The sequence below is a fragment of the Paracoccus sp. (in: a-proteobacteria) genome (assembly GCF_030538755.1).
Taxonomy (GTDB): Bacteria; Pseudomonadota; Alphaproteobacteria; order Rhodobacterales; family Rhodobacteraceae; genus Paracoccus.
Window position 1 is genome coordinate 1 of record NZ_JAUNTJ010000014.1, and the last position, 55,984, is coordinate 55,984.

Below are 55,984 nucleotides of genomic sequence, written 5' to 3' on the forward strand. Positions count from 1 at the left end.
ATTTGCTGACCCGGCTTTTGTCTGAACGCGACTGGCTGCTGGCCGATGGCGCGACGGGGACCAACCTGTTCAACATGGGCCTGTCCGCAGGCGACCCGCCGGAACTGTGGAACACCGACCAGCCCGACAACATCCGCAAGCTGTATCGGGGCGCCGTGGATGCCGGGTCTGATCTGTTCCTGACCAACAGCTTTGGCGGCAACGCCAGCCGATTAAAGCTGCACAATGCCCAGAACCGTGTGCGCGAACTGAACCGCGTTGCTGCCGAACTGGCGCGCGAAGTGGCCGATGCCGCCGGTCGCCCCGTGGTCGTGGCAGGCAGCGTCGGGCCGACTGGCGAAATCATGATGCCAATGGGCAGCCTGACCCACGAAGCCGCCGTCGAGATGTTCCACGAACAGGCCGAGGGTCTGAAAGAGGGCGGGGCCGATGTGCTGTGGGTCGAAACCATCAGCGCCCCCGAAGAATACCGCGCCGCCGCCGAAGCCGCCAAACTGGCCGGAATGCCGTGGTGCGGCACCATGAGCTTTGACACCGCCGGGCGCACGATGATGGGCGTCACCTCGGCGCAACTGGCGGCGCTGGTCGAAAAGCTGCCGCTGCCGCCGGTGGCCTTTGGTGCGAATTGCGGCGTCGGCGCGTCGGATCTGCTGCGCACGGTGAACGGCTTTGTCGCCACCGGCACCGAACGCCCGATCATCGCCAAGGGCAACGCCGGGATTCCGCGCTATGAACACGGGCATATCCACTATGACGGCACGCCGGAACTGATGGCCGATTATGCCGTGCTGGCCCGCGATCTGGGGGTGCGGATCATCGGCGGCTGCTGCGGCACCATGCCGGAACATCTGCGCTCCATGCGCGAGGCGCTGGAAACCCGCCCGCGCGGCGACAAGCCGACGCTGGACGAAATCGCCGCCAAGCTGGGTGGCTTCAGCAGCGCCAGCGACGGCACCGATGGCGGCGGCCCGACCCGCGAACGCAGCAGCCGTCGCCGGGGTTAACGCGCGGCTAGAACAGCGACAACTGATCGCCCGCCCGTGGTGGCGGGCCAAAGCGGCTGCAATCCAGCGGCGCTGATTCGCTGTGATACCCCAGCCGTCGGCGCGCCATCTTGAAGCGTTGGTGCATCAGGTCTGCCTCGATCCCCTGGCCGCGCATCCGGTGGCCAAAGCGCGGGTCGTTGTCGCGCCCGCCGCGCATCGACTGCACCCGCCGCATGATATAGGCGGCTTTGCCGGGGTGATGCCGGTCCAGCCAGTCGCGGAACAGCGGCGCCACCTCGTAGGGCAGGCGCAGCGGGATCATGCTGGCATTCGTGGCCCCCGCCTCGCGCGCGGCGGTCAGGATCGCCTCGATGTCGGGTTCGGTCAGCACCGGGATGACCGGCGCCACCATCACCCGCACCGGCACCCCGGCGGCGGCCAGTTCGCGAATCATCCGCAGCCGCGTGGCGGGTGGCGGGGCGCGTGGTTCCAGCGCGCGGGCCAGCGGCGCATCCAGCGTCGTGACCGAGACGCCAACAAAGGCCATCCGCTTGGCCGCCAGTTCTGCCCACAGATGAACATCGCGCAGCACCGCATGGCCGCGCGTCACCAGCGTGACCGGGTGGTTCCAGTCGGACAGCACCCGCAGAATGCCGGGCATGATCGCCAGCCGCGATTCGGCGGGCTGATACGGGTCGGTATTCGTCCCCATCGCAATCGGCGCGCAGCGATAGGATGGCCGCGCCAGTTCGCGTTCCAGCACCTGCGCCGCATCGGGCTTGGCGGTGATTTTCGTTTCGAAATCAAGCCCCGGCGACAGGCCAAGATAGCTGTGCGAGGGCCGGGCAAAGCAATAGATGCAGCCGTGTTCGCAACCGCGATAGGGGTTGATCGACCGATCAAAGGGCACATCGGGCGAGCTGTTGCGGTTGATGATGCTGCGCGGACGCTCGACCGCGATTTCGGTGCGCAGCGGGCGCTGATCTTCGGGAATGTCCCAGCCGTCGGATTCGCGTTCGGCCCGCAACGGCTCGAACCGGCCGGGCGGGCGGGTGTCGGCCCCGCGGGCCTTGAGGTCTTCGTCGGGGTTGCGGGGCGGCAGCATCCACCCAAGCTAGAACAATTCAGGAACAAACGCCAGCCTATTGCCATAATGGTCGCCGAAAGATGACCGTATGTCGCAATCCGGCTTTTCAAATCGGCAAAACCGCGCCAAATCCATCCCATAGCGGCAGGGAGCAAGCCATGTCTGACGACGAGATCATCCTTTCTGAACTGAGTGACGACGACCTGGTTCAGCAGATGATGGACGACCTTTACGACGGTCTCAAGGAGGAGATCGAAGAAGGCGTGAACATCCTGCTGGAACGCGGCTGGACGCCCTATGACGTGCTGACCAAGGCGCTGGTCGCCGGCATGACCATCGTCGGCCACGACTTCCGCGACGGTATCCTGTTCGTGCCCGAGGTGCTGCTGGCCGCCAACGCGATGAAGGGCGGCATGGCGATCCTCAAGCCGCTGCTGGCCGAAACCGGCGCGCCGCGCGTCGGCAAGATGGTGATCGGCACCGTCAAGGGCGACATCCACGACATCGGCAAGAACCTTGTCGCGATGATGATGGAGGGCGCGGGGTTCGAGGTGGTCGATCTGGGCATCAACAACCCGGTCGAAAACTATATCGACGCCGCCAAGCGCGAGGATGCCGACATCATCGGCATGTCCGCCCTGCTGACCACGACCATGCCCTATATGAAGGTCGTCATCGACACGATGAAGGAACAGGGCATCCGCGAGGATTACATCATTCTGGTCGGCGGCGCGCCGCTGAACGAAGAATTCGGCCACGCCATCGGTGCCGACGCCTATTGCCGCGATGCCGCCGTCGCGGTGGAAACGGCCAAGCAATTCATCGCCCGCAAGCACAACCAGCTTGCAGCAGGCTAAGTCGGCAGGGGGGCTTTCTGCCCCCCGTCGCCAAGGCGACTCCCCCCGAGGATATTTGCAAACGAAAGACGGGGCAGGCGGTTTTTTGTCCGGCGGGGCGAAATGCCGCTGTGTGTCGGTGCAATCGCTCTTTCCAAGGCGGCATGTGCGCCCCATATTCATGGCAGGAAAGGGATTCGTCATGCCGCTGCCACATTTCTTGTTTCTGATTGCCATTGTCGTTCTTTTTGCGGCTGTAACCCTGTGGGCTTCGGTCTCGGCGGGTGTGCCGTTGGCGGCCTTGGCCATTGTTGCGCTGATGGGGGTGGCTGTGCTGCACCTGTCGATGCGCGATCATGAAGGCTGACAGCCCCGCCCTGCCCCGCATCCTGTTGCTGGCGTGCGGCGCCCTTGCGCGCGAGGTGATCGCCATTCGCGATGCCAATGGCTGGGCGCATATGGATCTGCATTGCCTGCCCGCCGATCTGCATCTGTGGCCCGACCGCATTCCCGACGCGGTTGAGGCCGCGATCCGGCAGCGGGGCGGCGCTTATGACAAGGTAATCGTGGTTTACGCCGATTGCGGCACCGGCGGGCTTTTGCAGGCGCGTTGCGATGCTTTGGGCGTCGAGATGATCCCCGGCCCGCATTGCTATGCGTTTTTCGACGGCCTTGCCGCGCATGAGGCGCGGGCCGAGACCGAGTTCACCGCCTTTTATCTGACCGATTTTCTGGTGCGCCAGTTCGACGCCTTTGTGTGGCGGGCAATGGGGTTTGACCGCCACCCCGAGCTGATCCCGATGATGTTCGGCAATTATGAAAAGCTGATCTATCTGGCCCAGACCAACGATCCCGCGCTGGATCACGCCGCGCAGCAGGCCGCCGACCGCCTTGGCCTGCGGTATGAGCGGCGCGCGACCGGCTATGGCGACCTGCCGGGCGTGCTGGCGCGGCTTGGCGGCACGCCATGATCCGCTGGGCCGGGCCGCAGGATGCCGAGGCCTTGGGCCGGGTGATGTTCGACGCGATCCACCGCGGCCGCAGCCCCTATAGCCCGGCGCAGCAGAATGCCTGGCTGCCCGCCCCCAATTCGGGCCGCGCCTGGGCCGGACGGCTGGCGCGGCAGCGGGTTGCAATGGCCGAACAGGATGGAAACGCCATCGGCTTTATGACACTGGCCGAAGATGGCTGTATAGACCTGGCCTATCTTTTGCCCGAATATCGCGGCCACGGCCTGTTCCGCCAGCTTTACGAACGGCTTGAGCAGGACGCACGGCAGCGCGGTCTGGATTCGCTTTACACTCATGCCAGCCTGATGGCCGAAGGGCCGTTCATGGCCGCCGGTTTCGTCACCGAGCAGGCCGAACATGTCGCGCGCGGCGATCAGGTGCTGGCGCGGTTCCTGATGCGCAAGTGGCTGATCTGAGCGATCAGCTTTCCAGTTCGGCATCCCAATACAGAAAATCCATCCAGCTTTCATGCAGGTGGTTCGGCGGAAAGCGCCGCCCGACCGCGTGCATTTCCTCGGACGAGGGGCGGCGCGGCGCGCGGCGCAGGGTCAGGCCGGAATGGCGCAGGCTGCGGTTGGCCTTGCGCAGATTGCAGGGCGAACAAGCGGCAACAACGTTTTCCCAGCTTGTCACCCCGCCACGCGACCGGGGCACGACATGATCAAAGGTCAGATCGCCCTTTGCCCCGCAGTATTGGCAGCAGAATTCATCCCGCAGAAAAAGATTAAAGCGCGTGAAGGCCACGCGCTTTTGGGGTTTGACGAAATCCTTCAGCACCACGACCGAGGGGATGCGGAACGCCTGCCGCTGACTTCGCACACATTCGTCATATTCCGCCAGAATGGTGACGCGATCCAGAAACACGGCCTTGATCGCCTCTTGCCAGGGCCAAAGCGACAGCGGGTAATAGGAAAGCGGCCTGTAATCGGCGTTCAGCACCAAAGCCGGGTGATGGCGCAGGCTTGCCGACTCGCGCACGAAATGGGTTCTGAAGTCGCGTTGCTCGTCCAGCATGTGCCCTTTCCACCTTGGCCCCAAAGGGCGGGCGCGGATCAGATCATAAGCCGACTATATCTCGCGGTTCATGTCTGACAAGCCCCCGCATCTGTCCTGTTCAGCCGCATAATACGAGGCTGTGACGCGAGTGTGACAATGGCGAAGTTTCATGGCATCCTGCGGCAATGACGCCACCAGTTCTGGGAACCTTGGAATCGGCGCTCTATGCCGATGATCTGGATGCCGCCTTGGCCTTTTGGCAGGGCGTGATCGGGCTGACACCGTTTCAGCAGGTGCCGGGGCGCCACGTCTTTTTCCGCGTCGCCCCCGGTCAGGTGCTGTTGATCTTTCGCGCCGATGTCACCGAAAAGCCCCCTGCCCCCGATGCCCGCCTGCCGGTGCCGCCGCATGGTGCGCGCGGGCCGGGACATTACTGCATGGCCGCCGCCCCGGACAGGCTGGACGACTGGCGCGCGCATCTGGAACAGCATGGCATCGAAATCGAGGCCGACTTCCGCTGGCCGAACGGCGCACGCTCGATCTATTTCCGCGACCCGGCGGGCAATTCCATCGAACTGGCCGATCCGGCGATCTGGGACGGCTAGAACTCGACCCCGCGCTGCGCCTTGACGCCCTGCGCTTTGAAGGGATGCTTGATCTCGGTCATCTCGGTGACAAGATCGGCGGCCTCGATCAGCAGATCAGGCGCATTGCGCCCCGTCAGCACGACATGAGTCATCGGCGGCTTTTCATCCAGCAGGAAATCCGCCACCTCGCCCGCATCCAGATAGCCATAGCGCAGCGCGATGTTGATCTCGTCCAGCAGGACCATCTGGACCGAGGGATCGCGGATCAGCTCTTTCGCCTTGTCCCATGCCGCCTGCGCTGCCGCCGTGTCGCGCTCGCGATCCTGCGTGTCCCAGGTAAAACCCTCGCCCATGACATGGATCTGGCACAGCCCGGCCAAAGGCCCCTCCAGCGCGCGGCGTTCGCCGGTATCCCACGCACCCTTGATGAACTGCACCACGGCGCAAGGCATCCCCCAGCCGATAGCCCGCAAAATCATCCCAAAGCCCGAGGAAGACTTGCCCTTGCCCTTGCCGGTATGAACGATAATCAAGCCTTTTTCAGCGGTCTTGTCCGCCATCATACGTTCCCGCGCCGCCTTGATCTTGGCCATCTTTTCGCGGTGGCGATCGGTGTCATCCTGCATCTTTGGTCCTTAAATATCCTCGGGGGGTCCGGGGGGCGAAGCGCCCCCGGCTTACAGATAATCCCCGCGCGACAGCCCGTATTTGGCCATCTTTTCGTTCAGGGTCCGGCGCGGCAGGCACAATTCGTCCATCACCGACGCGATCGAACCCTTGTGCCGCCGCATCGTGTTGTCGATCAGCATTTTTTCAAAGCTCTCGACATATTCCTTCAGCGGCTTGCCCTCGGTTGTGGTGGCCTGCTGCGTTTCCTCGCCATCCGCCATCAGCAGCGACGCGATCGAGCCGGACCCGCGCCGGTTCTGCAACACCGCCCGTTCGGCGACGTTAATCAACTGCCGGATATTGCCGGGCCAAGGGGCCTGCAACAGTTGCGCCGCCTCTTGCGCCGTGACCTGAGGCGGTTCGCAGCCGTATTCATCCGCGAATTGTTCGGTCATCCGGGTGAACAGCGCCAGAATATCTTCGCCACGGGCACGCAGCGGCGGCAGGGTGATCTGCAAGGCCGACAGGCGATAGAACAGGTCGGGCCGCAGGCTGTCTTCGGCCCGACGGCCTTCACCGCGGGCGTTGGAAATGGCGATGATCCGGGTTTCGGCCGGGGCACCCTGATCGGCGATAAAGGCCAGCAGCCGCGCCTGCAAGGGTTCGGTCAGCGCCTCGATATCCTCAAGACACAGCGTCCCGCCGCGCGCTTCCTCGACGGCAGGCAGGCCGTCTTCGACCGGGCCGAACAGGCGTTCCCCCAGCGTGTCGGGCGCATAGGCGGCGCAACTGATCGGCACGAACTTGCGCGAGGCGCGCGGGCCGACGGCATGCAGCGCATGGGCGACCAGAGTCTTGCCGGTGCCGGTTTCGCCGTCGATCAGAACGTGACCGTCAGCCTGCCCCAGATCCAGAATATCTTCGCGCAGGCGTTCCATCACCGGGCTGGCCCCGATCAGTTTCGACATGACCTGCTGACCCTCGGACAGATCGCGGCGCAGCGCGCGGTTGTCCAGCGTCATCCGCCGCGACTGCGTGGCCTTTTTCGCCAGTTCGGTCATCCGGTCGGGGTTGAAGGGTTTTTCCATAAAGTCCATCGCGCCAAGGCGCATCGCCTCGACCGCCATCGGCACGTCGCCATGGCCGGTAATCATGATGACCGGCAGGCCGGAATCCAGCGCCATCAGCTTTTTCAGGAAGGCCATGCCGTCCATGCCCGGCATCCGGATGTCGGTCACGACAACGCCCGGCCAATCGGCCCCGATTACCTTCAGCGCGTCTTCGGCACTGGGATAGGTTTCCGTTTCAAACCCCGACAGGACCAGCCACTGGCTGATGGATTCCCGCATATCGGGTTCGTCATCGACGATTGCGATTTTCAACTTGCGCGCCATGCGGCGTCGTTCCTTTCACTTGTGCCCTCGGGCCGTCGTTCAACAAACGTCCGAGCCTCACCACTTATTCCGCCGCCATCGGGCGCCCCGGCTCGACGCCCTGGGTGCCGTGCAGCGGCAGTTCCATCGTAAATACGGCCCCGCCCGTCACTTCGTTATGCGCGGTCAGCCGCCCCCCCATATCAGCGACGATCCCGGACGAGATGGCCAAGCCCAGCCCGGTGCCCTCGCCGGGCTTTTTCGTTGTCCAGAAGGGTTCAAACAGTTTTTCCAGATCAGAAACACCCGGCCCGTTGTCGCGGACGGACACATATGCGTGCGCACCCTCGCTGACCTCGATCTCGACCAGGGGATCGCGGGCGTTCTTGACGGCATCGACGGCATTGCGCAGCAGGTTGATGATGACCTGTTCCAGCCGGATGCGGTCGGCCATGACCATCACCCTGCGGCGCGGCAGTTTGTGGGTGATCCGCACCATGCGTTCGCGCAACTGCGGTTCCATCATGGTCAGGGCCGAGGATACGGCGGCGCGCAGATCGACCGGCTCGAACGCCTCGCCGCCCTTGCGGGCATAGGATTTCAACTGCCGGGTGATCGCGCCCATCCGTTCGATCAGGTTGTCGATGCGATGAAACGAGGCCAGCGCCTCTTCGGGGCGGCCGCGTTGCAGCAACAGCCGCGCGCCGGCCAGATAGGTTTTCATCGCCGCCAGCGGCTGGTTCAATTCATGGCTGACCCCGGCCGACATTTCACCCAAAGCAGCCAGCTTGCTGGATTGCTGCACCGTCTGTTCGGCGACGCGCAGTTCTTTTTGCACCCGCTCGCGTTCGGCAATCTCGCGCGTCAGCCGGGCATTCAGCGCGCGCAGATCAGCGGATTCGCGCATGAACGCCTCGGACTGGGCGCGGGCGCGGTGCGACAGCAGATAGAAGGTCGCGGCCAGCAGGATCGCCAGCCCCATGATTTCCAGCGCCAGCACAGCGTTCACCCGCTCGCGCACGGAATCATAGGCGGTGAAGGTCGTCATCCGCCAGCCGCGAAAGCTGATCCGGCTTTCCGTCTGCATCACCGCCCGCCCTTTAAGATAGGCGTCCACGGGGGCGTTGCTCCAGTCGGTGGTCAGTTGGAACGCCCGCTGGATGGCCGAGGGGGCCGAGCGCACCTCCAGCGCCTGCGGCAAGGTCAGACCCCGCCAGCGCGCTTCGGTGGAGAGGATGATGTTGCCTTCGCTGTCGGTGACGGCAACGGCATCCGATACGCTGGCCCACGACCGTTCCAGCCGCGTCAGATCCGCGCCGACCACGATCACGCCCAGGGTCTTGCCCTCGGCAATCACAGCGCGGGAATAGGCGAACTCGAACCCGCCTTCATCCCGCAGCGAGACGGTAAACACACTGTCACGCGACCGCAGCGCCTCGACGAAAAAGGGTTGCTGGCTGTTGTTGGTGCCGATTTCGAACCTGTTCGTCGCCCCCACCGTGCGCCCGGTCGAATCGAGCAAGGTGATCGAAGCCGCGCCGATTTCCTTTTGCGCCCCGATCAGGCGGGCCGAAGTGGACGAGAACTCATTGCTCTGAAGCGATCCGATCAGCGCCGGATCGCGCGCCAGCAGCAGCGGCACGACCGAGGTGCGTTGCAGTTCCGAAATCAGGTTGCCGGTGAACAGCGCCGCGCGCATTTCGGCGCGAACGCGGGTGTTTTCGGAAAAACGCTCGGTCAGCCAGGCATTGGTCATCCAGACCAGCGCCATACCCGCCAGCAGGATCGCAGCCACAACCGCGCGCAGCCACCACGGATTGCGCAGCTTGCCTCCGCCGGCACCGGCGGTCTGGTCGTCTTCGATCTGGTCGCGCTGGTTCACCCGGCGGTCTGCCTTTCTGACTGATCCGCGCAATCTAAGCCTGCGCGGCCTTTCGCTCAAGTCAGGCGGATACCAGCGAACGCACCAGACCGGCGAAAAGTGGCGCACCATCGGTTCCACCAAGCGCGGCATCGGCCGCACGTTCGGGATGCGGCATCATCCCCAGCACCCGACGGTTTTCCGACAGGACGCCCGCAATATCAGCGACCGAGCCATTGATCGCGGGGGTATAGGTGAAGGCGATGCGATCCTGATCGCGCAGGGTGGCCAAACCGTCGGCGTCGATCTGATAATTGCCGTCGTGATGCGCGACCGGCACGGTAATCTGCTGGCCGGTCTGATAGGCATTGGTGAAATCGCTGCTGGCCGTGGCGACCGTCAGCACCACGGGTTTGCACAGAAAGGTCAGCCCGGCATTGCGCATCAGCGCGCCCGGCAGCAGGCCCAGTTCGGTCAGCACCTGAAAGCCATTGCAGATGCCCAGCACATAGCCGCCGCGCGCCGCATGGTCGCGCAGGGCGCGGGCAATGGGCGACTGCGCGGCAATGGCCCCGCAGCGCAGATAATCGCCAAAGCTGAACCCGCCCGGCACTGCAACCAGATCGGTGCCCTCGGGCAGGCGGTCGTCCTTGTGCCAGACACGGGTGACGCTGGCGCCCGCGCGGTCGAGAGCGACGGCCAGATCGCGGTCGCAGTTCGATCCGGGAAAGGTGATGACGGCGGCTTTCATCGGCTTCTCCTGCCCTTGGATGGTTTGCTGTAGCGCATGGTTGGGGGCGGGGAAAGGGGGGCCAGCCCCCCATCCGGCATTCGCCGGATTCCCCCCGGGATATTTGCGGACCAAAGATACCTAGCCGCTGTCGGTGGTCAGGCGCAGGTCGCGCATCAGGGCGGGGTCGAGGATATTGATGTCTTCGGGCGGGGTGCGCAATGCGTAGGACATGATGCGCAGGTCAACGCCCATATCAGAGAGAAAGTCGATCACGCTGGCCTGAGCGCGCTGCAAGTCGTTGATGGCCATGAAGGCGGGCAGGATCGTGTTCTGGCCAAAGTAATGCTGATGCACCCCGACGATGCCGCCCTGCTCTACCCGTCGTTCTGTGCCTGCCGCCAGCAGGTAGGGGCAGGCCGACAGGCAAACCGCGCCGTTATCCACCCGCGTTGCCCAACTGGCCGCGCGGATGGTGCGCCCGATGGCCAGCGCATCCGAGACCGAGCCGCCCGAACTGTCGAGGCTGACCCGGCTGGCCTGCGGGCGGGTTTCATCTATCCATGCCGCAAAGCGGTCGGCATCGCCGGGGGCGATTTGGCCGGTGAGGGTGATGGCGTCGTCGGATTCGGTAAATTCGAGCCGTTCGGGCATAGGCCGCATCGCCGGGGCGCCCGGGGTTCCGGGCTGGCCGGGGCGCAGGTCGGGGCGATAGGGGCGCACGCTGGGGCCTTGGGCCGGGGGCGCGAACATGCCCGGCGCGGCGGCACCGGGGGCGCGGATCAGGTCTGCCCCGATGATGATCGCCGCCATCGCCACCTGCGCCACCAGCACCGCCCGGATCACCTGCCGCGGCGAGGAAAACATCCGCATGGTGTCAGACCTCGGGCCGGGGCGGCGGTGGCGGAGGGGCCGGGGGCGCGGCTGTCTGCGCCTCGGCCTCGCGCAGCGCCTCGGCTGCGGCCAGCGCGGCGCGCAGTTCGCGGACCGTCATGCGGTCATCCAGATGGCCGTGGCCGCGCCCTGACCGGATCGCCGCCTGCACCACCATGATGATGAACACCAGCACGGCGGGCAGAAGGTCGATGGAAATCGCCCCCGCCCATGCCGGAACGAAGTTCCCGGCATAGACGATCACCGCATCCGCCGCCGACATTGGCGTGTAAAGCGCCTCGTCCGGTTGCGGCAGCGTCATCACATCGGCGGCGGCGCGGCCCAGGGTCTGCGCCCGCTGTTGCACCAGCGACAAGACCGAGGCAATCGTGCTGGACTGCCCGGCCCGGATGTCCGCCGAGGTGCCATCCAGTTCCGGCAGCACCACCGCATCGGCCAGATCCTGCGCCGCGCGCGACACCAGCGGCGCGGGGTTCAGTTGCCGCATCTGGGTAATCAGCCCCGCCAGTTGCACCGCGTCTTCGGAAAAGCGGATGGTGCGATCTTCCAGCCCGCCCGGCTCGACCGAGATCGACCGCATTTGCGACAGAATGGTGTTGCCTTGGGCGAAAGTCGCTTCGATCGGGTCGGCGACGGCGGCAAGCTGATCTTCGAGCGCCTGCAATTCGGCCTGTTTCTGGGTCAGCACGCGGAACACAGCGCCGCGCCCGGCCCAGCCCGACAGGGTGCCGCCGGCCTCTTGTTCGGACAGATCACCAAAACTTTGCCGCACACGCGCCACGTCACGGGTCAGTGACTGGCCGGCAACCGCATTGGCGTGCGCCCGCTCGAGCGCGGCCTGATAATGCTGCACGGTGGTCGCCATATGCGTTTCCACCGCCGCACCGCCCGCCAGCGCCGCCGCGTTCAGCCAGGACGACATGGCCACAATCGCCACGCAGCCCAGCCCCATCGCCAGAAACAGCCCCACGCGCGACACCGCGCTGCGCACCGCAGGCAGCAGGCGCAGCATATAGGACCAGAACACAAAGATCCCGACCGACACCGCAATCGAATAGGCCAGCGCGGCAAAGGTCGTCCAGATCCCTGAATCGGTCAGCAGCGTCCGCACGCCCAGATAGGTGTAAATCCCCGAAGCCGAGGCCAGCACCCCCAGCGCGGTCGAGGTAAACGTCTCCAGCCAGTCAAGGTGCTGTTCCAGTTCGCGAGCATAGCGTGCGCCGCCGTGCTGAGCCGTTGGTCCGTCATCGTCCATGAAATATCCGCTGTCAGGTGCTCCAAAGCCGAGACATAGGGCAGATCTGCCGCCATCTCATCCCCCGCGCGCACCGGGCGGCTTCACGCTTGCGGCATCAGCGCAGGGCGACCAGCATCGCCCCGCCCGCGATCATCGCCACCCCGGCCCAGTTCACGGCGCTGAGCTTTTCGCCCAGAAACGCCACGCCAAACAGGGCGACCAGAACCACGCTCAGCTTGTCCACGGGGGCGACGCGGGCGGCGTCGCCCAGTTGCAGGGCGCGATAATAGCAGACCCAGCTGGCCCCGGTGGCCAGACCCGACAGGACCAGAAACACCCAGCTTTTGCCGGAAATCGCGCCCAAAGGCTGGCGCTGCCCGGTCGCGCTGACGATCAGCAGCAGCGCGGCAAGAATGACTACAGTGCGGATCAGCGTGGCGAAATCGGCATTGACCCCGGCCACGCCGACTTTGCCAAAAATGGCCGTCAGCGCGGCAAAAATCGCCGCCAGCAGCGCCCAGAAAATCCAGCTTTCGGCCACAGACACCTCCATGCAAAAGGCCGGGGTTTCCCCCGGCCTGCGCGATCAGCCCTTGAGGGCCTTGTTCAGATATTCATCGACTTTTTCCAGATAGCCCATGGTCGTCAGCCATTTCTGATCCGGGCCGACCAGCAGGGCAAGGTCTTTGGTCATGTGGCCGTCTTCGACCGCCTGAACCGTCACCCGCTCCAGCGTTTCGGCAAAGTTCTTCAGCGCATCGTTGCCGTCCAGCTTGGCGCGGTGCTTGAGCCCGCCGGTCCAGGCAAAGATCGACGCGATCGAGTTGGTCGAGGTTTCCTTGCCCGCCTGATGCTGGCGATAGTGGCGGGTCACAGTGCCATGCGCTGCCTCGGATTCGACGGTCTTGCCATCGGGCGTCATCAGCACCGAGGTCATCAGACCAAGGCTGCCAAAGCCCTGCGCGACGGTATCGGACTGCACGTCACCGTCATAATTCTTGCAGGCCCAGACATAGCCGCCCGACCATTTCATTGCGCTGGCGACCATATCGTCGATCAGGCGATGTTCATAGGTGATGCCGGCGGCTTTGAATTTGTCAGCAAATTCAGCGTCGAACACCTCCTGGAACAGATCCTTGAAGCGGCCGTCATAGGCCTTCAGAATGGTGTTCTTGGTGGACAGATAGACCGGATAGCCGCGCGCCAGACCATAGTTCATGGATGCGCGGGCAAAATCGCGGATCGATTCGTCCAGGTTATACATGGCCATGGCCACACCGGCGCCGGGCGACTGGAACACCTCGTGTTCGATGGTCTCGCCGTCTTCGCCGACGAATTTGATCGACAGCGTGCCCTTGCCCGGAAAGCGGAAATCGGTGGCCTTATACTGGTCGCCAAAGGCATGGCGGCCCACGATGATCGGCTGGGTCCAGCCGGGGACCAGACGCGGCACGTTCTTGCAGATGATCGGCTCGCGGAAGATCACGCCGCCCAGGATGTTACGGATGGTGCCGTTCGGCGATTTCCACATCTTTTTCAGGCCGAATTCCTCGACCCGCGCTTCGTCCGGGGTGATGGTGGCACATTTCACGCCGACGCCATATTGCTTGATCGCATTGGCGGCGTCGATGGTGATCTGATCTTCGGTGCGGTCACGCTCTTCGATGCCGAGATCGTAATATTTCAGGTCGATGTCCAGATAGGGGACGATCAGCTTCTGTTTGATGAAGTCCCAGATGATCCGGGTCATCTCATCGCCGTCAAGCTCGACGACGGGGTTTTCTACCTTGATCTTCGACATGAATGCCCCCTTCGGTTCAGGATTCTCTGGCGCGGCTATAGCTGATCCCGCCGCAAATGAAAAGCGTTGTATGCTATGGTATGCAGCCAGAATGCCGGGCAAAGGATGGCCTGATCCAGTGCAGCCCCAGACCAATCAGCAGAAAACCAGTGCCAACCCCGGCGATCTTGATAGCCGTCTTTATCCATAGGCCAAGCCACGGCCCGCCCAGCATCAGACATTGAAATACCCCCGCGCCCTGCCCTGCAACCAATCCCAAAGCCGGGGCGAGCCACGCGCGATCCTGTCACCGACGCGGCTTTGCAACTGGTCCCAGGTGACACCGAATTCAGCCCATGTTCCGCCTTCTGCGGCAATATTCAGCCAGACCGGCTGCGCCCGGTCCAATGCCTTGGCGAACCGGGCATCCGGGGTTTCGCCCGCCTCGAATTCATCCCACAGCGCCCGAAAATCCGCCGCCTGCGCCGCAGGCAATAACCCGAACAAGCGATCCGCCGCAGCCTGTTCCGCCGCCACACGCGCGGCGCTGCCATGGGCCAGCCCACCGGCGGCATGGATCGGTACATCCCCGGTGTCAATTTCAACCAGATCATGCAGGATCAACATGCGGATCACCCGATCCACATCCGCCCCCTGCGGTGCCAGCTCGGCCAGAACCAGAGCATACAGGGCCAGATGCCAGCTATGTTCAGCACTGTTTTCGCGTCGCCCGGAATGGATCACCCCAGCGCGCAGCACCGATTTCAGCCGGTCCGCCTGCGCCAGAAACCTTAACCGCCGCCCGAAATCACCCGGCACCTTGCCGCCCTGCAACAATGCATCCGCCGCCGCCATCGCCTCGGGCCATTCGTCGCGCAGCCGGGCGGCGCGCCCAAAGGCCATATTATCCCGCACGATCTGCACATGATCTGGCAGAGGGGCAACAGATTGCAGCACCTGAAACATCGGCTGAACATGATCCATCCGGCGGGCAAAGCGGGCATCATCCGACTGACCCGCCTCGAACTCTTGCCAAAGCTGTAACAGGTGGCCACCATCGGGAAAGCAGCCAAACACGCGCTGCGCCGCCGCCTGTTCCGCCACAGCCAGCGCCGCCAGATCATGATCCAGATGGATCGGGTGATCGCCCACCTCGATCTCGATCAGATCATGCAGCAAAATCATCGAGATCGCGCCAGCGCCCGCACCAAACACCATGGCATAAAGCGCAACATGCCAGCTGTGTTCCGCACTGTTTTCCGCACGCGAACCATCCATCAGCACATTCGCACGGGCGACGGATTTCAGCCGGTCAGTATAAGACAGAAAATCAAAGACGTGATCGAAATCCATCACCCACCGCCCTGCTGTCCACCGCACCCCAAGATGGGTGCATCATACATGCCGCACTATCGTATCCGCCCGATCTGACGCAAGATCGCCTTCCTGTTTGCCCAAATACGCATCTTTGGGCGCAACCCTGCATCCCAAAGACAATAGCAGCCCCCTGAACGCAAACCGCAGTATCAGCGACCGTCCGTTCCCAGAACCGCACCCAGCCCCAGCGTTGAAAATCCGGCCCGCACGGCTGTGCCATCCGGCGCTGACCAGATCAAAGCCGCGCGGCCAGCCCGAACCAGGGCCGGAACATACCCATCGGGAATCGCCAGCCGCGCAACGCAACGGCTGGCATCACAATAAGCAAACGGCCCTGCAACCATGTCATGATCCGCCACCTCCAGCGCAACCCCGGAAACAAGACCGACCGGCGGCTGCACCACGACCTCGATCATATCTTGCGGCTGCCAAACTCCGTCGCTGGCCGGGCCTTGTATCAGCAGCACGGCAACGATGGTCGTGCCGTCGGCCAGAACCAGATCGCGTTTGACCGTGCAATTCCCCAATTGCCCGGACTGCAAGCTGATGCAATCAAAGGACCAGTCCCCGTCAACGACGCTGCGGCGAAACTGCGGCGCGCTGTCAATCTGACGGATTGGCAAGCTGACGCCAGCCCCCTGCGGCAACGGCGCCTCGGGCAAGGGTGCCGCAGGAACAGGCGGTGGTTCCGGCAGCGCCAATGCGGCGGGCGGTATTTCTGAATCTGTCGCAGGCACCACCTGCGGTATCGTCAGATCTGGCGCAGCAACCGGATTTTCCTCGACTGCAGGATCGGCAGATGCGGCAAACGCCGCAAAACACCACAGGAACACGGCCCCCGGAAACCCGCGCATCTTAATCAAACGTGTAAGTCGCACCAAAGGCCGCCCCCATATCGTTACCGCCGCCATAAGTCATACCCCCCGAAAACCGCCATTTTTCATCACGGCTGACATATCCGGCCCCCAAGGACATGCTGGTTGCCCCCTTATAGTTACCAAGGCCAAAGCCGATCGACAGCTTGGCCGGGCGGTCGTCATGGCGGATCGTCGCCAGGGCCATTGCGCCTGAGATACCGCTGTTGGCTTCGCGGCGGTTACGGGCAATGTCATGGCCCTGCGCGCTGACCTGAGCCGACAACTCATACATCTGCCCGCCTGTCACCGCATCGGTAGAACCGGCGCTGATCCGCCCCCGGCCAAGGTTCGAGATCGTAACCGGGGCCGTATCGCTATCTGACTGGCGCAGCATATAGGTGCCGGGCCGATCTTGTGACCAGCGGCCGGGCAGTTGCGCACGGGTTTCGCCGATGCTGGCGGTGTTGGCCGACACCTGCGCCTTGACGCCCGCCACGTCGCTGGACACCGCATGAAGCTGTGCGCCATTGACCGCATCACCGGACCCCGCCGCAACCCGACCCGCCGCCACATTCGACAAGGCCACCGCCTGACCATCCGTGCGGCCCAGCACATAGCCAGACGAACCATCCTGCGCCCAGTGCCCCGGCAACCGTTCGGCATTGGCGGTGATGGCGGCGGTGTTGGCCGCCGTTTCGTTGCGCAAAATGCCAATATCCTGACGGGCTGTGTGCAACTGCGCACCATTCACGGCATCCGTTGAATTGGCCGCCACATCCCCCGCCGCCACATTCGTCATCACAACCGGAGCCGCAGCCGTTCCGCCATGATCCAGCGCGTATTTCCCATCAGCGGCCCAGCCACCGGCCATATTGGCGCGCAGATCCCCAATATCCGAAATCACGGCAGCCGTACCCGCCTTGAGCGCCGCAAGCTCTTGATTAGTGGCATAGAGTTGCGCGCCGTTCACAGCATCTGTCGAAGTCGCGCTTAACTGTCCGGCGGCAAGGTTGGTCATCGTGACAGCGTTACCACCAGCACCCGAGCGGCCCAGCGCATAAGTTTCGGCCCCGCTCCACCCGCCGGGCAGGTTGATGCGGGTGGCGGTCAGTTCCGTGTTCGTGGCGTAAAGCTGCGATCCGTTCACCGCATCGGTGGAACCCGCAGCAACACGCCCCGCGGCCACATTCTGCACCTGCCGTTCTGCCCCGGCCGCGCCAACCGACACCACATCGCCCGCAGCGGCGGCGACACCAGCATAGCTGTGCGTGACGCCCGCCACCGCGCCGCCTGTCACCGGCACAGCCGCCGCCACGGTCGCGCCGTTACCCAGCGCCACGGCTCCATCCAGCCCGGCCGCAACCGCCACATCATTGCCGATAACAAAGCTGTTGGCCGCCTCGATCATATTGTTGTTCCCGACGGCATAAGACCCATCGCCAGACACCGTGTTCGGATCGCCGATGGCACCCGCATGATTGCCCGTCACCTGATTGCCGGTGCCGATGGCAATCGACTGTTCGCCGGTCGCGCGCGCCCCGCTGCCCATGGCAATCGAATCGGTTCCAGCCAGCGTAGCCTGACCAATGGCAATAGAGCGGCTGACGACCAGCGGTTCCGCACTCGTGCCAGCGCCCGCTTTGTGGCCCAGCGCGATATTGCCAACCCCGGTCACATAGGAACCAGCCGCAGTGCCGCCCGCATAGTTGTAATCGCCGATGACATTGCGGCCAGCCCAGTCGCCACCAATCGCGACATTGCCACTGCCGATCAGGCTCAGCCCGGCGCCGGTGCCCAACGCCACGTTCTGCTGACCTTGAACATCACGTCCGGCGTGCCAGCCAATCGCGTTGTTCTGCATACCTTTGGTGCCCGTGCCAGCGTTGGTGCCGATGGCATTATTGGCGCTGCCATCACCACCACCAGCAAGGCTTTGACACCACCAGCCATGCCCCCAGACGCACGTAATATCTGTCCTGTCAACGCCCAGCGCCCCGATATTCCGCCCCGCGCCGGAACCGATGGCCACGTTTTCGCTGGTGGAAACGCCTTGCCCGGCATTGGCACCGATGGCGATCAGATTGCTGGCTTTGTCAGTGCTGTCCCGGCCTGCCCCAGACCCCATGACAATCGAATAATGCCCCGCCGCGACAGCCCCGATGCCAAGCGCGAAAGAATCATTCCCCTGTGCCTTTGCATTCACGCCAACCGCGATCGAGTTCCGCCTTTCCGTCAGCGCGCCATGCCCCAGCGCGACCGAGCTTGTGCCACTTGCCGACGCGCCCTGCCCGATTGCGGTTGTGTTATCCGCATTGGCCTTGGCTGAATTGCCCACCGCCACAGCAGCATTGCCCGTCGCAGCCACAGTAGCCTGATACCCTAGAGCAATTGCCGCTTTTCCAAACGAAGACGCCTCTTGTCCAATGGCAATCGCGCTCTCGGCCCGTGATGCGGCCTTATAGCCCACTGCAATTCCATAAATAGAAGCGGCTCCGCTATGGGCGCCGAAAGCCAGCGAATGTGTGCCCTTGCTATACGCACCCCAACCGATGGCAACCGAGCTTTGCCCAACCGCACGGGCCAGTTTGCCGATGGCAATATCCGAAGTACGTACTGCCAATGCCTGATCCCCGAGCGCCACCGAAGACGCGCCTGAGGCTATGGCGCCCGCGCCAATTGCCACGGCACTTTCCCCCGTTGCACTGACACCAATACCGCAGACGATCTGATGTCCTTCTGCGGCTTCCATTGCTGCCTTTTGTTCAGCATCCACAGTGCCATCCAGGGCCGGACAAACAACATCCGCCTGAGCCTGCCCGGCGTCAAGCATAACTCGGCAGGCAACAAAAATGGCGCCACTCATCATCAAAAATCGCATCACCGCCATCTGCAATATTACCCGACAAAAGTTACGACCAAACCCCGGTTATCCAAGACAGTCAGATAACCGCAGGTGATTAACAATTGATTGATAACAAGGGGCTATAGCGAAATTTTCTTCGCAGAAACAGCAGATTGCCCGCGGCATTTAGCTCAAATGCGATGCAAAAGGCCGGGGGCAGCCCCCCGGCCCGGCTTTCAGCGCGATGTTTCCGTCAGGCGGCGGCGCACATAAGCCTGCACCTTGTCGATCATCGGCTTCATATGTTCTTCGTCGTCGCGGAAGAAATGGTCCGCACCCTCGATTTCTTCGTGGGTGATGGTGATGCCCTTTTGCTCGCGCAGTTTGCCGACAAGGGCGTGCGTGTCCTTGGGCGGGGCCACGCGATCCGCCGTGCCGTTGATAATCAGCCCCGACGACGGGCACGGCGCCAGAAAGCTGAAATCATACATGTTCGCAGGCGGCGCGACGCTGATAAAGCCGGTGATTTCGGGGCGGCGCATCAGCAGTTGCATCCCGATCCAGGCCCCGAAACTGAAACCCGCCACCCAGCAATGTTTCGAATTGGGGTTCATCGCCTGCAAATAATCCAGCGCCGAGGCCGCGTCCGACAGCTCGCCAATGCCCTGATCGTATTCGCCCTGACTGCGACCCACCCCGCGGAAGTTGAACCGCATCACCGTGAACCCCATGCCGTGAAAGGCATAGTGCAGGTTATACACGACCCGATTGTTCATCGTGCCGCCGTATTGCGGATGCGGGTGAAGGACGATAGCTATGGGGGCATCAGGCTTGCCGGGCTGAGGGTGATAGCGGCCTTCCAACCGGCCTTCGGGACCGGGAAAAATCAGTTCTGGCATCAGAGACCTTTTGCGGATGTGGATTTCTTGACGCCTTCGCGCCCGGACTTTATCTGGTGAGCCTGCGGAACAGGTGCAAGAAACTGCCTTGGCGGCATAGCGCAGCACAGCGTCATGCGTCAAGGAAACCTGCCAAAGGGGGCGCTGCGATGAAACTGTCAACCAAGGGGCGTTACGCCATTATCGCGCTGGTCGATCTGGCCATCGCGCGGGGGGATGATCTGACCTCGCTGGCGGAAATTTCCGAACGGCAGGATATTTCGCTGCCCTATCTGGAACAATTGTTCGTCAAGCTGCGCCGCGCCGGTCTGGTCGATTCGGTGCGCGGGCCGGGCGGCGGCTATCGTCTGGCGCGGACGCCCGAAACCATCCGCGTGGCCGATGTGCTGGGCGCGGTGGATGAAACCGTCAGCGCCATGCATGTGGGCGCGGGGGCCTCGGGCGGGGTGTCGGGGTCGCGGGCGCAAACCCTGTCGAACCGGCTGTGGGAAAGCCTGTCGGCGCATGTCTATGTGTTCCTGCACAACACCACGCTGGCCGATGTCGCCAAGAACCAGCTTCTGCCCTGCCCGGCGCTGCCGCAAATGTTGCAGATCGAGGACGAATAATCCCATCAGGTCAGCACCTTGGACCGGGTTGTTAACCCGCTTTCTGGCGCGTCAAAGCCTGTGACATCGCCGCGTCCAGAATGTCCAGTTCTGCCTGCGGCCCGCAGGAAATGCGGATGCAGCGGTCCAGCGGCGCAACGCCCGGCATTCGGATAAAGACGCCCGCCTCTGCCAGCCCGGCCACCACTCCGCGCGCGAAATCGCCATCGCGCCCGGTATCCACCGCAACGAAATTCGTGGCCGAGGGCAGCGCCGCCATCCCGTGCCGCGCGGCGATCTGGCCGATCCGGTCACGCGCGGCAGCGACCTGCGCGATCACCTGTTGCAGCCAGCCCTGATCCTCTAGCGCGGCCAAGGCCCCCGCCTGCGCGATCCGGCCGACGCCGAAATGATTGCGGATGCGGTCGAACCCCGCCACCAGTTCCGGCGCGCCGATGGCATAGCCGACACGCACCCCGGCCATCCCATAAGCCTTGGAAAACGTCCGCATACGGATCACGCGCGGGTCATCCGCCACGATCTGCGGCACGGCATCGGCGGGGGCAAATTCGACATAAGCCTCGTCCAGAATCAGCAGGCAGTCGGGCGGCAGGTGATCCAGCATCGCGGCCACATCGGCACCGCTGTTCCAACTGCCCATCGGGTTATCGGGGTTGGCCAGATAGACCAGCCGCGCGCCCACCTGCCCGGCGCGGTCGATCAGCGCGGCAATATCCTCGCGGTCATTGCGATAAGGAACCTTGTGCAGCACGCCGCCAAAGCCCGTGACGTGATAGTTAAAGGTCGGATAGGCCCCCTCGGAGGTGACAACCGCATCACCCGGCGCGATCAGCAGCCGCACCAGATTGCCCAGCAACCCGTCGATCCCCTCGCCCACGGTCAGATGCGCTGCGGTCACACCGCAATGCGCCGCCAGCGCGGTTTTCAGATCGAACAGATCCGGGTCGCCGTATTTCCAGCTTTCCCCCGCCGCCGCAGCCATCGCCGCCACCGCGCGCGGGCTGGGACCAAAGCCGTTCTCGTTCGCACCCAGCCGCGCGCGAAAAGGGAGACCCGCGCGGCGTTCCAGCGTTTCGGGGCCGGTAAAGGGCACGGTCGCGGGCAGGCTGGCGGGGATGGGGGCAAAGCGCATCGGTTAACCTCGTCCGATCAGGGGCATATTCGTGGCCATCACCGTCATCGACAGCACATTGCTGCCCGCCGGCAGGCTGGCCATGTGCAGAACGGCGTGCGCGGCCTGATCCACCGGCATCATCGGCTCGGGGTTATCCTGCCCCGCCGCGATCCCGGCCAGCAGCTCGGTCGCGGCGTTGCCGATGTCGATCTGCCCGGCAGCAATGCCAAAGGGCCGCCCGTCCAGCGCAAGCTGCCGCGTCAGCCCGGTCAGCGCATGTTTCGCCACCGTATAGGCCATCGCGCGCGGGCGCGGCGCCTGCGCACTGACCGATCCGTTCAGGATGATGCGCCCGCCCTGCGGGTCTTGCCGCCGCATCTGCGCGAATGCCGCGCGGCAGACATGGAACATCCCGTCAAGGTTCACCGCCATCGCCGCGCGCCATTCCTCATCGGTGATCCCGTCAATGCTGTCGGCGCGCGGAAAGGCCCCGGCATTGGCGAACAGCACATCCACCCTGCCCCAATCCGCCGCAATCGCATCGAATGCCGCCCTAACCGCCGCGCTGTCGGTTACATCGCAGGCGATGGCGCGCACACCATCCGGCGCCACCTCGCGCCGCGACAGCCCCGCCACCTGCCAGCCCTGCGCCACGGCCATCGCCGCCACCGCCGCGCCGATGCCCGACGAAGCGCCCGTCACCACCATCACCGGCATCAGAACGCCTTGAAGGTCATGGTGGTCAGGGTGCGGCTGATGCCGGGAATGTCGAACAGACGTTCGGCCAGAAAGCGGCCCACGTCCTCATCCTCGGGGATATAGATCTTGGCCAGCAGGTCGAAATCGCCCGAGGTCGAATAAAGCTCGCTGACCACCTCGCGGTCATAGATGGCATCGGCGACCTGATAGGTCTTGCCGGGGTCGCAACGGAACTGCACAAAGACGGGGCGCATCGGGGACTCCTTTTTCGCGGGATGTTAGGCTGCGGGGGCGGCGCTGGTCCAGTCCCCGCGCAGCAACCCAACCCAAAAGCGCCGCATCAACAGGACGCCGGCGACGGTCAGGCCCACGCACAGACCCAGCCACAGCCCGCCCGGCCCCATGCCTGCGCGAAAGGCCAGCAGCCAGGCCACCGGCATCCCGACCACCCAGTAACTGAAGGCCGCGATCCACATCGGCACCCGCGTATCCTGCACCCCGCGCAGAAAGCCAAGCGCAATGACCTGCATCGCATCCGTCAACTGAAACAGCGCCGCATACATCAGCAGATAGGCGCCCAGCCCCACGATCAGCGGGGCCTGCGGATCGGTCGGGTCAAGGAACAACCGCACCATCGGCGCGGCAAACAGCAGATAGATGGTGATGGCGACCACCGCAAAGGCCAGCGACAGCGCAATCACCGTCACCGCAGCATCCCGCATCCAGATGCCATCGCCGCGCCCACGCGCCTGCCCGACCCGCACCGTCGCCGCATTCGACAGCCCCAGATGCGCCATGAAGGTGATCGAGGTGATTTGCAGCGCAATGCCATGCGCCGCCAGCTCTTGCGTGCCGATCCAGCCCATCATGATGTTCGAGCCGACAAACAGCCCGCCCTCGGCCACCATGGTCAGACCGATGGGCAGACCGATCACGGCCACCTGCCGTATCGCCGGCCAGTCGGGCCGCCAGAACCGCTGGAACAGATGATATTTCCGCGCATAGGGCAGCCACGCCGCATAGGCCATCAGCACCAGCAGTTGCCCCACCTGCACGATCAGCGTGGCAATCGCCGCACCACGCACACCCAGTTCCGGCGCGCCAAGGTTGCCAAAGATGAACACCCAGTTCAGGGCCAGATTGACCGGCAGACCGATCAGCGTCACCCACATCACAACCTGCGCCCGCTCCATCGCGGCCAGATAGGACGACAACACAACCTGCCACAACAAGATCGCCAGCCCCCAGCCCGCAATCCGCAGATAGGACTGCGCCAGCGATGAAATCTCGGGGGTCTGGCCCAGCAACAGCAAGACCGGCTCGGACCACCACATCAGCGGCATGGCCAACAGACCGAAACCCGCCGACAGCCACAACGCCATGCGCGTGCCACGCCGCACCTCGGTTTCATGCCCGGCCGCAATATCCGAGGCGATCACCCCCATCAGCCCGATGCCAAAACCCATCCCCAGAAACATCAGGATATGAATGACCGAGGTGGCAATCACCAGCGCCGCCAGCGGCGTGACACCATACCAGCCGATCATCACCGTGTCGCCCACACCAATCGCCATGCGCGCCAAATGGCTGGCGATCAGGGGCAACCCCAATGCCAGAGTGGCCGTGATATGAGGGCGATAGCGCGTAAACTCCATACCGCCGCCATAACCGCGCCCCGCCCCCGCGGCAAGCCCGCCGCTTCCTGTTTGCCCAAATACGCACCTTCGGGCGAAACCGCGCCCTAGGAAACCAACCCCTCCAACGGATCATACAGCGCCGCGGCATCACCCCAGACCGCATCGGCCAGCCGATCCGGCTTGTGCCGCAGCCCCGCCAGTTCGGCGCGCGAAGCCCAGCACAGCCGGTTGACCACCCGCTCGGGGTCGGCCAGACGTTCGGCCCCGCCGGTCAGACGGGCGCGGAAGATCAGGTCCACCTGATGAAAACCGCTGGCCGGGTCGTGGAACTCATTCACCAGAACGGGCGGGCCAACGACGATGGTCAGGCCGGTTTCCTCGGCCACCTCGCGGATCAGATTTTCAGGCAGCGAAGCGCCCGGCTCGACCCCGCCGCCGGGCAGGCACCACAGGTCGGATTGCGCGCCGGGAAAGGCGTTCACCAACAACAGCCGGTCATCGCGCAAAATGGCCGCCCGCACGGCCAGCCGGGGGCGGGCCAGCTTCATCCCGAGATCCGGTTGACATGCCCCATCTTGCGACCGGGCCGCGCCTCGCCCTTGCCATAAAGATGCACCTGCACCCTTGGCGAGGCCAACAGCGCGGGCACCCGGTCCAGATCGTCACCGATCAGGTTTTCCATCACCACATCGGCATAGCGCGCCCCGTCGCCCAAGGGCAGGCCAGCGACGGCGCGGATATGCTGTTCAAACTGGTCCACCGCGCAGCCCGCCTGCGTCCAGTGGCCACTGTTGTGCACACGCGGAGCGATCTCGTTCACGATCAGCCCGTCGGGCGTCACGAACAGCTCGACCCCCATCACGCCGATATAATCCAGCGCCGTCACAATGCGCCCGGCCAGCAGAACGGCATCGGTGGTGACGCGCGCGGGCAGGCCGCAGGGCACGGTTGTCGTGCGCAGGATACCTTGGCCATGGACATTCAGCCCCGGATCATAGGCCGCCACCTGCCCATCGGCTCCGCGCGCCACAATCACGCTGATTTCGGCACTGAAATCGACAAAGCCTTCCAGAACCGAGGCCGCGCCGGTCCATTCCGCCGCCCCGGCATCGGTGATGCGCACCTGCCCCTTGCCGTCATAGCCCATGCGGCAGGTTTTCAGGATTGCGGGCACACCGGTTTCGGCCAGCGCGGCAGGCAGGTCAGCCTCGGTCTCGACCGAGGCAAAGGGGGCCACGCGCAGGCCCAGATCGCGCAGAAACGTCTTTTCCGTCAGCCGGTCCTGACTGACGGCCAAAGCCCGGCGGTTGGGGCGGATCGGCACGATGCTTTCGATCAGATCCAGCGCCGAAGTCGGCACGTTTTCAAATTCATAGGTGACGACATCCACCGATTCCGCAAAGCGGCGCAGCGCCGCTTGGTCCTCGTATGGGGCGGTTGTCACGGCATGGGCCACATCGCCCGCAGGCGCGGCACCGGGTTCGTAAATATGGCAACGCAGGCCCAGACGGCTGGCCGCGACCGACAACATCCGCCCAAGCTGGCCGCCGCCCAGAATGCCGATGGTGTGCAGCTCAGTCATCGGACGGCTCGTGCGGGATGGAATCGGACAGCGCCGCGCGCCAGGCATCCAGCCGCTCGGCCAGCGCCGGATCGCTGATGGCCAGAATCCCCGCCGCCATCAGCCCGGCATTGGCCGCCCCCGCCGCCCCGATGGCCATGGTGGCAACCGGATAGCCCTTGGGCATCTGCACGATGGAATAAAGCGAATCGACCCCTGACAGCGCCTTGGTCTGCACCGGCACCCCGATCACCGGCACCCGCGTTTTCGAGGCCATCATGCCGGGCAGATGCGCCGCCCCGCCCGCGCCCGCGATGATGACACGCAAGCCGCGATCCACCGCCGTCTTGCCATAATCCCACAGCCGGTCCGGGGTGCGGTGGGCGCTGACGATCCGCGCCTCGTATCCGATGCCGAGTTCGTCCAGAATCGCCGCCGCCTCGCGCAGTGTCGGCCAGTCGGACTGGCTGCCCATGATGATTCCGACCGGCTTGTCCATGCTGCCCCTCGCCTTTGCTGATCCCTTCGCAATAACGCGGGGTCCGGGCGGACGCAACGCGGGCCGGGGCGCGGCCCTGCCCAAAGATGCGTATTTAGGCAAACAGGAAGCCGGGGCGCTGTGTCATCGGCTGGCCCGGTGCATCAGCAGCGCGGCGTGATGAGGCCGGATCAGCGGGACCGGATGGATTTGTTCGGACCATCTGTCACCGGCAGGGCGAGGGCGATCCATCCAAGGCGCATGTGATTTATCCATATGAAAAAGCCGCAACCTGATGGTTGCGGCTTTCCGGTTCGCGCGTCAATCGTGGATCACAGCGTGTCCAGCGCCTCGACGGCTTTTTCCAGATCTTCTTTGCTGACCTCTTTTTCATCGACCTTGGCGGCTTCAGCAATGTGGTCAACAACCTTGTCTTCAAAGATCGGCGCGCGCAATTGCTGTTGCATCTGCGGGTTTTGCTGCACGAATTCAAAGAACTGGCGTTCCTGACCCGGATATTGGCGGGCCTGACGGATCACGGCCTGCGTCATTTCCTGATCGCTGACGGTCACTTCCGCTTTCTGACCGATTTCGGCCAGCAGCAGGCCCAGACGCACGCGGCGTTCGGCCAGTTTCTTGTGTTCGTCGGTCGGTTCGATATTGCCGTGGTTGTGGTCGTGAACCTCGGGGTTTTCTTCGTGCCACAACTGATGTGCGATCTGCTGCGCTTCGGCATCGACCAGCACTTCGGGCAGGTCGAATTTCACCAGATCATCCAGTTGATCCAGCAAGGCGCGCTTCATCACCGCGCGGCTGGCACCGGCGTATTCTTCTTCCAGACGCTGGCCGATCTGTTCTTTCAGCTTGTCCAGCGATTCCGCGCCGAATTTCTTGGCCAGTTCGTCGTCGATTTCCGCCGGTTTCGGCTCTTTCACGGCCTTGACGGTGCATTCGAACACGGCGTCTTTGCCTTTCAGCGTCGGGTGGCCGTAATCGTCGGGGAATTTGACGTTGACGGTCACATCCTCGCCCGCCTTGGCGCCGACAAGCTGTTCTTCAAAGCCGGGGATAAAGCTGCCCGACCCCAGAACCAGCGGGTAATCCTCGGCGGTGCCGCCTTCGAAGGCTTCGCCATCGACCATACCTTTGAAGTCGATCACGACCTGATCGCCGTCCTTGGCCTTGCTGCCCTTACGGCGGTCGGCAAAATTCTGGGCGTTCTTGGCCAGATTTTCCAGCGCCTCGGTGACCTGAGCTTCGTCGGCCTTGACCTTGAGGCGTTCCAGTTTCACGCCGGACAGGTCAACCTCGGGAATGGCGGGCAGCGCCTCGTATTCGACGTTGACGATAACGTCGTCACCCTCTTTCCAGGTCTCGCCGTTTTTCATCTCGATCTTTGGCTGAACGGCGGGGCGGTCGCCGGTTTTTTCCAGCTGTTCGCGCACGGCGTTATCGACGGCGGATTGCATCGCCTCGCCCATGATGCGCTGGCCGAACTGCTTTTTCAGCAGTGCCATCGGCACCTTGCCCTTGCGAAAGCCCTTCATCTCGACCTCGGGCTGGGCTTCTTTCAGCTTGGCGTCCACCTCGGCGGCCAGATCGGCGGCGGGCAGGGTCATCTCATAGCCGCGCTTGAGACCTTCGTTCAGGGTTTCCTTGACCTGCATGTGCGTTCCTTCATCTCGTTCTTATGGTGCGGGTGGAGGGACTTGAACCCCCACGCCTTGCGGCGCCAGAACCTAAATCTGGTGCGTCTGCCAATTTCGCCACACCCGCAATACCGAACCGGGCAAGCCGAGGCCCGCCGGAAAATCCGCCACGTCATAGCAGGCGCGCGCGCGGGGTGCGAGGGGGATTTTGCAGATTCATTCCACGCCGCCAACCAAGGCCGGTTTGGGCGGGGTCAGTCAGCCGGACCCCGCCCCTGCGTTACGCCTTTTTCCTGCGCCACGGCGCATGTTTATCGACATCGCCCGCCATGATGCAGCCATAGGGCATGATCCGGTCCTGAACCCTGGCCAGATCGAAGTGCTGCATGTCGGCCTGAACCCGCGCCGCATCCTTATAGGCGCTTGGCAGTTCGCTGGCGTCAGCCTCGCCACAATAGAACCGCACGTCCAGCCCCTCGGTTTCCACGCGCACCGCCTGGTCAACGGTCATGTCCAGCGCCCGCAGATGCGCGGTGCGGCTGGTCATGCGCCCGGCCCCATGCGGGGCAAAGTCGCAGCCCGCGCGGCTGACGATCAGCACCGGCTGGCCCATGTTCATCGGAATCGCCATCAGGCCATCGCTGTCGGGCATGAATTTGGGGTTCATCGGCGTGGCCCCCTTGGCGTGCCAGAAATCATCTCCGTCACGAAACACAAAGTTATGTTCGTTCCACAGCCGGTCCGAACAGCCGAACCTGTCCACCAGCACCTGATGCAGCACCCGGTGATTATGTTTTGTCCAGTCACGGATGATCTGAAGCGCATTCCAGTAATCCTGCCCCTGAGGCGAATCAAAGGGAATCCATGCGTTCTGTTTCAGCGTATCGGGCGAAAGTTTCGTGCGGAACTGTTCCGCCACCTTCATGCCCGCCTTATACAGCAGCGCGCCCGGCTTGCGCGAACCGTGATGCGTTACCAAAGCGGCCTCGCCGGTATTTTGCGACACACCGACAAAGGCGAAATGGTTGCCGTCGCCTTGCGTGCCAAGGTGATGCTGCGCCGCATCGAGGATTTGCGGATCGGACAGAAAAGGATTATCCGCCATGGCGCGGCGCAGATCATCGGGCAGCGGAAACCGCCCGTCCTTGCGCCCGCCATAGCCGAAATGCGTTGCCTCGTGGATCGTGTCCAGCACGTCGCCCGGATCGGCCGAGCCAAAGCGCGTCACCATCATCGAACAGCAAATATCGGCCGAGTGCATCCCCGGATGGATCGCCCCCCTGGCCCGCGCCACGCCGCCCACCGTAATCGTGCCCAAGCCCCCGGTCGGGCAGGCGTCAGGCATCAGATAGGCCGCGCTGATCGTCGGGGTTTTCGCCATTTCCAGCATCGACGCATAAGAGGCGTCGAAATTGCTGCCGGTTTCTGTCGAATATACCGTGACCGGGCTGCTTTCCAGCGGCATATAAACCGGCACCAGCGCATCACAAACCGCCCGGATCGCCTCGTCCGAGGTCAGACCCTGTGCGTTGATTTGCTCCAGTGCGGTTTTGAACCATGCGCCGGGTTTATAGCCAAGCGCGGTCAGGTGTTTTCCCGTAATATCCATCGCGCGATACCTTGTTAATCACAGAGCGGCGCTTTTAGCGGTAAAATCCGGCTGCGTCGAATGTCTATTCAGGCAGGTTGGGGGAATATTTCAGCGCAGATCGCGCAGCACACCGGGGATTTGTTCGGGCAGATCGTCCGCGATCAGGCCGGGGCCATGGCGGCGGGCTGCCTGCGCGTGGATCAAGGTGCTAGTGGCAGCGGCCTCGAGCGGCGGCAGGCCGCGCGCCAGCAGACCGGCAATGATCCCGGCCAGCACATCGCCCGCGCCTGCGGTGGCCAGCCACGGAATATCATAGGCCGAATGAATCACCGCGCGGCCATCGGGCGCCGCTATCACCGTATCAGGGCCTTTCAACAGCACCGTTGCACCACAGCGGGCGGCTGCATCGCGCGCGGCCTCCAGTTTCGAATAGGGCGATGTCATCCGCGCCGTCCATTGCTCCGTGTCGGAGTTTCGCGATCCGTTCAGCCGCTCGGCCAGATCGGGGAACAGGCGCGCGAATTCGCCCCCGTGCGGGGTCAGCACGCAATCGCGGTGCAGCGGTTGCGGGTCGCGCGCCCATGCCGTCAGCGCGTCGGCATCCAGCACGCAGGGACGTTTGCTGGCCAGCACCGCCGGCACCAGCGCCGCCGCGCGATCCACGCCGCAGCCGGGGCCAATGGCAACGGCGCTGATACGTTTATCTGTCAGCAGCATGGCCAGCGCGTCGGCATCATCATCCACCCCGCGCCGCATCAAGGCATCAGGCGGGCCGCTGTGGTCGATCAGTGCCGAACGCGGCGGCGCGATCGTCACCAGCCCCGCCCCGATCCGCAAGGCGGCACGGGCGGCAAGACGGGCCGCGCCGCCTTGGCCGATGCCGCCCGCGATGATGACGGCATGGCCGTGCGTGAACTTGTGACCGTTGCGCTTGGCAAGAGCGCCGGAGCCTCCGGCGGGGATATTTAAGGACCAAAGATGCGGGGCGGGGCGCCAGGGGGTGATACCGATGTCGGCGATCACCAACTCGCCGCAGACTTCTGGCCCGCGTTCCAGCAGGTGGCCGGGCTTGGGGCTGTCGAAGGCGACGGTCAGGCGGGCATGCAGGTCGAAGTCGCCGGATTCGCGCGGCTGGCCCAGAAAGCTGCCGCTGTCGAGGCACAGCCCCGACGGACAATCCACCGCAACAATGCGCGGTCGGTAAGAGGCCCGGTCTTCGCCGCCACCACCCATATGGTGCAGGATCGCCTGAATCTCGCCCGTGGGTGCGCGGGTCAGGCCGGTGCCAAAGATGGCATCGACGTAAACATCGGCATCCTCGCGGCGCAGTTCGGTTTCGGTCAGCGGCAGGATCGGCCCCATCCCGGCCCATTTCCGCCGCATTTCAGCCGCGTCCGGGCCGGAGCTGTTATCCATCCCCAGCACCCGCATCTGCCAGCCCGCCTGCGCCAGATGCCGCGCGATGACATAGCCGTCGCCGCCGTTATTGCCCGGCCCGCACAACACGGTGGCGCGCCCCGGCCTGGGCCAGCGCAGGCGGATATGACCGGCAACGGCGGCGCCCGCGCGCTCCATCAGGGTCAGCCCCGTGACCTGACCGCTGCTGATTGCGGCGGATTCGGCGGCGCGCATTTGGGCGGTGGTCAGGATTTCGGTGCCTTGCAACATGAATCTGCCTGTTTTTTGAGCTGACTGCCTGAATTGCGGGCGGTTTGGCCGGGTTCTGACGGGTCACGGCACCATAGCCACGCCGCCGCATTTACCCCCCGCATGAAACCCGCCAATCAAGGCTCAGGCAAGCCGCGAAAAGGGATCAGAGCCGATGAAAAAGGTCGAGGCGATCATCAAGCCGTTCAAACTGGACGATGTGAAAGAGGCGCTGCAAGAAGTGGGGGTGCAGGGCCTGTCCGTAACCGAAGTCAAGGGCTTTGGCCGGCAAAAGGGGCATACCGAACTGTATCGCGGGGCGGAATATGTCGTTGATTTTCTGCCCAAGGTGAAAATCGAAATGGTGCTGCCCGACGATCAGGTCGATGCCGCCATCGAAGCCATCGTCACCGCCGCCCGCACCGAAAAAATCGGCGACGGCAAGATTTTCGTGATGCCGGTCGAACAGGCAATCCGTATCCGCACCGGCGAAACCGGCGACGACGCCGTGTGATCCGCCGCACTGAATACCTATCGCCCGTGATGCGGGCATCCAGGAAGGAAAGAAACAGATGAAAGTCAAAGACGTTCTTGATCTGATGAAGAATGAGGAGGTCGAATATGTCGATATCCGCTTCACCGATCCCAAGGGCAAATTGCAGCATGTGACGCTGGTCGCTGATCTGGTCGATGAAGATTTCTTTGAAGAAGGCTTTATGTTCGACGGCAGCTCTATCGCGGGCTGGAAATCCATTGACCAGTCGGACATGAAACTGATCCCGGATCCGGCCAGCGTTTATATCGACCCGTTTTATGCTGAAAAAACCATGTGCATTCATTGCAACGTGGCAGAGCCAGACACCGGCGAAGCCTATTCGCGCGACCCCCGCGGCACCGCCGTCAAGGCCGAGGCTTATCTGAAATCGACCGGCATCGGTGACGCATCCTATTGGGGCCCCGAGGCAGAGTTCTTTCTGTTTGACGACGTGCGCTATTCGGTGACTCCGCAAAAGGTTGCCTATGAAATCGACGCAGCCGATGCGGCGTGGAATACCGACAGCGAATATGAAATGGGCAACCAGGCCCATCGCGCGGCGCATAAGGGCGGCTATTTCCCGGTGAACCCGATCGACGCCGGTCAGGATATTCGCGGCGAAATGCTGTCCACGATGAAGCGCATGGGCATCAAAGTGGATAAACACCACCACGAGGTCGCCACCGCGCAGCATGAACTGGGCATGATCTTTGGCGGGCTGGTCGAACAGGCCGACAATATCCAGAAATACAAATACGTCATCCATAACGTCGCCCACGCCTATGGCAAATCGGCGACCTTTATGCCCAAGCCGATGAAAGGCGATAACGGGTCGGGGATGCACGTTAACATGTCGATCTGGAAAAACGGCAAGCCGTTGTTTGCAGGTGACAAATACGCCGATCTCAGCCAAGAGGCGCTGTGGTTCATCGGCGGCATTCTGAAACACGCCAAGGCGCTGAACGCACTGACCAACCCTTCGACCAACAGCTATAAACGGCTGATTCCGGGCTTTGAGGCGCCGGTGCTGCGGGCCTATTCGGCGCGCAACCGCTCGGGCTGCGTGCGTATTCCGTGGACCGAAAGCCCCAAAGCCAAGCGGGTCGAAGCGCGTTTCCCTGATCCGTCCGCAAACCCCTATCTGTGCTTTGCCGCGCTGCTGATGGCCGGTCTGGACGGGATCAAGAACAAGATCGACCCCGGCCCGGCATCCGACAAGGATCTGTATGATCTGCCGCCCGAAGAACTGGCCGAAATCCCCACCGTCTGCGGCTCGCTGCGCGAGGCGCTGGAGGAACTGGAAAAAGACATGGACTTCCTGCTGGCGGGCGATGTATTTACCCGCGACCAGCTGGAAGGCTATATCGCGCTGAAGTGGGAAGAGGTTTACGCCTACGAACACACGCCGCACCCGGTCGAATACGCGCTGTATTACAGCTGCTGATCCACGAACTGGCCTAGCCTATTCTACAACAGGCGCCCGTAAGGGCGCCTGTTTTTTCCACACAGCCAGCCCGTTTCGTTTCAATTCAAATTGACATTCAGTCAGATTGCGCGGGCAAGCAACGGACCTGAGATTATCACATCAAAAAGGCCGTATGCGGGCATTTAAATCAAAATCCCGCAGCAAATCGCTTCAAGCAAAACGGGCATCACCGCCAGAGTAATGCCCGTTGCGCCGCCCCCGATTATCCCAGCCGATAGTTCGGGCTTTCCCGCGTGATCTGCACATCATGGACGTGGCTTTCCTTAAGCCCCGCGCCGGTGATGCGCACGAATTCGCAGCCGCCGCGCATTTCATCCACCGTGCCCTTGCCGGTATAGCCCATGGCGGCGCGCAGCCCGCCGACAAGCTGGTGGATCACGGCGGCGGCACTGCCCTTGTAGGGGACTTGTCCCTCGATGCCCTCGGGGACCAGCTTGTCGCTGGCCGCGTCTTTTTGGAAATAGCGGTCGGCGCTGCCGCGTGCCATCGCGCCAAGCGATCCCATGCCGCGATAGGATTTGAAGCTGCGCCCCTGATACAGGATCACCTCGCCGGGCGATTCATCGGTGCCGGCGATGGCGCTGCCCACCATGGCGCAGCTTGCACCCGCCGCGATGGCCTTGGCGAAATCGCCCGAGAATTTGATGCCGCCATCCGCAATCACCGGGGTATCGCCCGCCGCTGCCGCCGCATCCATGATCGCAGTCAGTTGCGGCACGCCGACGCCCGCGACGATGCGCGTGGTGCAGATCGACCCCGGCCCGATACCGACCTTGACGGCATCGGCCCCGGCACCGATCAGGGCGCGCGTCGCCTCGCCCGTGGCGACGTTGCCTGCGGCGACCTGCACATCATTCGACAGCGACTTGATCCGTTCAACGGCGCGCGCCACCCCTTCGGAATGGCCATGCGCCGTGTCGATCACCAGCAGGTCAACGCCCGCCTCGATCAGCGCCTGCGACCGCTCGAACCCTTCGTCGCCCACGGTCGAGGCTGCGGCAACCCGCAGGCGGCCCAACTCATCCTTGCAGGCCAGGGGGTTCAGCACCGCCTTTTCCGTGTCTTTCAGCGTCAGCAGCCCGGTCAGCCGCCCCTGCCCGTCCGTCACCAGCAGCTTTTCGATGCGGCGGGCTTTCATCAGATTGATCGCCTCGGAACGGTCGGCGGGTTCGCGCAGCACGGCCAGATTGTCGCCGGTCATCATCACCCGGACCGGCGTTTTATCGTCGCTGGCAAAGCGCATGTCGCGGTTCGTCACGATGCCGACAACCAGCCCCGTGTCGTCCACCACCGGAAAGCCGGTGACGTTAAAGCGTTCCTGCAACGCCTTGGCATCGGCCAGCGTCTGGTCGGGGCGCAGCGTGATCGGGTCATAGACGACGCCGGATTCGAACCGTTTGACGCGCCGCACTTCGTCGGCCTGTTGCTGAGCGGTCAGGTTGCGGTGGATCACCCCCAGCCCGCCAGCCTGCGCCATCGCAATCGCCATGCGGCTTTCGGTGACGGTATCCATGGCGCTGGACAGCAAAGGGATGTTCAGAGCAATGCGCTGCGTGACGCGCGTCGTGACATCCGCCGTCGAGGGCATCACCGTCGAGGCGGCAGGCACCAAAAGAACATCGTCAAAGGTCAGGGCCTCGCGAATCTGCATGGGACGCTCCGTGCTGGGGTTCGTTTGGCAGTTTCCCCTTTCATGCGGGGCGGGAATTGTCCAGCCCCGCCGAACGTGTCAGGCGATGGCGGCGTTCGTCTTGACCGCCAGCCTGCCGCGCGCCCAATCGCGCAGGATCAGAAACAGGATCGGCGAGATGGCCAGCGTCGCCGCCAACAGCAGCAGCCCGGCCACGATCCGCGCGCCCGGCAGACCGCCTTGCGTCAGCGCCAGCCATGCCCCCGCACTGGCCGACAGGGGAAAGGTAAACGCCCCCCACATCGGCGAAAAGCCCGACGCCAGCAGCCAACGGGCCGACAGCAGCAACGCCAGCACCAGCAGCAACCCGGCCACCGCCGAGACGGCTGCCACTGTGTCATGGCCCAGCCCGGCTGCAACCATTGCGATCAGCGCGAACGGCGCGGCGTGAACAGCCAGCAGCGGGCGCAGCGGTGCGGGCGGGGCAACTGCGGCGAACTGCCGCGCGCTGATCGCCCAGATCGCCACCGCAGCCACCAGCGAGGGCCACAGCAGCGCCGCAGCCAGCCCCGGCCAGCCCAGCGACAGGGCAACCTTGGCCGCGACCAGAAACCCGGCCCAGTTCAGGTGCCACACCGGCGAAACGCGCCTTTGTTCAGCCGGACCATTTCGCAGCACCGACAGCAGCACGGCCAGTGTCACCCCATGCAGCGCCATGGCCAGCAACAGCAGCCCGCGCGCCAGCCCCGGCGCATAGGGCACCAGCACCCCGGCCAGCAGATACAAAGCCAGGACCCCCGCCGCCACACCGGCACGACCGGGCAGGATTTTCAATTCATCCGCCAGAACGGCAGGCCGCCAGCTCAGCTTGACGGCATAGGTCAGCGCCGCGAACAGCGTCAGCAGGCTCAGCGCGCCTGCCCCCGCCTCGACCAGCCCGGTATTCAGCGCGAAAACCGCCACCGCATCGCGCCACGCCAGCACCAGCTCCAAAGCCCCCAGCACCGGCACGAAAATCAGCGGCGGCACCCGGCGCCAAAGGCCGGCTGGAACAGTTTTCGGCATGGCAAAGCGCATGGTCGTCATCCTTTGGGAAGTAGCATTCAAACCTGAACGATTAGTTAAGATGCGTCAGGGCGTTGCGCCAATGACACGATGCCGCGGCAGAGCTGCACCAAACGTAGCGTCATACGCAGGCGATAATTGATTCGTAGCATTATCGGGTTAGGCTGACAGCAATGCAAAAAACGAATCCGTCTTTGGGAGGAACGAGAATGAAATCCGCGTTGAGGGGCATTGCGGCACTGATGCTGTCCGCCGCACCAGTCGTGGCCGGCGGGCTTGAGCGTGCGCCCCAGTCCATCGCCATCCTGTTCGAAGAAGGGAACTACGCCGAACTGGGCTTTGGCCGCGCCAAACCCAGCGTGTCGGGGCAGGATACGGCAATGTTCGGCGCCAGCAATTTTGGCAATGTCAGCTCAGCGTATAATTTCTTCTCGCTGGGGTATAAGCACCAGTTTTCGCCGAATCTGTCGGCGGCGTTCATCATCGAACAGCCCTTTGGTGCCGACATCCTGTATCCGGCGGCCTCCATCGCGTTTGGCGGAACGGCTGTGACGGTCGATTCGACCACCTACACCGCGCTGCTGCGCTATAAATTCGACAACAATTTCGGCGTTCACGGCGGCCTGCGGGGCAGCACGGCGGATGGCAGTGTGACGCTGGCCGGCATGGCCTATTCATCGCTCGACGGCTATAATGCCACGCTGGACAGCGACACCGGCTGGGGTTACGCCATCGGCGCAAGCTGGGAAAAACCGGAAATCGCCGCCCGCGTGTCGCTGACCTATAACTCGCCGATCACGCATGATTTCCGCACGGTGGAAACGCTGGACGGCAACCCGATCAACCCGGCGGGGTCGTCCAATACCGAAATCGACACGCCGAAATCGTGGAACCTTGAGTTCCAGACCGGCGTCGCCCCGGATACGCTGGTGTTCGGCTCGATCCGCTGGGTGGAATGGTCGGCCTTCCGGGTTGAGCCGATCGTCTTTGCCAACATGTCCAGCCCCTCGACCGGCCAGCCCCTGGGCAGCCTGGTCGAGCTTGAGGATTCGACCACCTACACCCTGGGCGTGGCGCGCAAGTTCACCGAAAACTGGTCGGGCGCTGCATCGTTCAGCTGGGAAAAATCGGGCAGCGATCTGGTGTCGCCGCTGGCACCGACGAACGGACGCCGGGGCATCACGCTGGCCGGGATCTATACGCAGGACAACCTCAAGATCACGGCGGGGATCAACTATACCAAGCTGGGCGACTCGACCCCCTCAACGGCGGACACCGCGCGCGCGGTGGTGGCGGATAATGATTTCGTCGGTGTCGGCATCAAGATCGGCTACAGCTTCTGATCGCACGCCAACGTCCGGGCGGCCCCCCCGGCAACAGCAACGCAAGGCCCCGCCCGCGACGGCGGGGCCTTTTGCCTGCCGCGCCGCTGGTGTCACGCAGCCCCGTTGCCCGGCAGCACCCCTGCCCCTTTCCCCCGGACGCTCGCTGCACTAGATTTCCGGCGCGGCGGCGAATGGGGCACGGCATGATTTACGGCAGCGGGCAAGACTGGCGGGACGCCCAGAACAAACGGGTGGCGCTGTTTGGCATGTCGGGCCTTGGCAAGACCTATCTGTCGGCCATGCTGCGCGATACCGGCGACTGGTTCCACTATTCGGTCGATTATCGGATCGGCACCCGCTATATGGGCGAACTGATCGCCGACAACTTCAAGCGCGAGGCGATGAAAGTGCCGTTTCTGCGCGAATTGCTGCTGTCGGATTCGGTCTATATCGGCAGCAATATCACCTTTGATAACCTTGCGCCGCTGTCCACCTATCTGGGCAAACCCGGCAGCCCGACGCGCGGCGGCCTGCCCTTTGATGAATACTGCCTGCGCCAGCGACAGCACCGCGCGGCCGAAATCGCCAGCCTGCTGGACACCGGCCACTTCATCGCCCGCGCGCAGGATATTTACCGCATCCCGCATTTCGTCTGCGACACCGGCGGATCAATCTGCGAGGTGGTGGACCCGGCAGACCCCGACGATCCCGTGCTGTCGGCACTGGAATCGGAATTGCTGCTGGTCTGGATTCAAGGCTCGGACGCCCATACCGCCGAACTGGTGCGCCGCTTTGACCGCGCGCCCAAGCCGATGTATTACCAGCCCGAGTTTCTGGAAAAGGCGTGGGTGGCCTATCGGGTTGAAAACGGCCTGACCGAAGATCAGGTAAACCCCGACGATTTCATCCGCTGGACCTATTGGCGCGCCCTTGCGCATCGTCAGCCGCGCTATGCCGCCATGGCGCGCCGTGGCGTTACCGTGCTGGCCGAGGAGGTCGCCGAAACCCGGAATCTGGCTGATTTCATCGACCTGATCGCCCGCGCCATCGACCGCAAGAAAGACTGATCCATGCCTATTACCCTGCCCTCTGACCTGCCCGCCTTCGACATTCTGTCGCAGGAAGGGGTGATGGTGATGACGCCGGGGCGCGCGGCCATGCAGGACATCCGCCCGATCCGCATCGGCCTGCTGAACCTGATGCCGAAAAAGATCCAGACGGAAAACCAGTTCGCGCGACTGGTGGGGGCGACACCCTTGCAGATCGACTTTCAACTGATCCGCATGTCCGACCACGAAAGCCGCAACACCGCCGCCGACCACATGGCCAGCTTTTACCGCACCTTCCGCGAGGTCGAGGCGGCGGGCGAAAAGTTCGACGGCCTTATCATCACCGGCGCGCCGGTCGAAAAGCTGCCGTTCGAGCAGGTCACTTATTGGGACGAGCTGACCCGCGTCTTTGACTGGACGCAAAGCCATGTGCATTCGACCATGGGCGTCTGCTGGGGCGGCATGGCGATGGCGTGGCATTTCCACGGCCTGCCCAAGCATCTTTTGCCGCACAAGGCGTTCGGCTGTTTCCGGCATCACAATCTGGCCCCCGCCAGCCCCTATCTGCGCGGGTTTTCCGATGACGTGCTGATGCCGGTCAGCCGCTGGACCGAGGTGCGCCAGCCCGATGTTCAGGCCGCGCCGGGCCTGACAACCCTGCTGGGCAGCGAGGAAACCGGCCCCTGTCTGGTGCAGGACGCGGGCCACCGGGCGCTGTATGTGTTCAACCATCTGGAATATGATTCCACCACGCTGAAAGAGGAATACGACCGCGACGTAGCGGCGGGCAAACCGATCAACGTGCCGCTGAATTATTACCCGGATGACGACCCGTCGCAGCCGCCTTCGAACCGTTGGCGCAGCCATGCGCATCTGCTTTACGGCAACTGGATCAACGAGATTTATCAGACCACATGGTTCGACATGAACCGGATCGGGGAACCGCAGCCATGACCGAACAGACCATCCCCTATGTCGGCGACATTACCGCTTTTCTGGAAAAGGCGGCGCCCAAGGATCTTCGCAAGGCAATCGAGGGCGCGGGCAAGCGCGACATTCTGGACCCCGCCTATCCCTATGACCAAGAGATGGGCAAAGACGAATACAAACAGCGCATGGACGAACTGCAATTGCAGCTGGTTCGGATGCTGTTTGACATCAACCACACCGGCAAGCGGCTGGTCGTCGTGTTCGAGGGGCGCGACGCTGCAGGCAAGGGCGGCACGATCGAGGTGATGCGCGGCAATCTGAACCCGCGCAGCGCCTATATCGTCGCCCTGCCCAAACCGACCGAGCGCGAGGCCGGGCAGTGGTATTTCCAGCGTTATATCGACTGGCTGCCCGCTGCGGGCGAAATGGCGCTGTTTGACCGAAGCTGGTATAACCGCGGCGTGGTCGAGCGGGTGTTCGGCTTTTCCACCGCGCAGCAGCGGGACGCCTTTTTCCGGCAACTGCCTGCCTTTGAACAATCGCTGGTCGATGACGGCATTGTGCTGGTCAAGCTGTGGCTGAACGTGGGCCGCGCCGAACAGTTGCGCCGCTTTCTGGATCGCGAAAAAGACCCGCTGAAACAGTGGAAGCTGTCGGGCATCGACGTGAACGGCCTTGCCCTGTGGGATGAATACACCGCCGCAATTCAGGATACGCTGTCGCGCAGCCACTCGCCTCTGGCACCGTGGACGGTGATCCGCTCGGATGACAAGCGCCGCGCCCGGATCGCCGCGATCCAGACGGTGCTGAACGCGGTCGATTTCGCCGGCAAGGACGAAGCGATCATCGGCGCCCCCGACCCCGCGATCACCGGCGGGCCAGAGATCATCGGCGCATGATCCGCGCGGCAATCCTGTGGGTGGCCCTGTCCCTGCCCGTGGCGGCGCAGGGTCTGCCCGACTGGCAGCACACCAGCATCAACGACTTCGCCGCCGTGCTGAGCGCCGAGGATACGCAGATTCTGGATCAGGCGCTGATCGCCCTGCATGACGGCACCGGCGTTCAGGGCACCGTCGTCACGCTGAGCGACCGCGCCCGCTATGGCGGTTCAGACGGGCTAGAGCCGTTCGCGACCCGGCTGTTCAACCACTGGGGCGTCGGCGATGCGGAACGCAACGACGGCTTCATGGTGCTGCTGCTGACCGACGACCGCGAGGTGCGGATCGAACTGGGCGCGGGCTATCCGGCGGCGGCTGATCGCGTGGCCGGGCAGATCATCGACGACACCATGCTGCCCGATTTCCGCGCCGGGAACATGTCGCGCGGTGTGCGGGAAGGAACGCTGGACGTCATCCAAAGGATCGCGCGGCCTCATGCAGCGGGCGAGCAGGTCGCGCCGTCGCGCGACGGGCTGGGCTGGCTGATCCCGGCGGGGGTGTTTGCCTTCTTTGGCTTTGTCATCGTGCAGATCGGGCGGGGGCTGATCGGTAACCTGCTGCGCGCCCGTCAGCCCTGCCCGCAATGCGGCGGTGCCGGGCTGATGCAGGAAAGCGAAACCGTGGGCGACGCCCTGCCCGGCGGCACCCCCACAACGCGCCGGGTCATCTGGCGGCGCTGCACCCGCTGCGGCTGGACCAGCCCGCGCGAAACCCGGTCATCGCCGGTGTCCTCACCCAGACCACGGCGCAGCCGGGGCGGCGGCTTTGGCGGCGGGCGATCATCGGGCGGCGGCGCTTCGGGGCGCTGGTAATTTTCAAGGGAGAGAGACATGGAACTGAGCAAGACACGCGCCATCATCACCGGCGGCGCATCCGGCCTTGGCGCGGCAACGGCAGAATATTTCCGCAAGATGGGCGCACAGATCATGGTGCTGGACCACGATCCCAAGGGCGCGGCCTTTGCCGACAGTATCGGCGCGGGCTTTGCCGAAACCGATGTGACCGACGAAACCAGCGTGCAGGCCGCGATCAAGGCCGCCACCGAACGGATGGGTGGCATCGACGCCTGCGTGAACTGCGCGGGCATCGTGATCGGCGAGAAAACCGTGGGCCGTGACGGCGCGCACAAGCTGGACAGCTTTCGCCGCGTGATCGAGGTGAACCTGATCGGCACCTTCAACGTGCTGCGTCTGGCGGCCGAGGCGATGTCGGCGAACCCAGGCCCCGAACGCGGCGTCATCGTCAACACCGCCAGCATCGCCGCCTTTGACGGTCAGGCGGGTCAGGCCGCCTATGCCGCATCCAAGGCCGCCATCGCCGGGATGAGCCTGCCCATCGCCCGCGATCTGGCCCGCAACGGCATCCGCGTCTGCGCCATCGCACCGGGCACCTTTGGCACGCCGATGCTGCGCAGCCTGCCGCAGGATGTGCAGGATTCGCTGGCCGCCGAAGTGACCTTCCCCAAACGTCTGGGCGAACCCGAAGAATATGCCCGGCTGGCCGCCTTCATCATCGAATCCGGTTACATGAACGGCGAAACCGTGCGGCTGGACGGCGCGCTGCGGATGCGCTGACCGGCCCCCGGATGCCGCAGTATCACCCTTGCGCGGCATCCGGCCCACCAGTAGCGTCAGGCTCAAAGAACACACGGAGGTTCCATGAAACTGCGCCATCTTTGCCTGACCTCGGCCTTGGCCGCGCTGACCGCGCCCGCCTTTGCCGCCGACCCCGAACTGACGGTCTTTGACTGGGCCGGCTTCGAGGAGCCTGACATCTATCCCGCCTATATCGAAAAGCACGGCACCGGCCCGACCTTCGCCTTTTACGGCAATGATGACGAGGCATTTCAGAAACTGGCATCAGGGTTCCGGGCCGATGTGGCGCATCCGTGCAGCCAGATGGTGTCGAAATACCGCGACGCCGGCCTGATCGAGCCTTGGGACGTGTCGCGCATCCCCGAATTTGACAACATCGACTCGCGTTTTCTGGAATCAACGGTCATCAGGGATGACGAAGGCGTGTGGTATATCCCCGCCGACTGGGGCGTAACCGCCGTTGCCTATTCCAACGAAAAAGTCCCGGCCGAGGATGTGTCCACGCTGCAAGTGTTCGTGAACCCCGACTATCAGGGCCGCACCTCGCTGCCCGATTCGTCGGATGACGTGTGGGCACTGGCCTATCTGGCCACCGGCACCACCGATTGGGACGATGTGACGGACGAGGAATTCACCAGGGCCGCCGACTGGTTGCGGCAGGCGCATCAGAACGTATCGGCCTATTGGGCTGACCCGGCGCAGATGACGCAGATCATGGCATCCGGGGCCGCCGATGTGGCGTGGTCGTGGAACGATGGCGTGGTTTACCTGCGCGACGACAATTACGATGTCGGCTTTCAGCGCGAAGCGACCGAGGGCAGCTCGACCTTTTACTGCGGCTGGGTGAACCTGAAGAACGCTCCGGGCAGCGAAGACAAGGCGTATGATTTCATCAACGCCTGGATCGCCCCCGAGGCCGCGCGCGGCCTGTATGACAAGATCGGCTATGGCTCTACCAACAATCGCGGCATGGAAACCCTGTCGGCCGAGGAACTGGAACACGCGGGCCTGTCGTCCATCGACGTGCCGATTCTGGCCCAGACCCCGAACGACCCGGAACAGCGCCAGCGGCAACTGGCCGAATTTGAACGCATCAAGGCCGGGTTCTGAAACGACAAAGGGCACCCTTGCCGGGCGCCCTTTTCACCCTTGGCGGGAGTGATTAGCGGTTTTCGCCCGTCACCGGGTCCAGCCGCAGATCGACCTTGGCACCAGCGGTGGTGCGGTATTCGACGTCCCAATAGCCGTCATCATCCCAATCGACTTCCTTGATATAGGCCAGTTCGGCACCGGCCTGATTTTCGATCAGCGCCACAACGTCGGACAGCTTCATCGAACCGGCGGGCGGCGCGGTGTCAGCAAAGGCCGTGCCCGCGATCAGAGTGGCCGGAATGGCGGCAGCGGCAAAAATCTTGACAAACGACATGATGTCTTCCTTTCAGTCTTAATGACCCGCCGTTAACGCATCACCAGCCGGGATATTCCATCTGATGTTCCATCCGCCCGACCCTTGCGCGGAAACACGCTGCGCCCTATGTTGGGTCTGTTCGGGGCAACCCGGACTATGGACATAAACGCGCAGGTAATAAGCGGATCGGACCCGGGGGCGGTACCCGGCGGCTCCACCAGATCACCCTCGTTGGGGGAACATGGGGCCGAAACAGGATCGACGAACGTCTAAAGCTGTTTGCTTTGTCTCGGTGAGCTACCACCGTTATCGGTGCAAAATGTACAGTTGCCAACGACAACCGTGCTCCGGTCGCTCTGGCTGCGTAAGCAGCTCGAAAGACCGAAACTTAAGTCCTTACGCCTAGCAGCCTAAGGCGGGGTCCGCAGGAACCTGGCAACAGAATCCTGCACCTTTCCCCCGTATTTGCGCCCCTGCCCGCCACGTTCGCGTGACGTTCCGCGCCCATTATGTGCATACATATTTCACCTGCAATCCGCCCCTTTTCAATCGCAGCCACATGCCTATGCTGGCGCAAGGATTTTCAACCGGGGGAACGGGATGACGCGCGGAATCGATTATGGCAGCATGATGCATCGGGCGATGCAGGGCCTGATCGCAGATGTGCTGCGGGGCGTCGCGCAGAACGGCCTGCCGGGGGAACACCACTTCTTTATCACCTTCGACACCCGCGACGAAGGCGTGCAGATCGCCGACTGGCTGCATGAGCGTTACCCCGACGAAATGACCATCGTTATCCAGCACTGGTTTGAAAACCTCAGCGTCGATGACGAAGGCTTTACCGTCACGCTGAACTTTGGCAACTCGCCCGAGCCGCTGCGCATTCCCTTTGACGCGGTGCGGACCTTTGTCGATCCCTCGGTCGAATTCGGCCTGCGATTCGAGACGCAGGAACCTGACGAGGACGACAGCGAAGACGAAGAACCCGCCCCCGTTGACGACACCCCCGACGATACGCCCAAAGGCGGCGGCGAGGTTGTCAGCCTGGACAAGTGGCGGAAATAGCCCGTCACACCCCTGTCACCCGGCTGCGATAGCCCTGATGCGACACTGTTGCAAAAGGATCATCAATGTCGGATCTCGGCCTGTTTCTGACCCAGTTCATCCGCCGTCCTTCTGAAATCCGTGCCGTGGTGCCAACCGGCCGTGCCGCCGCGCGAGAAATGGCGCGCGTCATCCGCCCCGACATGCCCGCCGTGGCGGAAATCGGCGCGGGCACCGGCACCATCACCCGCGCTATCCTGAACCGCGGCCTGCCCCCCGCCGCGCTGGAATTGTATGAACTGAACGCCGCCTTTTGCGACCGCCTGCGGCAATTGTTCCCCGGCACCCGCGTCCACAACCTGCCCGCACAGGAAATGGTGAACGTGGGGCGGCGCGATCTGGATGCGGTGATTTCCGGTGTGCCGGTGCTGGCCCTGCCCGACGACATCCAGACCGCCATCATCGGTGCCGCGCTGAGCATGATGCGCCCCGGCGCGCCGTTCGTGCAGATCACCTATGGCCCGAACCCGCCACTGTCCGAGAGTGTGCGCAACCGTTTCGGGCTGCGCCATGACAAAAGCCCGCGCATCTGGGCCAACCTGCCCCCGGCGCAGGTCTATGTGTTTCACCAGTAAGGAACTGTTCAGCATACCATCGCATACTGATTGCGAATCCACCCTTCAACGGCTAAAACCCGGCGAAACCGTAAGGGAGCGATGCCATGACCAAGACCACCCGGACCGAAACCGACAGCTTTGGCCCGCTTGAGGTGCCCGGCGACAAATACTGGGGCGCGCAGACGCAGCGTTCGATCCAGAACTTCCCCATCGGCTGGGAACGTCAGCCGGTCGCCATCGTCCGCGCCCTTGGCGTCATCAAACAGGCCGCCGCGCAGGTGAACATGGCCACCGGCAAGCTGGACCCGGCCATCGGCAAGGCCATGGTGCAAGCCGCATCCGAGGTGGTCGAGGGCAAGTTCGACGACAACTTTCCGCTGGTCGTCTGGCAAACCGGGTCGGGCACGCAGTCGAACATGAACGCGAACGAGGTTATCAGCAACCGCGCGATCGAAATTCTGGGCGGCGAGATGGGCAGCAAAAAGCCCGTCCATCCCAACGATCACTGCAACATGGGGCAGTCGTCGAACGACACCTTCCCGACCGCGATGCACGTCGCCATCGGCATGGTCGCCCGCGACGTGCTGATCCCCGGCCTTGAAAAACTGCACGCCGCACTGGCCGCCAAGGCCGAGGAGTTCAAGGACATCATCAAGATCGGCCGCACCCACACACAGGATGCCACACCCCTGACGCTGGGTCAGGAATTCGGCGGCTATGCCCATCAGGTGAAAATGGGGATCGAGCGGGTCAAGATGTGCCTGCCGCAGATCTATGAACTGGCGCAGGGCGGCACCGCCGTCGGCACCGGGCTGAACACCCAAAAAGGCTGGGATACTGCGATTGCGGCGGAAATCGCCAAGATCACCGACCTGCCTTTCGTGACCGCCCCCAACAAGTTCGAGGCGCTGGCCGCCCATGACGCGATGGTGTTCTTTTCCGGCGCGCTGAAAACCGTCGCCGCCAGCCTGTTCAAGATCGCCAATGACATGCGGCTGCTGGGGTCCGGCCCGCGCTCGGGCCTGGGCGAGCTGATCCTGCCGGAAAACGAGCCGGGTTCCTCGATCATGCCGGGCAAGGTCAACCCGACGCAGGCCGAGGCACTGACCATGGTCTGCGCCCATGTCATGGGCAATGATGCGGCGGTCGGCTTTGCCGGGTCGCAGGGGCATTTCGAACTGAACGTCTATAACCCGATGATGTCCTATAACGTCATCCAGTCCATGCAACTGCTGGGCGATGCGGCGGGGTCGTTCACCGATAACATGGTCGCCGGGACCCAAGCGAACGTGGCCCGCATCGACAAGCTGATGAAGGAAAGCCTGATGCTGGTGACGGCACTGGCCCCGACCATCGGCTATGACAACGCGACCAAGGTCGCCAAAACCGCGCATAAGAACGGCACCACCCTGCGCGAAGAGGCGGTCGGGCTGGGCTTTGTGACCGAAGACGAATTCGACCGCATCGTTCGCCCGGAACTGATGGTCGGCCCCGAAGACTGATCGCAAGGGGCGCGGCACAGACCGCGCCCTTATTCCCTGAACGGAACGGTCACAAGGCATCTGCGTGCGGGCACTTGCGGCCCGTGCGATTGCGCCAGCCAAAAAGGTTAACGCCCCCCGCTTCGCCATGCCGACCGGCCAGGCTCTGCCCCCTCTCGACCGCCAGCTAATCTGCTGGCTGGCCATAGGCATCACGCTGCTGGCTGTTTCGGGTGCCGTGCCGTGCTATATTCGCCGCAAGAACGCCCCTGCATCTTATGGCCCATCACGCTGTCCCCGGTGGAACAATGAACAACGTCATCAATCTGCGGCAGGCCCGAAAATCGCGCGCACGCACCGACGCCCGCCGCACGGGCGATGCGAACGCGGCAAAATTCGGTCGCACCAAGGCCGAAGTCGCCGCTGAAACAACCCGAAAGAACCGGGCGTCGAAATCTCTTGACGGCCACCGGATCGACAAGGACGACCCGGCCTAACCCAGCCAGTCTGGCGCAACCGCTGCTTGGCCAAAGTCAAAAATCAGTTCGTCGCATAGGCCAGACCACTCGGCCTGCGATGCAGGTTCAGACGCCGACGGCGGTTCGGTCTGCCCGTCCGCCCCACCTTGGGTCAGACACGCATCAGTGGCGTCAAAACAAAAGTCAGACCACTCTGGGTAGAAAAAACTTGCCGCTGCGTCATCCTGCGACGCTTTGGGGCTGGCCCATTTCTCTACAATGTTGTTCAATATTCTCATATCGCTAGCCCGATTACCCTTTTATCAGCCCGGTTCTGGGCCGGCGAATGAAGCTGACTTGAGGTATCGCATGAAACGAACCGAATCGGTTCAGAAAGATAACGAGCATTTGAACGAATCCGTGGCCGCGGCGCTGGTTCTGCCGATGCTGGATGCCCCGGCCAAGCGTTCGGTGACGATCGGCGGGCACCGGACTTCGGTTTCGCTCGAAGATGCCTTCTGGAAGGTTCTGGGCCAGAAAGCGCGCGAATTGGGCCGCCCCCGCGCCGCGCTCATCGCCGAAATCGACCGCAAGCGCCCGCCCGAAGTCGGCCTGGCCACCGCTTTGCGCCTGTTCGTTCTGGACTCGGTTCAGAACCACGACCCCGCATAAGCTGACGCCTGCGGCGCAGACGAATCACCCCCGCCGCAACCACGCCCGGCCGGGTGATCTGCCGGCCATCAGGCTGCATTGCTTGCTGGTATCCTTGGATTTGCAGCGATAGGATGGCCGCGCCCAAACGGTCGGGAGCAGGTCTGGCGCCCTGTAACCTGACCATGGGGCAAGCATTGCGGGGACGGAACGGCGGTGACAGCAAACGATGACATGGAACAGGCGGGGGCTTTGGGCCGGCAGGCACGTCACACGCGCGTCAACCGATGCAGGATCAACCGCTGATGGCCCGCTCCTGCCCATACCCGCCACGGACCACCGCATGAGCGGCAGCACCCCGCAGGTCATCGCCGTGGTCGGGCTGTCCGGCTCGGGCGTTTCGACGCTGATGAAGGCCGCCGCCGATCGCATGGCCGGGCGCGTGTCGATTGTGCGCCGCGTCATCACCCGCCCCGCCGAACCCGGCGGCGAAAACATCATCAGCACCGAGGAACGCGCCTTCACCGCCCTGCAAAAGGCCGGGCTTTTCGCGGTGTCGTGGTATGCCTACGGCATGTCCTACGGCATCCCGAAAAAGCTGCCCGACGCGCCGGTGGTTCTGGCCAATATGTCGCGGCTGGCCTTGGCCGAGGCAGCGGCGGCCTTTCCCGGCCTCGCCGTGATCCATGTCACCGCCCCCGAACCCCTGCGCATCGCGCGGCTGACGGCGCATGGCCGCGACAACCCGCGCGAACTGGCCGCACGAATCGGCCGAGGCCCCGAATTCGACCGCCTGAACCTGCCAGTTCACGACATCGACAACTCCGCCGAACTGGAAGCCGCGCTGACAGATTTCTGCAACGCCATCGACAGGATTTGCGGCACATGATTTTGGCCAATGCCGAACTGATCCTGCCCCACGGTGTCATGCGCGGCGCCCTGCATGTGGAAAACGGAGTGATCGCCGACGTCACGCCGGGCACGACAGTCCCAGTCGGTGCCATAAACTGCGACGGCGACTATGTGGCCCCCGGCCTTGTGGAACTGCATACCGACAATCTGGAACGTCATATCCAGCCCCGCCCCGGCGTTGACTGGCCCCACGCGGCGGCGATCATCGCGCATGACGCGGAACTGGCCAGCGTCGGCATTACGACCGTGTTCGACGCCATGCGCATCGGCTCGATCCCCGGCGAAGGCGGCGATGACACAAGCTATGATCCCTATGCCCGCCCTCTGGCCAGCGAGCTGATGGCCGTCCGCGCACGCGGCGCGCTGAAGATCAGCCATTTTCTGCACCTGCGGGCCGAGGTCTGCTCGGAAACCCTGATCGCGGAACTGGACGAATTTTCACCCGATGATCGCGTCGGCATCGTCAGCCTGATGGATCACACCCCCGGCCAGCGACAGTTCCGCGACATAGCCAAGCTGGCGCAATATGTGCAAGGCCGCCATCGGCTCAGCGATCAGCAATTCGCCGAACACGTTCAGCGCCTGCAAGACCTGCGCGCCCGCTACGGCGACCAGCACGAGGCCGCCGCCGTCGCCCTGGCCCACCGCCTTGGCGCAGCTTTGGCCAGCCATGACGACACAACGGCGCAACAGGTCGCGACCTCTGCGGGATACGGCGTCCGGCTGGCGGAATTCCCCACCACGCCCGAGGCCGCAGCCGCCTGCCACGATCACGGCATCATGGTGATGATGGGCGCACCGAACCTGATCCGGGGCGGATCGCATTCCGGCAATGTCGCCGCCGCAGAACTGGCGCAGGCAGGGCTGCTGGACATCCTGTCATCCGACTATGTGCCCGCCGCGCTGCTGTCAGGCGCACTGCGGCTGGCGGCGATCTGGGGCGGCGACATGGCCCGCGCCATCGCCTGCGTCACCCAAAACCCGGCCCGCGCCGCCGGCCTTACGGATCGCGGCGCATTGACGACCGGCCAACGCGCCGACCTGATCCGCTTTGGCGTAATAGACAGCGACACGCCGGTGCTGCGCGGGGTCTGGGCGCGCGGGCTGCGGATCTAGCAAGCCACCCCGCCAACCTGACACCACGCCCCCGCTTCCTGTTTGCCTAAATACGCACCTTGGGGCGCGATCCCTCGCAACCTCGGCAAGCTCGGGTCAGATGTCCGGCATCAGCCGCCGATACATGTGCCAGCTTGCGTGCCCCAGCACCGGCAGCGCAACGAACAGCCCCAGAAAGAACGGGATGAAACCCGCGAACAGGATCGTCGCAATCGTCATCGCCCAGGCCAGCATCGGCCCCGGATTCATCAGCACCGCCCGAACCGAGGTGATGATGGCGGTGATGAAATCCACCTCGCGTTCCAGCAGCAAGGGCAGCCCGACCACGGTAAAGCTGAACAGCACCGCCGCAAAGCCTGCGCCGATGATCGAGCCGACCAGCAACATCATCAACCCACGCCCCTGATACAACACCTCGGGCGAACTGGTGATATTGGTCAATGCCGACACGCCCATGAACAGGGCAAAGATCGTATGCGCGACAAAGACCCAGAACATGAACAGCAGCAGAATCACCATCGCCATGGACGGCATCTGCCGGTCTTTTTGCGCAAAGATGACGCCCGCGACCGACGGCCAGTCCAGCCGCTCGCCCGCCTCGATCCGGCGGCTGACCTCATACAGACCGACGGCGGCAAAGGGCGCGATCAGCGGAAAACCGGCGATGAACGGGATCAGCCACCATTCCTGCCCGGCCGCCAGGGCCACCGCCATCAGCACCAGCCCGCCCGCGACGTAAAAGGCCGAAAACAGCAGGCCAAAGGCCGGAGCGCGGCGAAAATCGCGGATGCCGTCCATCAGCGAGGCCGAAACGGCGTCGATGCCGATCTGCACCGGCTCGGGGATAATGTCGGGGCCGCGCGGCTGGCCCGGTCCGGCTGGGGCGCGCAATGGCATGTCGTCGTTGATGTCGGTCATGGCAGATCCTCCCTTGACCAAAAGGCTAGGGGCAAGCCGCGCAGCGATCAACGGATTTGTCAGCCGAACTTTTCGGTCAGCGCCTGCGACACCGGCGGGGTGACGAATTTCGACACGTCCCCGCCCAGCCGGGCAATTTCCTTGACCAGTTTCGAGGCAATCGCCTGCCGCCGCGCATCGGCCATCAGGAACACCGTCTCGACCGTCGAATCAAGCGCGCGGTTCATGCCAACCATCTGAAACTCATACTCGAAATCGGCCACCGCCCGCAGGCCACGCACGATGATCGAGGCCCCCACATCGCGCGCGCAGTCGATCAGCAGGTTTTCAAACGGATGCACGATAATTTCGCCGCCGGTCTGCCGCAAAATCGCATCGCATTCCGCGCGCACCATGGCCACGCGCTGTTCCAGACTGAACAGCGGCCCCTTGTCGCGGTTGATGGCGACGCCGATCACCAGCCGGTCCACCAGCGCCATCGCGCGCTGAATGATGTCGATATGGCCAAGCGTGACCGGATCGAAAGTGCCGGGGTAAAATCCAATGCGCATGGGTCCGTCCTGCAATGCCTTTGCCAAGGGAAAGCGGATATTGGCGGCAAAGACAAGGGCCAGCACCCCTGCCCCGCATCATCGCAGGCAGGATATGCTGCCCTGATCCCCGGTGGCGCGACCCTGCGCCGGTGGTAAAAGACGCGGCTCAGTTCCCCATAATCATGCCGGTCAGGGCCTCGCGCTCGGCCGCAAGTTCTTGCAGGCGGCCCGAGACCGCATCACCGATCGACACGACGCCCAGCATATGCCCGTTGTCATCCACCACCGGCATGTGCCGGAATCGCCCCTGCGTCATGCGTTGCAGCACCGTCAGCGCGTTTTCCGCGACCGTGCAGGTCTGCACCGATGCGGTCATGATCCCGCTGACCGGCTGATCCAGCACGCCCGGCCCGTTTTTGCCGATCTGGCGCACGATGTCGCGTTCCGACAGGATGCCCGCCGGTGTCTGACCATCGGCGGACACCACCACCGCCCCGATCCGATGTTCCGCCAGCAGGCGGGCGGCGTCGGCCACCGTCGCGTCGGGCTTGATGGTCATGATCGCATCTGCGTTAACGCCCGGCTTGTCGGAACCATTCTTGAGCGCGAGTATCTGATTGACCAGCATGACATTCCTCCGGTGTCGCGTATGGGTTGAGTGCATCATGTTCGGCGGTCGGGGCACCCGTCAAGTGGGACGATCGGCCTGCCGCGCGGCAAGAGCCTCCAGCCGCGTCACCTCGCGCCGGATGGCGATGGCCAATGCCTCGGCCAGACGGGCCAGACGGGCCGAAGCGCGGTCATCGGCATGGCGCAGCAACCAAAAGCTGCGGGTCAGCGAGATCTGGTCGGTCAGCACCCGCCGCACCTCGGGCGCAAAGGGGATGGCAAAGTCATGCACGATCCCCAGCCCCGCCCCCGCCCGGATCGCCTGCATCTGCACCGACACCGAATTTGATGCGACAGCCGCCGTTTCGGCTCCGGTTTCGGCCAGATAGTCCAGCTCGCGGTCAAAGATCATGTCGGGGATATAGCCGACAAAGCGGTGCCCGCGCAGGTCGGCGCGGCTTTTGATCGGCGGATGCGCGGCCAGATAATCGCGCTGCCCGGCCAGATGCAGCCGGTAATCGGTCAGCCGCTGCACCACCAGCCGCCCGGTTTCGGGCGGGCTGACGGTGATCGCCATATCCGCCTCGCGGCGGGACAGGCTGATGACGCGGGGCAGCGCGACGATCTGGATTTCAAGGCCGGGATGGGCCGCGCACAGGCTTTGACAGATTTGCGGCAGCAGATAGTTGGCACAACCATCGGGCGCACCGATGCGCAACTGCCCAGTCAGCCCGGCGGCGGGGGTGCCGACCTCGGCGGCAGCGGCAGCGGCCTGTTCGGCGGTTTCGGCAGGGGCGATCAGCCGCTGGCCGCGTTCAGTCAGCGTATAACCCTGCGGCGTTTTCACGAACAGCGCCGCGCCAAGGCCGGCTTCCAGCCGCGCGACCCGCCGCCCCACGGTCGATGCGTCCATCCCCAGCCGACGCCCCGCCGCCGACAGGCTTTCGCCGCGCGCCACCGCCAGAAAGATGCGCAGATCGTCCCAGTCCACCACCGCCTCCTTTGCATAAATGCAAAACCCTTTTGCCAGCATTCCCCTTTGCGCGGCATTTCCGCAAGGCTATTGTGCCGCCAACACGCAAAGGAGGATGCGATGAAAGAGATTGGCCACTGGATCGACGGCAAGGAAGTTGCAGGCAAATCCGGCCGCTTTGCCGATGTGTTCAACCCGGCGACGGGCGAAGTTCAGGCCCGCCTCGCGCTGGCCAGCGACGATGAAATGGCCCATGCCGTCGCCCGCGCCGCCGAGGCGCAAAAGGCCTGGGGTGCGACCAACCCGCAGAAACGCGCCCGCGTGATGATGAAGATGGTCGATCTGATTAACCGCGACATGGACAAGATGGCCGAAGTGCTGTCGTCCGAACACGGCAAGACCTTCCCCGACGCCAAGGGCGACATCCAGCGCGGGCTGGAGGTGATCGAGTTTTGCGTTGCCGCCCCGCATTTCATGAAGGGCGAATTCACCGATGGCGCCGGTCCGGGCATCGACATGTATTCGATGCGCCAGCCGCTGGGCGTGGTCGCGGGCATCACGCCGTTCAACTTTCCCGCCATGATCCCGCTGTGGAAGATGGGTCCGGCACTGGCCGCCGGGAACGCCATGATCCTGAAACCGTCCGAGCGTGATCCCTCGGTCCCCTTGATGCTGGCGAAACTGTGGCAAGAGGCGGGCCTGCCCGATGGCGTGTTGCAGGTCGTCAACGGCGACAAGGGCGCGGTGGATGCCATCCTGAACAGCGATGTGATTCAGGCGGTGGGCTTTGTCGGCTCGACCCCGATTGCGCAGTATATCTATGAAAACTGCGCCCGCACCGGCAAGCGTAGCCAGTGCTTTGGCGGCGCCAAGAACCACATGATTATCATGCCCGACGCCGATCTGGATCAGGCGGCAGATGCGTTGGTCGGGGCCGGTTTCGGCGCGGCGGGCGAACGCTGCATGGCGATCTCGGTTGCGGTGCCGGTGGGCGAGGAAACCGCCGACAAGCTGATCGAAAAGCTGGTCCCCAAGATCGAGGCGCTGAAGGTCGGCCCCTATACCGCCGGCAATGATGTGGATTACGGCCCCGTCGTGACCAAGGCGGCCAAGGAAAACATCCTGCGGCTGGTGGAAACCGGCGTCGATCAGGGCGCGAAGCTGGTGGTCGATGGCCGCGATTTCAGCCTGCAAGGGTATGAGAACGGCTTTTTCGTCGGCCCGCATCTGTTCGATAACGTGACCACCGACATGGACATCTACAAGACCGAGATTTTCGGCCCGGTCCTGTCCACCGTCCGCGCGAAATCCTATGATGAAGCGGTCGATCTGGTGATGAACCACGAATACGGCAACGGCACCGCGATCTTTACCCGCGACGGCGACACTGCCCGCGATTTCGCCAGCCGCTGCAATATCGGTATGGTGGGCATCAACGTGCCGATCCCGGTGCCGCTGGCCTATCACACCTTTGGCGGCTGGAAAAAGTCGGGCTTTGGCGACCTGAATCAGCACGGCCCGGACGCTTTCCGCTTTTACACGCGGACGAAAACCGTCACGTCGCGCTGGCCCTCGGGCATCAAAGAGGGTGCGGCCTTTAACTTCAAGGCGATGGACTGATGCAGACGGCCCCGGTTCGCCGGGGCCTTTTGCCATGGCGTTGGTCAGGGGTATGACGGCAGGCTGACGCGCCTTTTCGTTCTGGTGCATCTGCCCGCCGCCTTGTGCCGGTGGGCGATCCGCATCATGAATTGCGTTGCCTGATGCCCCTTGATGCGCTGCCAACGACGGGAAAAAGCCATGCCTGACTCACCGGATTTCACCCTGGGCATCGAAGAGGAATACCTGCTGGTCGATCAGCAGACCGGCGACCTGTCCCCTATGCCTGAAAGCCTGCTTGAGGAATGCCGCGCCGATCTGGGCGATCGCGTCAGCCCCGAATATCTGCGCTGTCAGATCGAGGTGGGCACCGGCGTCTGCCGCGATATTGCGCAGGCGCGGGCGGAACTGTGCGAGTTGCGCGAAACCGTGGCGCATCATGCGGGGCGGCACGGGCTGGCACCGATTTCGGCCTCGTGCCACCCTTATGCCGACTGGCGCGATCAGCATCACACCGACAAGGATCGCTATAACGCGCTGCGGCAGGATCTGGCGGGCGTGGCGCGGCGGATGCTGATAAGCGGGATGCATGTGCATATCGGCCTGCCCGACCGCGACCGGCGCATCGACCTGATGAACCAGTTCGTCTATTTTCTGCCGCATCTGCTGGCGCTGTCGGCCTCCAGCCCGTTCTGGCAGGGCGAGGATACCGGGCTGGCCAGCTATCGCCTGACGGTTTTCGGCAATCTGCCGCGCACCGGCCTGCCGCCCCGGCTGGACAGTTGGGGCGATTATGAACGCTCGGTTCAGGCGCTGACCGACATCGGCGTGATCGAGGATGGCAGCAAGCTGTGGTGGGATCTGCGCCCGTCGGCCCGGTTCCCGACGCTGGAAACCCGCATCTGCGACGCCTGCCCCCGGCTGGAAGATACGCTGACACTGGCCGCGCTGATCCAGTCCACCACGCGAATGCTGTGGCGGCTGTCGCAACGCAATCAACGCTGGCGCATCTATGACAATTTTCTGCTGAACGAAAACCGCTGGCGCGCGCTGCGCTATGGCGGGACCGAGGGGCTGATCGACTTTGGCCGCCGCCGCGTGGTGCCCTTCGCCGATCTGGTGGACGAATGGATCGACCTGATCGCCCCCGACGCCGAGGCCCTGAACTGCGCCCCCGAGGTCGCGCGCGCCCGCGACATGGTGCAGCGCGGCACCAGCGCCGCACGTCAGCGGGCGGTTCTGGCCAGCGCAATGGCCGCAGGCGCGCCGCGCGATCAGGCTCTGCGCGCCGTGGTGATGGAGCTGATCGGTGAATACCGCGCCGCCTGACCCGTTTGAAACAGTTACGCAAGATTTGCGCCCTATAGCGGTGCAACCGGAGGAGAGATGAGGGGGACCGCATGGATTTCGCACTGACCGAGGAACAGCAGGCGATCTTTGAAATGGCCTATGATTTTGGCCAGACACGCATCGCACCCAATGCAAAGGAATGGGAGGCCGCAGGCACCATCCCGAAAGAGCTGTGGCCGGAAATCGCCCAGCTTGGCTTTGGCGGGCTGTATGTGTCCGAGGAATACGGCGGCTCGGGCCTGTCGCGCAGCGATGCCGTGCTGGTGTTCGAGGCTTTGGCGATGGCCTGCCCCTCGGTCGGGTCGTTCCTGTCGATCCATAACATGTGCGGCGGCATGATCGACAAGTTCGGCACCGACGACGACAAGGCCCGCTGGCTGCCTGCCCTGTGCAGCATGGAAAAGGTGTTTTCCTATTGCCTGACCGAGCCGGGGTCCGGCTCCGACGCCGCCGCCCTGCGCACCCGCGCCGAACGCACGAATGACGGGTGGAAGCTGAACGGAACCAAGGCGTTCATTTCCGGCGGCGGCTATTCAGACGTTTATGTGACCATGGTCCGCACCGGAGACGACGGGCCAAAGGGCATCAGCACCGTCATCGTCGAGGACGGCACCCCCGGCCTGTCCTTTGGCGCGAACGAACACAAGATGGGCTGGAAATCGCAGCCGACCGCGCAGGTCCAGTTCGACGATTGCGTGATCCCCGCCGAAAACCTGCTGGGCGAGGAAGGGCGCGGCTTTACCTATGCCATGGCCGGGCTGGACGGCGGGCGGCTGAACATTTCCGCCGGGGCGCTTGGCGGCGCGCAGGCCGCGCT

At 63.7% G+C, this 55,984-nt stretch carries 57 protein-coding genes, 1 tRNA gene, 1 other RNA gene and 1 pseudogene (1 of these 60 cut by a window edge); 27 read left to right on the forward strand and 33 right to left on the reverse strand.

The features are described from left to right. The first annotated feature begins 2 nt into the window (after positions 1–2). Entirely contained in the window at positions 3–1,004 is a 1,002-nt protein-coding gene (gene bmt / locus Q4G14_RS09730; RefSeq protein WP_303361550.1) for a betaine--homocysteine S-methyltransferase, read from the forward strand. A 7-nt stretch (positions 1,005–1,011) separates the two neighbouring features. On the opposite strand, the gene Q4G14_RS09735 is transcribed toward bmt, so the two are convergent. Then, positions 1,012–2,091 (reverse strand): PA0069 family radical SAM protein, encoded by a 1,080-nt coding sequence (locus Q4G14_RS09735; protein ID WP_303361551.1) that lies wholly within the window; start codon positions 2,089–2,091, stop codon positions 1,012–1,014. Positions 2,092–2,231: 140 nt separating this feature from the next. On the opposite strand from Q4G14_RS09735, the gene Q4G14_RS09740 reads away from it, so the two are divergent. The 4 genes from Q4G14_RS09740 (at position 2,232) to Q4G14_RS09755 (ending at position 4,335) form a co-directional block, all read left to right on the forward strand. Continuing rightward, on the forward strand, positions 2,232–2,930 hold the full coding sequence (locus tag Q4G14_RS09740; protein ID WP_303361552.1) for a B12-binding domain-containing protein: 699 nt from the start codon (positions 2,232–2,234) through the stop codon (positions 2,928–2,930). 181 nt (positions 2,931–3,111) lie between these two features. Continuing rightward, the gene (locus Q4G14_RS09745; RefSeq protein ID WP_303361553.1) at positions 3,112–3,276 is read left to right on the forward strand and encodes a hypothetical protein; all 165 of its coding nucleotides are present in this window, start codon (positions 3,112–3,114) and stop codon (positions 3,274–3,276) included. Further along, a complete protein-coding gene (locus Q4G14_RS09750) occupies positions 3,266–3,880 on the forward strand; it encodes a DUF1638 domain-containing protein (RefSeq protein WP_303361554.1) in 615 nt (204 codons plus the stop codon). Before Q4G14_RS09745 ends, Q4G14_RS09750 begins: the two co-directional genes overlap by 11 nt. Beyond that, positions 3,877–4,335: a GNAT family N-acetyltransferase gene (locus Q4G14_RS09755; protein ID WP_303361555.1), complete on the forward strand. Its 459-nt coding sequence runs from the start codon at positions 3,877–3,879 to the stop codon at positions 4,333–4,335. Before Q4G14_RS09750 ends, Q4G14_RS09755 begins: the two co-directional genes overlap by 4 nt. Positions 4,336–4,339: 4 nt before the next feature. On the opposite strand, the gene Q4G14_RS09760 is transcribed toward Q4G14_RS09755, so the two are convergent. Beyond that, on the reverse strand, positions 4,340–4,933 hold the full coding sequence (locus Q4G14_RS09760; protein WP_303361556.1) for an HNH endonuclease: 594 nt from the start codon (positions 4,931–4,933) through the stop codon (positions 4,340–4,342). A 167-nt stretch (positions 4,934–5,100) separates the two neighbouring features. Between Q4G14_RS09760 and Q4G14_RS09765 the strand changes: the two genes are divergently transcribed. Next, positions 5,101–5,520, forward strand: a complete 420-nt coding sequence (locus Q4G14_RS09765; RefSeq protein ID WP_303361557.1) for a VOC family protein — start codon at positions 5,101–5,103, stop codon at positions 5,518–5,520. On the opposite strand, the gene cobO is transcribed toward Q4G14_RS09765, so the two are convergent. From cobO to Q4G14_RS09825, 13 genes and pseudogenes are all read right to left on the reverse strand, one after another. Next, complete coding sequence (gene cobO / locus Q4G14_RS09770; RefSeq protein ID WP_303361558.1) at positions 5,517–6,128, reverse strand: cob(I)yrinic acid a,c-diamide adenosyltransferase; 612 nt, start codon at positions 6,126–6,128, stop codon at positions 5,517–5,519. The genes Q4G14_RS09765 and cobO overlap by 4 nt on opposite strands. Before the next feature lie 51 nt (positions 6,129–6,179). After that, complete coding sequence (locus Q4G14_RS09775) at positions 6,180–7,505, reverse strand: sigma-54 dependent transcriptional regulator (protein WP_303361559.1); 1,326 nt, start codon at positions 7,503–7,505, stop codon at positions 6,180–6,182. 64 nt (positions 7,506–7,569) lie between these two features. Continuing rightward, positions 7,570–9,255, reverse strand: coding sequence for an ATP-binding protein (locus tag Q4G14_RS09780; RefSeq protein WP_303361623.1), 1,686 nt, complete (start codon positions 9,253–9,255; stop codon positions 7,570–7,572). 172 nt (positions 9,256–9,427) lie between these two features. Then, positions 9,428–10,096: a phosphoribosylformylglycinamidine synthase subunit PurQ gene (gene purQ / locus Q4G14_RS09785; protein WP_303361560.1), complete on the reverse strand. Its 669-nt coding sequence runs from the start codon at positions 10,094–10,096 to the stop codon at positions 9,428–9,430. A gap of 120 nt (positions 10,097–10,216) precedes the next feature. Continuing rightward, complete coding sequence (locus tag Q4G14_RS09790; RefSeq protein ID WP_303361561.1) at positions 10,217–10,948, reverse strand: hypothetical protein; 732 nt, start codon at positions 10,946–10,948, stop codon at positions 10,217–10,219. A 4-nt stretch (positions 10,949–10,952) separates the two neighbouring features. Then, positions 10,953–12,224, reverse strand: a complete 1,272-nt coding sequence (locus Q4G14_RS09795; RefSeq protein WP_303361562.1) for a hypothetical protein — start codon at positions 12,222–12,224, stop codon at positions 10,953–10,955. A 97-nt stretch (positions 12,225–12,321) separates the two neighbouring features. Next, positions 12,322–12,759: an EamA family transporter gene (locus Q4G14_RS09800; RefSeq protein WP_303361563.1), complete on the reverse strand. Its 438-nt coding sequence runs from the start codon at positions 12,757–12,759 to the stop codon at positions 12,322–12,324. 33 nt (positions 12,760–12,792) lie between these two features. Continuing rightward, on the reverse strand, positions 12,793–14,007 hold the full coding sequence (locus Q4G14_RS09805) for an NADP-dependent isocitrate dehydrogenase (protein WP_303361564.1): 1,215 nt from the start codon (positions 14,005–14,007) through the stop codon (positions 12,793–12,795). 213 nt (positions 14,008–14,220) lie between these two features. After that, positions 14,221–15,339, reverse strand: coding sequence for an HD domain-containing protein (locus Q4G14_RS09810; protein WP_303361565.1), 1,119 nt, complete (start codon positions 15,337–15,339; stop codon positions 14,221–14,223). Between the two features lie 173 nt (positions 15,340–15,512). Continuing rightward, the gene (locus Q4G14_RS09815; RefSeq protein ID WP_303361566.1) at positions 15,513–15,986 is read right to left on the reverse strand and encodes an invasion associated locus B family protein; all 474 of its coding nucleotides are present in this window, start codon (positions 15,984–15,986) and stop codon (positions 15,513–15,515) included. Between the two features lie 232 nt (positions 15,987–16,218). Beyond that, a complete protein-coding gene (locus Q4G14_RS09820; RefSeq protein ID WP_303361567.1) occupies positions 16,219–18,585 on the reverse strand; it encodes a YadA-like family protein in 2,367 nt (788 codons plus the stop codon). A 12-nt stretch (positions 18,586–18,597) separates the two neighbouring features. Beyond that, a pseudogene (locus Q4G14_RS15065) lies at positions 18,598–19,107 on the reverse strand (hypothetical protein); the annotation flags it as partial. A gap of 191 nt (positions 19,108–19,298) precedes the next feature. After that, positions 19,299–19,961: an alpha/beta hydrolase gene (locus Q4G14_RS09825; protein ID WP_303361568.1), complete on the reverse strand. Its 663-nt coding sequence runs from the start codon at positions 19,959–19,961 to the stop codon at positions 19,299–19,301. Positions 19,962–20,110: 149 nt separating this feature from the next. Between Q4G14_RS09825 and Q4G14_RS09830 the strand changes: the two genes are divergently transcribed. Then, positions 20,111–20,569: an Rrf2 family transcriptional regulator gene (locus Q4G14_RS09830; RefSeq protein ID WP_303361569.1), complete on the forward strand. Its 459-nt coding sequence runs from the start codon at positions 20,111–20,113 to the stop codon at positions 20,567–20,569. 31 nt (positions 20,570–20,600) lie between these two features. Here the strand turns inward: Q4G14_RS09830 and Q4G14_RS09835 are convergent, their stop codons facing one another. The 11 genes from Q4G14_RS09835 to Q4G14_RS09885 all read right to left on the reverse strand — a co-directional run bounded on the left by Q4G14_RS09835 (position 20,601) and on the right by Q4G14_RS09885 (position 30,966). Beyond that, positions 20,601–21,701, reverse strand: a complete 1,101-nt coding sequence (locus Q4G14_RS09835) for a pyridoxal phosphate-dependent aminotransferase (protein ID WP_303361570.1) — start codon at positions 21,699–21,701, stop codon at positions 20,601–20,603. 3 nt (positions 21,702–21,704) lie between these two features. Continuing rightward, positions 21,705–22,400: an SDR family oxidoreductase gene (locus Q4G14_RS09840; protein WP_303361571.1), complete on the reverse strand. Its 696-nt coding sequence runs from the start codon at positions 22,398–22,400 to the stop codon at positions 21,705–21,707. After that, positions 22,400–22,636, reverse strand: a complete 237-nt coding sequence (locus tag Q4G14_RS09845; protein WP_303361572.1) for an Lrp/AsnC ligand binding domain-containing protein — start codon at positions 22,634–22,636, stop codon at positions 22,400–22,402. The genes Q4G14_RS09840 and Q4G14_RS09845 overlap by 1 nt, the downstream gene beginning before the upstream one ends. A gap of 24 nt (positions 22,637–22,660) precedes the next feature. Beyond that, on the reverse strand, positions 22,661–24,037 hold the full coding sequence (locus Q4G14_RS09850) for an MATE family efflux transporter (protein ID WP_303361573.1): 1,377 nt from the start codon (positions 24,035–24,037) through the stop codon (positions 22,661–22,663). 86 nt (positions 24,038–24,123) lie between these two features. Next, on the reverse strand, positions 24,124–24,567 hold the full coding sequence (locus Q4G14_RS09855) for an NUDIX domain-containing protein (protein WP_303361574.1): 444 nt from the start codon (positions 24,565–24,567) through the stop codon (positions 24,124–24,126). After that, positions 24,564–25,601 (reverse strand): 5-(carboxyamino)imidazole ribonucleotide synthase, encoded by a 1,038-nt coding sequence (locus Q4G14_RS09860; protein WP_303361575.1) that lies wholly within the window; start codon positions 25,599–25,601, stop codon positions 24,564–24,566. Before Q4G14_RS09860 ends, Q4G14_RS09855 begins: the two co-directional genes overlap by 4 nt. After that, complete coding sequence (purE, locus tag Q4G14_RS09865) at positions 25,594–26,079, reverse strand: 5-(carboxyamino)imidazole ribonucleotide mutase (protein ID WP_303361576.1); 486 nt, start codon at positions 26,077–26,079, stop codon at positions 25,594–25,596. The genes Q4G14_RS09860 and purE overlap by 8 nt, the downstream gene beginning before the upstream one ends. A gap of 311 nt (positions 26,080–26,390) precedes the next feature. Then, positions 26,391–27,725, reverse strand: a complete 1,335-nt coding sequence (gene tig, locus Q4G14_RS09870; RefSeq protein WP_303361577.1) for a trigger factor — start codon at positions 27,723–27,725, stop codon at positions 26,391–26,393. 24 nt (positions 27,726–27,749) lie between these two features. Next, positions 27,750–27,834: transfer RNA gene (locus Q4G14_RS09875), tRNA-Leu, on the reverse strand. 153 nt (positions 27,835–27,987) lie between these two features. Beyond that, on the reverse strand, positions 27,988–29,316 hold the full coding sequence (locus Q4G14_RS09880) for an RtcB family protein (RefSeq protein ID WP_303361578.1): 1,329 nt from the start codon (positions 29,314–29,316) through the stop codon (positions 27,988–27,990). Between the two features lie 90 nt (positions 29,317–29,406). Beyond that, the gene (locus Q4G14_RS09885) at positions 29,407–30,966 is read right to left on the reverse strand and encodes an NAD(P)H-hydrate dehydratase (RefSeq protein WP_303361579.1); all 1,560 of its coding nucleotides are present in this window, start codon (positions 30,964–30,966) and stop codon (positions 29,407–29,409) included. Positions 30,967–31,120: 154 nt separating this feature from the next. On the opposite strand from Q4G14_RS09885, the gene Q4G14_RS09890 reads away from it, so the two are divergent. After that, positions 31,121–31,459: a P-II family nitrogen regulator gene (locus tag Q4G14_RS09890; RefSeq protein ID WP_303361580.1), complete on the forward strand. Its 339-nt coding sequence runs from the start codon at positions 31,121–31,123 to the stop codon at positions 31,457–31,459. Positions 31,460–31,517: 58 nt separating this feature from the next. After that, complete coding sequence (glnA, locus tag Q4G14_RS09895) at positions 31,518–32,924, forward strand: type I glutamate--ammonia ligase (RefSeq protein ID WP_303361581.1); 1,407 nt, start codon at positions 31,518–31,520, stop codon at positions 32,922–32,924. Positions 32,925–33,168: 244 nt separating this feature from the next. Here the strand turns inward: glnA and guaB are convergent, their stop codons facing one another. Both guaB and Q4G14_RS09905 read right to left on the reverse strand, forming a co-directional pair. Further along, positions 33,169–34,617 (reverse strand): IMP dehydrogenase, encoded by a 1,449-nt coding sequence (gene guaB / locus Q4G14_RS09900; protein WP_303361582.1) that lies wholly within the window; start codon positions 34,615–34,617, stop codon positions 33,169–33,171. Between the two features lie 78 nt (positions 34,618–34,695). Beyond that, positions 34,696–35,625: a tellurium resistance protein gene (locus tag Q4G14_RS09905; RefSeq protein WP_303361583.1), complete on the reverse strand. Its 930-nt coding sequence runs from the start codon at positions 35,623–35,625 to the stop codon at positions 34,696–34,698. Positions 35,626–35,870: 245 nt separating this feature from the next. Between Q4G14_RS09905 and Q4G14_RS09910 the strand changes: the two genes are divergently transcribed. The 7 genes from Q4G14_RS09910 (at position 35,871) to Q4G14_RS09940 (ending at position 42,608) form a co-directional block, all read left to right on the forward strand. Continuing rightward, a complete protein-coding gene (locus tag Q4G14_RS09910; RefSeq protein WP_303361584.1) occupies positions 35,871–37,004 on the forward strand; it encodes an OmpP1/FadL family transporter in 1,134 nt (377 codons plus the stop codon). A 185-nt stretch (positions 37,005–37,189) separates the two neighbouring features. After that, positions 37,190–38,053 (forward strand): ATPase, encoded by an 864-nt coding sequence (locus Q4G14_RS09915; protein ID WP_303361585.1) that lies wholly within the window; start codon positions 37,190–37,192, stop codon positions 38,051–38,053. A 3-nt stretch (positions 38,054–38,056) separates the two neighbouring features. Beyond that, positions 38,057–38,989 carry a homoserine O-succinyltransferase gene (gene metA / locus Q4G14_RS09920; protein WP_303361586.1) on the forward strand — a complete coding sequence of 311 codons (933 nt, stop codon included), beginning with the start codon at positions 38,057–38,059 and terminating at the stop codon, positions 38,987–38,989. After that, complete coding sequence (gene ppk2 / locus Q4G14_RS09925; protein WP_303361587.1) at positions 38,986–39,864, forward strand: polyphosphate kinase 2; 879 nt, start codon at positions 38,986–38,988, stop codon at positions 39,862–39,864. The genes metA and ppk2 overlap by 4 nt, the downstream gene beginning before the upstream one ends. Further along, positions 39,861–40,715 carry a YgcG family protein gene (locus tag Q4G14_RS09930; protein ID WP_303361588.1) on the forward strand — a complete coding sequence of 285 codons (855 nt, stop codon included), beginning with the start codon at positions 39,861–39,863 and terminating at the stop codon, positions 40,713–40,715. The genes ppk2 and Q4G14_RS09930 overlap by 4 nt, the downstream gene beginning before the upstream one ends. A gap of 18 nt (positions 40,716–40,733) precedes the next feature. Next, positions 40,734–41,477 (forward strand): SDR family NAD(P)-dependent oxidoreductase, encoded by a 744-nt coding sequence (locus Q4G14_RS09935; protein ID WP_303361589.1) that lies wholly within the window; start codon positions 40,734–40,736, stop codon positions 41,475–41,477. Between the two features lie 84 nt (positions 41,478–41,561). After that, positions 41,562–42,608, forward strand: a complete 1,047-nt coding sequence (locus tag Q4G14_RS09940) for a PotD/PotF family extracellular solute-binding protein (RefSeq protein WP_303361590.1) — start codon at positions 41,562–41,564, stop codon at positions 42,606–42,608. Between the two features lie 52 nt (positions 42,609–42,660). Here Q4G14_RS09940 and Q4G14_RS09945 read toward each other — a convergent pair whose 3' ends face one another. Further along, the gene (locus tag Q4G14_RS09945; RefSeq protein ID WP_303361591.1) at positions 42,661–42,924 is read right to left on the reverse strand and encodes a PepSY domain-containing protein; all 264 of its coding nucleotides are present in this window, start codon (positions 42,922–42,924) and stop codon (positions 42,661–42,663) included. 80 nt (positions 42,925–43,004) lie between these two features. On the opposite strand from Q4G14_RS09945, the gene ssrA reads away from it, so the two are divergent. From ssrA to Q4G14_RS09985, 8 genes are all read left to right on the forward strand, one after another. Beyond that, positions 43,005–43,359: a transfer-messenger RNA gene (gene ssrA / locus Q4G14_RS09950) on the forward strand. Positions 43,360–43,506: 147 nt separating this feature from the next. Then, positions 43,507–43,971: an SspB family protein gene (locus Q4G14_RS09955; protein ID WP_303361592.1), complete on the forward strand. Its 465-nt coding sequence runs from the start codon at positions 43,507–43,509 to the stop codon at positions 43,969–43,971. 65 nt (positions 43,972–44,036) lie between these two features. Further along, positions 44,037–44,585 carry a class I SAM-dependent methyltransferase gene (locus Q4G14_RS09960; protein ID WP_303361593.1) on the forward strand — a complete coding sequence of 183 codons (549 nt, stop codon included), beginning with the start codon at positions 44,037–44,039 and terminating at the stop codon, positions 44,583–44,585. A gap of 86 nt (positions 44,586–44,671) precedes the next feature. Then, positions 44,672–46,069 (forward strand): class II fumarate hydratase, encoded by a 1,398-nt coding sequence (gene fumC / locus Q4G14_RS09965; protein ID WP_303361594.1) that lies wholly within the window; start codon positions 44,672–44,674, stop codon positions 46,067–46,069. Between the two features lie 287 nt (positions 46,070–46,356). After that, complete coding sequence (locus Q4G14_RS09970; protein WP_303361595.1) at positions 46,357–46,545, forward strand: DUF4169 family protein; 189 nt, start codon at positions 46,357–46,359, stop codon at positions 46,543–46,545. A 405-nt stretch (positions 46,546–46,950) separates the two neighbouring features. Beyond that, complete coding sequence (locus tag Q4G14_RS09975) at positions 46,951–47,178, forward strand: ribbon-helix-helix domain-containing protein (protein ID WP_303361624.1); 228 nt, start codon at positions 46,951–46,953, stop codon at positions 47,176–47,178. A gap of 322 nt (positions 47,179–47,500) precedes the next feature. Next, positions 47,501–48,046: a phosphonate metabolism protein/1,5-bisphosphokinase (PRPP-forming) PhnN gene (locus Q4G14_RS09980; protein WP_303361596.1), complete on the forward strand. Its 546-nt coding sequence runs from the start codon at positions 47,501–47,503 to the stop codon at positions 48,044–48,046. Then, positions 48,043–49,185: an alpha-D-ribose 1-methylphosphonate 5-triphosphate diphosphatase gene (locus tag Q4G14_RS09985; RefSeq protein ID WP_303361597.1), complete on the forward strand. Its 1,143-nt coding sequence runs from the start codon at positions 48,043–48,045 to the stop codon at positions 49,183–49,185. Before Q4G14_RS09980 ends, Q4G14_RS09985 begins: the two co-directional genes overlap by 4 nt. Before the next feature lie 96 nt (positions 49,186–49,281). On the opposite strand, the gene Q4G14_RS09990 is transcribed toward Q4G14_RS09985, so the two are convergent. The 4 genes from Q4G14_RS09990 to Q4G14_RS10005 all read right to left on the reverse strand — a co-directional run bounded on the left by Q4G14_RS09990 (position 49,282) and on the right by Q4G14_RS10005 (position 52,236). Further along, the gene (locus tag Q4G14_RS09990; protein ID WP_303361598.1) at positions 49,282–50,103 is read right to left on the reverse strand and encodes a DUF2189 domain-containing protein; all 822 of its coding nucleotides are present in this window, start codon (positions 50,101–50,103) and stop codon (positions 49,282–49,284) included. Between the two features lie 59 nt (positions 50,104–50,162). After that, positions 50,163–50,654: a pantetheine-phosphate adenylyltransferase gene (gene coaD, locus Q4G14_RS09995; RefSeq protein WP_303361599.1), complete on the reverse strand. Its 492-nt coding sequence runs from the start codon at positions 50,652–50,654 to the stop codon at positions 50,163–50,165. A 148-nt stretch (positions 50,655–50,802) separates the two neighbouring features. Beyond that, positions 50,803–51,264 carry a CBS domain-containing protein gene (locus Q4G14_RS10000; RefSeq protein ID WP_303361600.1) on the reverse strand — a complete coding sequence of 154 codons (462 nt, stop codon included), beginning with the start codon at positions 51,262–51,264 and terminating at the stop codon, positions 50,803–50,805. A gap of 60 nt (positions 51,265–51,324) precedes the next feature. Beyond that, complete coding sequence (locus Q4G14_RS10005) at positions 51,325–52,236, reverse strand: LysR family transcriptional regulator (protein WP_303361601.1); 912 nt, start codon at positions 52,234–52,236, stop codon at positions 51,325–51,327. Positions 52,237–52,338: 102 nt separating this feature from the next. On the opposite strand from Q4G14_RS10005, the gene Q4G14_RS10010 reads away from it, so the two are divergent. The 3 genes from Q4G14_RS10010 to Q4G14_RS10020 form a co-directional block, all read left to right on the forward strand. Beyond that, on the forward strand, positions 52,339–53,838 hold the full coding sequence (locus Q4G14_RS10010; RefSeq protein WP_303361602.1) for a CoA-acylating methylmalonate-semialdehyde dehydrogenase: 1,500 nt from the start codon (positions 52,339–52,341) through the stop codon (positions 53,836–53,838). Between the two features lie 180 nt (positions 53,839–54,018). After that, on the forward strand, positions 54,019–55,146 hold the full coding sequence (locus Q4G14_RS10015) for a carboxylate-amine ligase (RefSeq protein WP_303361603.1): 1,128 nt from the start codon (positions 54,019–54,021) through the stop codon (positions 55,144–55,146). Positions 55,147–55,217: 71 nt separating this feature from the next. Further along, a protein-coding gene (locus tag Q4G14_RS10020; protein ID WP_303361604.1) for an acyl-CoA dehydrogenase family protein crosses the window boundary here: on the forward strand, positions 55,218–55,984 show its 5' portion. Its footprint extends 379 nt past the window's final position; 767 of the gene's 1,146 nt are visible here — the first part of the coding sequence; the start codon lies at positions 55,218–55,220; the stop codon falls past the right edge of the window.

Bases quoted from the DNA above. Each gene is read 5' to 3' on its own strand.
- Q4G14_RS09775 (WP_303361559.1), bottom strand. From the start codon at position 7,505: ATGGCGCGCAAGTTGAAAATCGCAATCGTCGATGACGAACCCGATATG.
- Q4G14_RS09840 (WP_303361571.1), bottom strand. From the start codon at position 22,400: ATGCCGGTGATGGTGGTGACGGGCGCTTCGTCGGGCATCGGCGCGGCG.
- purE (WP_303361576.1), bottom strand. From the start codon at position 26,079: ATGGACAAGCCGGTCGGAATCATCATGGGCAGCCAGTCCGACTGGCCG.
- Q4G14_RS09735 (WP_303361551.1), bottom strand. From the start codon at position 2,091: ATGCTGCCGCCCCGCAACCCCGACGAAGACCTCAAGGCCCGCGGGGCC.
- Q4G14_RS09880 (WP_303361578.1), bottom strand. From the start codon at position 29,316: ATGGATATTACGGGAAAACACCTGACCGCGCTTGGCTATAAACCCGGC.
- Q4G14_RS09805 (WP_303361564.1), bottom strand. From the start codon at position 14,007: ATGTCGAAGATCAAGGTAGAAAACCCCGTCGTCGAGCTTGACGGCGAT.
- Q4G14_RS09915 (WP_303361585.1), top strand. From the start codon at position 37,190: ATGATTTACGGCAGCGGGCAAGACTGGCGGGACGCCCAGAACAAACGG.
- cobO (WP_303361558.1), bottom strand. From the start codon at position 6,128: ATGCAGGATGACACCGATCGCCACCGCGAAAAGATGGCCAAGATCAAG.
- Q4G14_RS09990 (WP_303361598.1), bottom strand. From the start codon at position 50,103: ATGACCGACATCAACGACGACATGCCATTGCGCGCCCCAGCCGGACCG.
- Q4G14_RS09825 (WP_303361568.1), bottom strand. From the start codon at position 19,961: ATGCCAGAACTGATTTTTCCCGGTCCCGAAGGCCGGTTGGAAGGCCGC.
- Q4G14_RS09850 (WP_303361573.1), bottom strand. From the start codon at position 24,037: ATGGAGTTTACGCGCTATCGCCCTCATATCACGGCCACTCTGGCATTG.
- Q4G14_RS09985 (WP_303361597.1), top strand. From the start codon at position 48,043: ATGATTTTGGCCAATGCCGAACTGATCCTGCCCCACGGTGTCATGCGC.
- Q4G14_RS09860 (WP_303361575.1), bottom strand. From the start codon at position 25,601: ATGACTGAGCTGCACACCATCGGCATTCTGGGCGGCGGCCAGCTTGGG.
- Q4G14_RS09885 (WP_303361579.1), bottom strand. From the start codon at position 30,966: ATGTTGCAAGGCACCGAAATCCTGACCACCGCCCAAATGCGCGCCGCC.
- Q4G14_RS09945 (WP_303361591.1), bottom strand. From the start codon at position 42,924: ATGTCGTTTGTCAAGATTTTTGCCGCTGCCGCCATTCCGGCCACTCTG.
- Q4G14_RS09970 (WP_303361595.1), top strand. From the start codon at position 46,357: ATGAACAACGTCATCAATCTGCGGCAGGCCCGAAAATCGCGCGCACGC.
- Q4G14_RS09955 (WP_303361592.1), top strand. From the start codon at position 43,507: ATGACGCGCGGAATCGATTATGGCAGCATGATGCATCGGGCGATGCAG.
- Q4G14_RS09790 (WP_303361561.1), bottom strand. From the start codon at position 10,948: ATGCGGATGTTTTCCTCGCCGCGGCAGGTGATCCGGGCGGTGCTGGTG.
- Q4G14_RS09810 (WP_303361565.1), bottom strand. From the start codon at position 15,339: ATGGATTTCGATCACGTCTTTGATTTTCTGTCTTATACTGACCGGCTG.
- Q4G14_RS09780 (WP_303361623.1), bottom strand. From the start codon at position 9,255: ATGGCGCTGGTCTGGATGACCAATGCCTGGCTGACCGAGCGTTTTTCC.
- Q4G14_RS09800 (WP_303361563.1), bottom strand. From the start codon at position 12,759: ATGGAGGTGTCTGTGGCCGAAAGCTGGATTTTCTGGGCGCTGCTGGCG.
- Q4G14_RS10015 (WP_303361603.1), top strand. From the start codon at position 54,019: ATGCCTGACTCACCGGATTTCACCCTGGGCATCGAAGAGGAATACCTG.
- Q4G14_RS09975 (WP_303361624.1), top strand. From the start codon at position 46,951: ATGCTGGATGCCCCGGCCAAGCGTTCGGTGACGATCGGCGGGCACCGG.
- Q4G14_RS09740 (WP_303361552.1), top strand. From the start codon at position 2,232: ATGTCTGACGACGAGATCATCCTTTCTGAACTGAGTGACGACGACCTG.
- Q4G14_RS09835 (WP_303361570.1), bottom strand. From the start codon at position 21,701: ATGCGCTTTGCCCCCATCCCCGCCAGCCTGCCCGCGACCGTGCCCTTT.
- Q4G14_RS09760 (WP_303361556.1), bottom strand. From the start codon at position 4,933: ATGCTGGACGAGCAACGCGACTTCAGAACCCATTTCGTGCGCGAGTCG.
- Q4G14_RS09890 (WP_303361580.1), top strand. From the start codon at position 31,121: ATGAAAAAGGTCGAGGCGATCATCAAGCCGTTCAAACTGGACGATGTG.
- coaD (WP_303361599.1), bottom strand. From the start codon at position 50,654: ATGCGCATTGGATTTTACCCCGGCACTTTCGATCCGGTCACGCTTGGC.
- metA (WP_303361586.1), top strand. From the start codon at position 38,057: ATGCCTATTACCCTGCCCTCTGACCTGCCCGCCTTCGACATTCTGTCG.
- Q4G14_RS09830 (WP_303361569.1), top strand. From the start codon at position 20,111: ATGAAACTGTCAACCAAGGGGCGTTACGCCATTATCGCGCTGGTCGAT.
- Q4G14_RS09750 (WP_303361554.1), top strand. From the start codon at position 3,266: ATGAAGGCTGACAGCCCCGCCCTGCCCCGCATCCTGTTGCTGGCGTGC.
- guaB (WP_303361582.1), bottom strand. From the start codon at position 34,617: ATGCAGATTCGCGAGGCCCTGACCTTTGACGATGTTCTTTTGGTGCCT.
- tig (WP_303361577.1), bottom strand. From the start codon at position 27,725: ATGCAGGTCAAGGAAACCCTGAACGAAGGTCTCAAGCGCGGCTATGAG.
- Q4G14_RS09930 (WP_303361588.1), top strand. From the start codon at position 39,861: ATGATCCGCGCGGCAATCCTGTGGGTGGCCCTGTCCCTGCCCGTGGCG.
- fumC (WP_303361594.1), top strand. From the start codon at position 44,672: ATGACCAAGACCACCCGGACCGAAACCGACAGCTTTGGCCCGCTTGAG.
- Q4G14_RS09765 (WP_303361557.1), top strand. From the start codon at position 5,101: ATGACGCCACCAGTTCTGGGAACCTTGGAATCGGCGCTCTATGCCGAT.
- Q4G14_RS09960 (WP_303361593.1), top strand. From the start codon at position 44,037: ATGTCGGATCTCGGCCTGTTTCTGACCCAGTTCATCCGCCGTCCTTCT.
- purQ (WP_303361560.1), bottom strand. From the start codon at position 10,096: ATGAAAGCCGCCGTCATCACCTTTCCCGGATCGAACTGCGACCGCGAT.
- Q4G14_RS09855 (WP_303361574.1), bottom strand. From the start codon at position 24,567: ATGAAGCTGGCCCGCCCCCGGCTGGCCGTGCGGGCGGCCATTTTGCGC.
- Q4G14_RS09795 (WP_303361562.1), bottom strand. From the start codon at position 12,224: ATGGACGATGACGGACCAACGGCTCAGCACGGCGGCGCACGCTATGCT.
- Q4G14_RS09845 (WP_303361572.1), bottom strand. From the start codon at position 22,636: ATGCGCCCCGTCTTTGTGCAGTTCCGTTGCGACCCCGGCAAGACCTAT.
- glnA (WP_303361581.1), top strand. From the start codon at position 31,518: ATGAAAGTCAAAGACGTTCTTGATCTGATGAAGAATGAGGAGGTCGAA.
- Q4G14_RS10000 (WP_303361600.1), bottom strand. From the start codon at position 51,264: ATGCTGGTCAATCAGATACTCGCGCTCAAGAATGGTTCCGACAAGCCG.
- Q4G14_RS09980 (WP_303361596.1), top strand. From the start codon at position 47,501: ATGAGCGGCAGCACCCCGCAGGTCATCGCCGTGGTCGGGCTGTCCGGC.
- Q4G14_RS09910 (WP_303361584.1), top strand. From the start codon at position 35,871: ATGAAATCCGCGTTGAGGGGCATTGCGGCACTGATGCTGTCCGCCGCA.
- Q4G14_RS09940 (WP_303361590.1), top strand. From the start codon at position 41,562: ATGAAACTGCGCCATCTTTGCCTGACCTCGGCCTTGGCCGCGCTGACC.
- Q4G14_RS09935 (WP_303361589.1), top strand. From the start codon at position 40,734: ATGGAACTGAGCAAGACACGCGCCATCATCACCGGCGGCGCATCCGGC.
- Q4G14_RS09755 (WP_303361555.1), top strand. From the start codon at position 3,877: ATGATCCGCTGGGCCGGGCCGCAGGATGCCGAGGCCTTGGGCCGGGTG.
- Q4G14_RS09745 (WP_303361553.1), top strand. From the start codon at position 3,112: ATGCCGCTGCCACATTTCTTGTTTCTGATTGCCATTGTCGTTCTTTTT.
- Q4G14_RS10010 (WP_303361602.1), top strand. From the start codon at position 52,339: ATGAAAGAGATTGGCCACTGGATCGACGGCAAGGAAGTTGCAGGCAAA.
- ppk2 (WP_303361587.1), top strand. From the start codon at position 38,986: ATGACCGAACAGACCATCCCCTATGTCGGCGACATTACCGCTTTTCTG.